At 64.4% G+C, this 54,990-nt stretch carries 55 protein-coding genes (1 of these 55 only partly in view); 27 read left to right on the top strand and 28 right to left on the bottom strand.

Annotation, left to right across the window (positions count from 1 at the left end; translation table 11 throughout):
- The 5 genes from ABIB91_RS03295 to recQ all read left to right on the top strand — a co-directional run.
- On the top strand, positions 1-401 hold a 401-nt coding region (locus tag ABIB91_RS03295), incomplete at its 5' end, for a transposase (protein ID WP_354159973.1).
- A 335-nt stretch (positions 402-736) separates the two neighbouring features.
- Positions 737-2,038, top strand: coding sequence for an O-acetylhomoserine aminocarboxypropyltransferase/cysteine synthase family protein (locus ABIB91_RS03300; RefSeq protein ID WP_354159971.1), 1,302 nt, complete (start codon positions 737-739; stop codon positions 2,036-2,038).
- Positions 2,039-2,050: 12 nt separating this feature from the next.
- Positions 2,051-3,052 carry a homoserine O-succinyltransferase MetA gene (metA, locus tag ABIB91_RS03305; protein ID WP_354159969.1) on the top strand — a complete coding sequence of 334 codons (1,002 nt, stop codon included), beginning with the start codon at positions 2,051-2,053 and terminating at the stop codon, positions 3,050-3,052.
- A 104-nt stretch (positions 3,053-3,156) separates the two neighbouring features.
- Positions 3,157-3,900 carry a polysaccharide deacetylase family protein gene (locus ABIB91_RS03310; protein ID WP_354159967.1) on the top strand — a complete coding sequence of 248 codons (744 nt, stop codon included), beginning with the start codon at positions 3,157-3,159 and terminating at the stop codon, positions 3,898-3,900.
- Positions 3,901-4,024: 124 nt separating this feature from the next.
- Positions 4,025-5,890, top strand: coding sequence for a DNA helicase RecQ (gene recQ, locus ABIB91_RS03315; protein WP_354159965.1), 1,866 nt, complete (start codon positions 4,025-4,027; stop codon positions 5,888-5,890).
- Between the two features lie 139 nt (positions 5,891-6,029).
- Here the strand turns inward: recQ and ABIB91_RS03320 are convergent, their stop codons facing one another.
- Positions 6,030-7,043, bottom strand: coding sequence for a 1-aminocyclopropane-1-carboxylate deaminase (locus ABIB91_RS03320; RefSeq protein ID WP_354063352.1), 1,014 nt, complete (start codon positions 7,041-7,043; stop codon positions 6,030-6,032).
- 164 nt (positions 7,044-7,207) lie between these two features.
- On the opposite strand from ABIB91_RS03320, the gene ABIB91_RS03325 reads away from it, so the two are divergent.
- On the top strand, positions 7,208-7,672 hold the full coding sequence (locus tag ABIB91_RS03325; protein WP_007599137.1) for an Lrp/AsnC family transcriptional regulator: 465 nt from the start codon (positions 7,208-7,210) through the stop codon (positions 7,670-7,672).
- Between the two features lie 6 nt (positions 7,673-7,678).
- Here the strand turns inward: ABIB91_RS03325 and ABIB91_RS03330 are convergent, their stop codons facing one another.
- Genes ABIB91_RS03330 through ABIB91_RS03340 form a run of 3 tightly spaced genes read right to left on the bottom strand, consistent with a single transcriptional unit; the run spans position 7,679 to position 11,443 of the window.
- Entirely contained in the window at positions 7,679-8,983 is a 1,305-nt protein-coding gene (locus tag ABIB91_RS03330; protein WP_007599138.1) for a citrate-proton symporter, read from the bottom strand.
- A gap of 25 nt (positions 8,984-9,008) precedes the next feature.
- Entirely contained in the window at positions 9,009-10,466 is a 1,458-nt protein-coding gene (locus ABIB91_RS03335; protein ID WP_354159962.1) for an NAD(P)-binding domain-containing protein, read from the bottom strand.
- On the bottom strand, positions 10,463-11,443 hold the full coding sequence (locus tag ABIB91_RS03340) for a LysR family transcriptional regulator (protein WP_354159960.1): 981 nt from the start codon (positions 11,441-11,443) through the stop codon (positions 10,463-10,465). Before ABIB91_RS03340 ends, ABIB91_RS03335 begins: the two co-directional genes overlap by 4 nt.
- A gap of 87 nt (positions 11,444-11,530) precedes the next feature.
- Here ABIB91_RS03340 and ABIB91_RS03345 point away from each other — a divergent pair, with 87 nt between their 5' ends.
- The 5 genes from ABIB91_RS03345 to ABIB91_RS03365 all read left to right on the top strand — a co-directional run bounded on the left by ABIB91_RS03345 (position 11,531) and on the right by ABIB91_RS03365 (position 14,783).
- Complete coding sequence (locus ABIB91_RS03345) at positions 11,531-12,688, top strand: PLP-dependent cysteine synthase family protein (protein WP_354160006.1); 1,158 nt, start codon at positions 11,531-11,533, stop codon at positions 12,686-12,688.
- Positions 12,685-13,173: a CMD domain-containing protein gene (locus ABIB91_RS03350; RefSeq protein WP_354159958.1), complete on the top strand. Its 489-nt coding sequence runs from the start codon at positions 12,685-12,687 to the stop codon at positions 13,171-13,173. Before ABIB91_RS03345 ends, ABIB91_RS03350 begins: the two co-directional genes overlap by 4 nt.
- On the top strand, positions 13,173-13,760 hold the full coding sequence (locus ABIB91_RS03355; protein ID WP_354159956.1) for a peroxidase-related enzyme: 588 nt from the start codon (positions 13,173-13,175) through the stop codon (positions 13,758-13,760). Before ABIB91_RS03350 ends, ABIB91_RS03355 begins: the two co-directional genes overlap by 1 nt.
- 106 nt (positions 13,761-13,866) lie before the next feature.
- On the top strand, positions 13,867-14,427 hold the full coding sequence (locus tag ABIB91_RS03360; protein WP_007599144.1) for a carboxymuconolactone decarboxylase family protein: 561 nt from the start codon (positions 13,867-13,869) through the stop codon (positions 14,425-14,427).
- Between the two features lie 110 nt (positions 14,428-14,537).
- Positions 14,538-14,783, top strand: coding sequence for a hypothetical protein (locus ABIB91_RS03365; protein ID WP_354063361.1), 246 nt, complete (start codon positions 14,538-14,540; stop codon positions 14,781-14,783).
- A gap of 48 nt (positions 14,784-14,831) precedes the next feature.
- On the opposite strand, the gene ABIB91_RS03370 is transcribed toward ABIB91_RS03365, so the two are convergent.
- Complete coding sequence (locus ABIB91_RS03370; protein WP_354159954.1) at positions 14,832-15,767, bottom strand: alpha/beta hydrolase; 936 nt, start codon at positions 15,765-15,767, stop codon at positions 14,832-14,834.
- A gap of 117 nt (positions 15,768-15,884) precedes the next feature.
- Between ABIB91_RS03370 and ABIB91_RS03375 the strand changes: the two genes are divergently transcribed.
- Entirely contained in the window at positions 15,885-16,772 is an 888-nt protein-coding gene (locus ABIB91_RS03375; RefSeq protein ID WP_354159952.1) for a branched-chain amino acid aminotransferase, read from the top strand.
- An 11-nt stretch (positions 16,773-16,783) separates the two neighbouring features.
- Here ABIB91_RS03375 and ABIB91_RS03380 read toward each other — a convergent pair whose 3' ends face one another.
- Both ABIB91_RS03380 and phaR read right to left on the bottom strand, forming a co-directional pair.
- A complete protein-coding gene (locus ABIB91_RS03380; protein WP_219679431.1) occupies positions 16,784-17,401 on the bottom strand; it encodes a class I SAM-dependent methyltransferase in 618 nt (205 codons plus the stop codon).
- Positions 17,402-17,443: 42 nt separating this feature from the next.
- Positions 17,444-18,040, bottom strand: a complete 597-nt coding sequence (phaR, locus tag ABIB91_RS03385) for a polyhydroxyalkanoate synthesis repressor PhaR (RefSeq protein ID WP_007599149.1) — start codon at positions 18,038-18,040, stop codon at positions 17,444-17,446.
- Between the two features lie 303 nt (positions 18,041-18,343).
- On the opposite strand from phaR, the gene ABIB91_RS03390 reads away from it, so the two are divergent.
- From ABIB91_RS03390 to yddG, 3 genes are all read left to right on the top strand, one after another.
- A complete protein-coding gene (locus ABIB91_RS03390; protein WP_007599150.1) occupies positions 18,344-19,522 on the top strand; it encodes an acetyl-CoA C-acetyltransferase in 1,179 nt (392 codons plus the stop codon).
- A gap of 240 nt (positions 19,523-19,762) precedes the next feature.
- On the top strand, positions 19,763-20,488 hold the full coding sequence (gene phbB / locus ABIB91_RS03395; RefSeq protein ID WP_007599151.1) for an acetoacetyl-CoA reductase: 726 nt from the start codon (positions 19,763-19,765) through the stop codon (positions 20,486-20,488).
- 141 nt (positions 20,489-20,629) lie between these two features.
- Positions 20,630-21,499: an aromatic amino acid exporter YddG gene (yddG, locus tag ABIB91_RS03400; protein ID WP_007599152.1), complete on the top strand. Its 870-nt coding sequence runs from the start codon at positions 20,630-20,632 to the stop codon at positions 21,497-21,499.
- 8 nt (positions 21,500-21,507) lie between these two features.
- On the opposite strand, the gene ABIB91_RS03405 is transcribed toward yddG, so the two are convergent.
- The 3 genes from ABIB91_RS03405 to gloB form a co-directional block, all read right to left on the bottom strand.
- A complete protein-coding gene (locus tag ABIB91_RS03405; RefSeq protein ID WP_354159948.1) occupies positions 21,508-22,191 on the bottom strand; it encodes a flavin reductase family protein in 684 nt (227 codons plus the stop codon).
- A 75-nt stretch (positions 22,192-22,266) separates the two neighbouring features.
- The gene (locus ABIB91_RS03410; protein WP_007599155.1) at positions 22,267-22,689 is read right to left on the bottom strand and encodes a cupin domain-containing protein; all 423 of its coding nucleotides are present in this window, start codon (positions 22,687-22,689) and stop codon (positions 22,267-22,269) included.
- 36 nt (positions 22,690-22,725) lie between these two features.
- The gene (gene gloB, locus ABIB91_RS03415; protein WP_354159946.1) at positions 22,726-23,493 is read right to left on the bottom strand and encodes a hydroxyacylglutathione hydrolase; all 768 of its coding nucleotides are present in this window, start codon (positions 23,491-23,493) and stop codon (positions 22,726-22,728) included.
- Positions 23,494-23,602: 109 nt separating this feature from the next.
- Between gloB and ABIB91_RS03420 the strand changes: the two genes are divergently transcribed.
- Positions 23,603-24,349 carry a class I SAM-dependent methyltransferase gene (locus tag ABIB91_RS03420; protein WP_354159944.1) on the top strand — a complete coding sequence of 249 codons (747 nt, stop codon included), beginning with the start codon at positions 23,603-23,605 and terminating at the stop codon, positions 24,347-24,349.
- Positions 24,350-24,421: 72 nt separating this feature from the next.
- Here the strand turns inward: ABIB91_RS03420 and ABIB91_RS03425 are convergent, their stop codons facing one another.
- Both ABIB91_RS03425 and prmC read right to left on the bottom strand, forming a co-directional pair.
- A complete protein-coding gene (locus ABIB91_RS03425; RefSeq protein WP_354159942.1) occupies positions 24,422-25,213 on the bottom strand; it encodes a DUF4167 domain-containing protein in 792 nt (263 codons plus the stop codon).
- 462 nt (positions 25,214-25,675) lie between these two features.
- Positions 25,676-26,569 (bottom strand): peptide chain release factor N(5)-glutamine methyltransferase, encoded by an 894-nt coding sequence (gene prmC, locus ABIB91_RS03430; RefSeq protein WP_354159939.1) that lies wholly within the window; start codon positions 26,567-26,569, stop codon positions 25,676-25,678.
- A gap of 89 nt (positions 26,570-26,658) precedes the next feature.
- Between prmC and ABIB91_RS03435 the strand changes: the two genes are divergently transcribed.
- Positions 26,659-27,078 (top strand): HIT family protein, encoded by a 420-nt coding sequence (locus ABIB91_RS03435; RefSeq protein ID WP_354159937.1) that lies wholly within the window; start codon positions 26,659-26,661, stop codon positions 27,076-27,078.
- Here ABIB91_RS03435 and ABIB91_RS03440 read toward each other — a convergent pair.
- The 4 genes from ABIB91_RS03440 to ABIB91_RS03455 all read right to left on the bottom strand — a co-directional run bounded on the left by ABIB91_RS03440 (position 27,075) and on the right by ABIB91_RS03455 (position 31,938).
- A complete protein-coding gene (locus ABIB91_RS03440; protein ID WP_354159935.1) occupies positions 27,075-27,773 on the bottom strand; it encodes an ABC transporter ATP-binding protein in 699 nt (232 codons plus the stop codon). The genes ABIB91_RS03435 and ABIB91_RS03440 overlap by 4 nt on opposite strands.
- Positions 27,770-29,617 carry a branched-chain amino acid ABC transporter ATP-binding protein/permease gene (locus tag ABIB91_RS03445; protein WP_354159933.1) on the bottom strand — a complete coding sequence of 616 codons (1,848 nt, stop codon included), beginning with the start codon at positions 29,615-29,617 and terminating at the stop codon, positions 27,770-27,772. The genes ABIB91_RS03440 and ABIB91_RS03445 overlap by 4 nt, the downstream gene beginning before the upstream one ends.
- An 11-nt stretch (positions 29,618-29,628) precedes the next feature.
- A complete protein-coding gene (locus ABIB91_RS03450) occupies positions 29,629-30,504 on the bottom strand; it encodes a branched-chain amino acid ABC transporter permease (protein ID WP_007599169.1) in 876 nt (291 codons plus the stop codon).
- Positions 30,505-30,603: 99 nt separating this feature from the next.
- Positions 30,604-31,938 carry a substrate-binding protein gene (locus ABIB91_RS03455; protein WP_354159931.1) on the bottom strand — a complete coding sequence of 445 codons (1,335 nt, stop codon included), beginning with the start codon at positions 31,936-31,938 and terminating at the stop codon, positions 30,604-30,606.
- Between the two features lie 251 nt (positions 31,939-32,189).
- Between ABIB91_RS03455 and ABIB91_RS03460 the strand changes: the two genes are divergently transcribed.
- Positions 32,190-32,807, top strand: a complete 618-nt coding sequence (locus ABIB91_RS03460) for a hypothetical protein (RefSeq protein WP_354159929.1) — start codon at positions 32,190-32,192, stop codon at positions 32,805-32,807.
- Between the two features lie 113 nt (positions 32,808-32,920).
- A complete protein-coding gene (locus ABIB91_RS03465) occupies positions 32,921-33,403 on the top strand; it encodes a MarR family winged helix-turn-helix transcriptional regulator (RefSeq protein ID WP_354159927.1) in 483 nt (160 codons plus the stop codon).
- Between the two features lie 15 nt (positions 33,404-33,418).
- Here ABIB91_RS03465 and prfA read toward each other — a convergent pair whose 3' ends face one another.
- The 3 genes from prfA to ABIB91_RS03480 all read right to left on the bottom strand — a co-directional run bounded on the left by prfA (position 33,419) and on the right by ABIB91_RS03480 (position 38,356).
- On the bottom strand, positions 33,419-34,504 hold the full coding sequence (gene prfA, locus ABIB91_RS03470; protein ID WP_007599175.1) for a peptide chain release factor 1: 1,086 nt from the start codon (positions 34,502-34,504) through the stop codon (positions 33,419-33,421).
- Positions 34,505-34,562: 58 nt separating this feature from the next.
- Complete coding sequence (gene ptsP / locus ABIB91_RS03475; RefSeq protein WP_007599176.1) at positions 34,563-36,830, bottom strand: phosphoenolpyruvate--protein phosphotransferase; 2,268 nt, start codon at positions 36,828-36,830, stop codon at positions 34,563-34,565.
- A gap of 269 nt (positions 36,831-37,099) precedes the next feature.
- Positions 37,100-38,356, bottom strand: a complete 1,257-nt coding sequence (locus tag ABIB91_RS03480) for an aspartate kinase (RefSeq protein WP_354159924.1) — start codon at positions 38,354-38,356, stop codon at positions 37,100-37,102.
- A gap of 149 nt (positions 38,357-38,505) precedes the next feature.
- Here ABIB91_RS03480 and ABIB91_RS03485 point away from each other — a divergent pair, with 149 nt between their 5' ends.
- The 3 genes from ABIB91_RS03485 (at position 38,506) to ABIB91_RS03495 (ending at position 40,926) form a co-directional block, all read left to right on the top strand.
- A complete protein-coding gene (locus tag ABIB91_RS03485) occupies positions 38,506-38,973 on the top strand; it encodes a PH domain-containing protein (RefSeq protein ID WP_354159922.1) in 468 nt (155 codons plus the stop codon).
- A gap of 15 nt (positions 38,974-38,988) precedes the next feature.
- Positions 38,989-39,762: a bifunctional 2-polyprenyl-6-hydroxyphenol methylase/3-demethylubiquinol 3-O-methyltransferase UbiG gene (ubiG, locus tag ABIB91_RS03490; protein ID WP_354159920.1), complete on the top strand. Its 774-nt coding sequence runs from the start codon at positions 38,989-38,991 to the stop codon at positions 39,760-39,762.
- 264 nt (positions 39,763-40,026) lie between these two features.
- The gene (locus ABIB91_RS03495) at positions 40,027-40,926 is read left to right on the top strand and encodes an EamA family transporter (protein ID WP_354159918.1); all 900 of its coding nucleotides are present in this window, start codon (positions 40,027-40,029) and stop codon (positions 40,924-40,926) included.
- Here the strand turns inward: ABIB91_RS03495 and ABIB91_RS03500 are convergent.
- From ABIB91_RS03500 to ABIB91_RS03520, 5 genes are all read right to left on the bottom strand, one after another.
- Positions 40,923-41,408, bottom strand: a complete 486-nt coding sequence (locus tag ABIB91_RS03500; RefSeq protein ID WP_007599181.1) for a DUF1178 family protein — start codon at positions 41,406-41,408, stop codon at positions 40,923-40,925. The two genes, ABIB91_RS03495 and ABIB91_RS03500, sit on opposite strands and share 4 nt — an antisense overlap.
- Positions 41,405-42,283, bottom strand: a complete 879-nt coding sequence (locus ABIB91_RS03505) for a carbon-nitrogen hydrolase family protein (RefSeq protein ID WP_354159916.1) — start codon at positions 42,281-42,283, stop codon at positions 41,405-41,407. The genes ABIB91_RS03500 and ABIB91_RS03505 overlap by 4 nt, the downstream gene beginning before the upstream one ends.
- On the bottom strand, positions 42,280-42,555 hold the full coding sequence (grxC, locus tag ABIB91_RS03510) for a glutaredoxin 3 (protein ID WP_007604552.1): 276 nt from the start codon (positions 42,553-42,555) through the stop codon (positions 42,280-42,282). Before grxC ends, ABIB91_RS03505 begins: the two co-directional genes overlap by 4 nt.
- Positions 42,556-42,602: 47 nt before the next feature.
- Positions 42,603-43,400, bottom strand: a complete 798-nt coding sequence (locus ABIB91_RS03515) for a ComF family protein (RefSeq protein ID WP_354159914.1) — start codon at positions 43,398-43,400, stop codon at positions 42,603-42,605.
- 65 nt (positions 43,401-43,465) lie between these two features.
- Positions 43,466-43,780: an NIPSNAP family protein gene (locus ABIB91_RS03520; RefSeq protein ID WP_354159912.1), complete on the bottom strand. Its 315-nt coding sequence runs from the start codon at positions 43,778-43,780 to the stop codon at positions 43,466-43,468.
- A 121-nt stretch (positions 43,781-43,901) separates the two neighbouring features.
- On the opposite strand from ABIB91_RS03520, the gene ABIB91_RS03525 reads away from it, so the two are divergent.
- Complete coding sequence (locus ABIB91_RS03525; protein ID WP_354159910.1) at positions 43,902-44,771, top strand: methyltransferase domain-containing protein; 870 nt, start codon at positions 43,902-43,904, stop codon at positions 44,769-44,771.
- 114 nt (positions 44,772-44,885) lie between these two features.
- Here the strand turns inward: ABIB91_RS03525 and ABIB91_RS03530 are convergent, their stop codons facing one another.
- On the bottom strand, positions 44,886-45,296 hold the full coding sequence (locus ABIB91_RS03530; RefSeq protein ID WP_354159908.1) for a (deoxy)nucleoside triphosphate pyrophosphohydrolase: 411 nt from the start codon (positions 45,294-45,296) through the stop codon (positions 44,886-44,888).
- Between the two features lie 140 nt (positions 45,297-45,436).
- Here ABIB91_RS03530 and ABIB91_RS03535 point away from each other — a divergent pair, with 140 nt between their 5' ends.
- Entirely contained in the window at positions 45,437-46,993 is a 1,557-nt protein-coding gene (locus ABIB91_RS03535; RefSeq protein WP_354160004.1) for a pilus assembly protein TadG-related protein, read from the top strand.
- Between the two features lie 16 nt (positions 46,994-47,009).
- On the opposite strand, the gene argJ is transcribed toward ABIB91_RS03535, so the two are convergent.
- Both argJ and ABIB91_RS03545 read right to left on the bottom strand, forming a co-directional pair.
- A complete protein-coding gene (gene argJ, locus ABIB91_RS03540; protein WP_354159906.1) occupies positions 47,010-48,251 on the bottom strand; it encodes a bifunctional glutamate N-acetyltransferase/amino-acid acetyltransferase ArgJ in 1,242 nt (413 codons plus the stop codon).
- 103 nt (positions 48,252-48,354) lie between these two features.
- On the bottom strand, positions 48,355-49,302 hold the full coding sequence (locus ABIB91_RS03545; protein ID WP_354159904.1) for a peptidylprolyl isomerase: 948 nt from the start codon (positions 49,300-49,302) through the stop codon (positions 48,355-48,357).
- A gap of 361 nt (positions 49,303-49,663) precedes the next feature.
- On the opposite strand from ABIB91_RS03545, the gene secA reads away from it, so the two are divergent.
- A complete protein-coding gene (secA, locus tag ABIB91_RS03550; RefSeq protein ID WP_007599197.1) occupies positions 49,664-52,504 on the top strand; it encodes a preprotein translocase subunit SecA in 2,841 nt (946 codons plus the stop codon).
- 211 nt (positions 52,505-52,715) lie between these two features.
- On the opposite strand, the gene ABIB91_RS03555 is transcribed toward secA, so the two are convergent.
- Positions 52,716-53,150: a MarR family winged helix-turn-helix transcriptional regulator gene (locus ABIB91_RS03555; RefSeq protein ID WP_007599198.1), complete on the bottom strand. Its 435-nt coding sequence runs from the start codon at positions 53,148-53,150 to the stop codon at positions 52,716-52,718.
- Positions 53,151-53,328: 178 nt separating this feature from the next.
- Between ABIB91_RS03555 and ABIB91_RS03560 the strand changes: the two genes are divergently transcribed.
- Complete coding sequence (locus tag ABIB91_RS03560) at positions 53,329-54,516, top strand: substrate-binding domain-containing protein (RefSeq protein ID WP_354159901.1); 1,188 nt, start codon at positions 53,329-53,331, stop codon at positions 54,514-54,516.
- A 174-nt stretch (positions 54,517-54,690) separates the two neighbouring features.
- Positions 54,691-54,990: the 5' portion of an amidase gene (locus ABIB91_RS03565; protein ID WP_354159899.1), read on the top strand. The gene runs 1,215 nt beyond the window's last position; only the first 300 of its 1,515 coding nucleotides appear in the window; it begins with the start codon at positions 54,691-54,693; its stop codon lies off the right edge, out of view.

Consider the following 54,990-nt stretch of genomic DNA (forward strand, 5'->3'; position numbering starts at 1 on the left):
TTGATGAAGGATCCGGCTTGATCCGCGCGGTGCTGACGACGCCCGCCAATGTCAACGACACCACGCCGGCTGATGAGTTGATCCGTGGCGATGAAGCCGTGGTGTGGGCCGATGCGGCTTACGATACCCATGCCAGACGAGCCCGGCTGAAGGCGGAAGGCAAAAAGCCCCGCATCGCCCGGCGTCCCAACCGCCATCACCCAGAGTTGCCACCGAGGCTCAAACGCTACAACCTACTCATCTCTCGACGACGGGCGACGGTGGAGACCACCTTCGCTACCCTCAAACGCCGGATGCGGCTGACCTACATCCGTTACGTCGGTCTCATGAAGGCAAGCGGACAAATCCTGCTCGCCTCCATCGCATTCAACATGAGGAAATGGGCCGCGATCGCGGCCTGAGCCGCCCGCCGAGGGCGACAATCACAGTCTTGGCCGGAGCCTGTCGCGACCCAGACCTTCTCTCTCGACGTCTTCAGCCTCAAAAGCCAATAGCGCAACAGGCCCACAAGGGGAGAAGGGAGTGCAGCGTGGTCGCTGCCGCAAACCGCAAAACTTCATTCATCCAATTTGACTCGAATTTTAGCCAATTCCCCAATAACCGTTAGGGTTACTTCCTCGATCTCTAGACGAATTATTGTCCGCTTTACCACCCGCCTCTAACAGAGGGACGGCGGACAACGCACATGCCTCATACAGGCCAATAAGTGCGGCCCGCTCCACGCGGAGGTGGCACGATGCGCAACGAGACGATCGCTATTCACGCCGGCTACGAGCCCGAAGCCACCACGCACGCTGTTGCCGTGCCGATCTACCAGACCGCGGCCTACGCCTTCGACAGCGCCGATCACGGCGCGGCGCTCTTCAATCTCGAGACCGAAGGCTATCGCTACAGCCGCATCGCCAATCCGACCAGCGCGGTGCTGGAGAAACGTATCGCCGAGCTCGAGGGCGGCGTCGGCGCGCTTGCGGTCGCGACCGGGCAGGCCGCGCTGCATTTCGCCTTCGTCAACGTCGCCGATCACGGCGGCAACATCGTTTCCGTGCCGCAGCTCTACGGCACCACGCATACGCTGCTCTCGCACATCCTGCCGCGGCAGGGCATCACCGGCCGCTTCGCCGAGAGCGACAAGCCCGAGGCGATCGAAAAGCTGATCGACGAGAACACCCGCGCGGTGTTCGCCGAAACCATCGGCAATCCCGCCGGCAATGTCTGCGACATCGAAGCGCTGGCGAAGATCGCCCATGCCCATGGCGTGCCGCTGATCGTCGACAATACCGTTGCAACCCCCATCCTGCTCAAGCCGTTCGATTACGGCGCCGACATCGCCGTGCATTCGCTGACGAAGTTCCTGGGTGGCCACGGTACCACGCTCGGCGGCGCCATCGTCGATTCCGGAAATTTCCCCTGGGCCAAGCACGTCGATCGCTTCCCCGGCTACAACAAGCCGGACGCCTCCTATCACGGCCTCGTCTATGCCGAGCGCTTCGGCAAGACGGCGTACATTGAGCGCGCGCGCAGCATCTATCAGCGCACCATGGGTTCGGTGCTGTCGCCGTTCAACGCCTTCCTGCTGCTCCAGGGCATCGAGACCGTCGCGCTGCGCATGGAGCGCCACTGCGAGAATGCCCGCAAGGTCGCCGAATTCCTGCGCAAGGATCCGCGCGTGGCCTGGGTCAATTACACCGGTTTCCCGGACAGTCCTTATTATCCGCTGGTCCAGAAATATCTCGACGGCAACGCCTCGTCGCTGTTCACCTTCGGCATCAAGGGCGGCATGGAAGCCGGCAAGTCCTTCTACGATGCGTTGAAGCTGATCACGCGCCTCGTCAATATCGGCGATGCCAAGTCGCTGGCCTGCCATCCGGCCTCGACGACGCACCGGCAGATGTCTGCCGAGCAGCAGCGGGTCGCCGGCGTTTTGCCGGAAACGATCCGCTTGTCGATCGGCATCGAGCATTGCCAGGACATCATCGAGGACCTCGACCAGGCCCTGGAAAAGGCCTGCCCATCCGCGCGCCTCCAGGCCGCGGAGTAGGCGGCGGCGCCGATGACGATCCTGATCGACAGGGATCAAGCCATATCGAGCCCGGCGCTGGTGCCGGGGGCGGGCGATCTCGCGCGCGAGCACGGTGGCACCGAGCTCACCATCGGGTTGATCAACAACATGCCGGATCCGGCGCTGAAGGCCACCGAGCGGCAGTTCATGAAGCTGCTGCAATCCGCAGCAGGTCCGCGCCGCATCCGGTTTCACTGCTTCTCGCTGCCTTCGGTCAAGCGCTCGCCGGAAGCGAAGTGGCATGTCGAGAGCGAATATTCCGAACTCACCGAACTCAGGCGCCACAAGTTCGACGGCCTGATCGTGACCGGCGCCGAGCCGGTCGCGCCCGAGCTCGACCAGGAACCGTATTGGCGCGATCTCACCGAGCTGATCGACTGGGCCAAGGTCAACACGCGCTCGACGATCTGGTCGTGCCTCGCTGCGCATGCCGCGGTGCTGCATCTCGACCGCATCGAACGGCGGCCGCTCGCCGCCAAATGTCACGGCATTTTCGACTGCGAGGCCGTGACCGGCGATCCGCTGACGCGGGCCGCGCCTGCGCCGCTCAAGGTCTCGCATTCGCGCCTCAACGAGATCGCCGAGAGCGACCTCGCGCAGGCCGGCTACCAGGTGCTGACGCGTTCGGCAAAGGCCGGCGTCGACATCTTCGTCCGGCAATATGCCAGCCGCTTCGTGTTCTTCCAGGGCCATCCGGAATATGACGCGCTGTCGCTTCAGCGTGAATATCTGCGCGACATCGGCCGTTACCTTGCGCGTGAGCGCGACCATTATCCGCATTTGCCCGTGAGCTATTTTGACGCTGCGACGGAAGAGAAGCTGGTCCGCTTCGAGAAGCAGGCCAAGCACCAGCGCCACCCCGCGCTCAGCAACGAACTGCCGGCGCTGAATTTGCGTGCCGATATCGCCGCGGGCAGCGCCGCGGCGGCATTGTTCCGGAACTGGCTGCAATATCTCGGCGCGGGGACCGATGCGTCGGTGCTTGCGCGTTAGGTCGGGACGACGAGCTCGACGTTAGGACTAACGAAGTGTGAAGCTTGCCTCGAGCAGCGTACGAATGCTTCAGTGAGGGACGGGGCAGACAGGAAATGCGAGTCGTGTGGTCGGCACTCCAGGGACGCGTGAGCAATCGGCTGGCCCGGCATTTCCGCGCCGCGCCGCATCGGCTGCCCGCGCATGCGCCCATGGTGAGCTTCACCTTCGACGATGCCCCCGATAGCGCCGCAGGCGAGGGCGCCGGGCTTCTGGAGCAGCATGGCGGTCGCGGTACCTTCTATCTCGCCGGCAGCCTGGTCGATCGTCCCTCGGACCACTGGCACGGCCTGTCGAACGACGCCATCGTGCGGCTTCACCGGGCCGGACACGAGATTGCCTGCCACACCTTCTCGCACCAGAGCGCGGTCGGTCTCGACGAGACCGCCATGGCCCGGGAGATCGAGCGAAACCGCAGCCATTTTCGCGGCATTGATTCCTCGATCACGCTGGAAAATTTCGCTTACCCCTATGGCATCGCGTCGGTGTGGCGCAAGCCGCAGCTCGCCAAGACCTTCCGCTCGGCGCGCGGCATCCTTCCCGGCGTCAATCGCGACGTCATCGACCTCCAGTTCCTGCGCGCCTCGCCCCTGGTCGATCGCGAGATCAATACGACGGGTGTCGATCGCTATTTCGACGAGGCGGTCGAGAGCGGCGGTTGGTTGATCTTCTACGGTCATGACGTCGCCGACGCGCCGAGCCCATATGGCTGCACGCCGCACCTGATGCGCCATGCGCTGCAGGCCGCCGGGAAACGCGACATGCCGATCGTCACGGTCGCGGAAGCGCTGCGAAGGATCGGGGCGTAAGAAAGTTTTCTTCCCACAAAGGGTGGGGGAAGGCGGCGTCCGGCGGAGCAAACGGTCTTGCCACGCCTGCGCGGTCATGCGACTGGCCTTGGGACGAATCTCACGGCCTCACCCCGACATGCCCATGTCCTCTCCTTCCACCGCTCCGCTGTCCGCGCCGGCCCAGGGCCGCGATGCGTTGTCGGTGCTGCGTTCGGTGTTCGGCCTGCCCGGGTTCCGCGGCGCGCAGGGTGAGATCATCCGGCACGTCACGGACGGCGGCAATTGCCTGGTGTTGATGCCGACCGGCGGCGGCAAGTCGCTGTGCTATCAATTGCCGGCACTGCTGCGCGAAGGCTGCGGTGTCGTGGTGTCGCCCTTGATTGCGCTGATGCGCGATCAGGTCGCCGCCATGCTCGAAGCAGGAGTCAACGCCGCCGCGCTGAACTCGTCGCTGACCCCGCAGGAAGCGTCCGACATCGAGCGGCGCCTGATCGCGGGTGATCTCGACCTGCTCTATGTCGCGCCGGAACGGCTGCTGACGCCGCGCTGCCTGGCGCTGCTGGCGCGGGCGAAGGTGGCGCTGTTCGCTATCGACGAGGCGCATTGCGTCTCGCAATGGGGCCATGATTTCCGCCCCGAATATGTCGGCCTGTCGGTCATCGCCGAGCGTTTTCCCGACGTTCCCCGCATCGCGCTGACCGCGACTGCCGACGAGTTGACCCGCAAGGAGATCGTCGAGCGGCTTGCGCTTGCAGACAGTCCGCACTTCGTCTCCAGCTTCGATCGTCCCAACATCCGTTACGAGATCGTCGACAAGCGCAACGCGGTGTCGCAGCTCAAGGATTTCATCCGGGAGCGTCACGCGGGAGATGCGGGCGTCGTCTATTGCCTGTCCCGCAAACGGGTCGAGGAGGTCGCCGCCGCGCTCGACGACGCCGGCATTGCCGCGTTGCCTTATCACGCCGGGCTCGACAGCAGCGTGCGCTCGCGTAACCAGGACCGCTTCCTCAACGAGGACGGCATCGTCATCGTCGCGACCATCGCTTTCGGCATGGGCATCGACAAGCCCGACGTGCGCTTCGTCGCGCATCTCGATCTGCCCAAGAGCATCGAGGCCTATTACCAGGAGACAGGACGCGCCGGCCGTGACGGCAAGCCGTCGGCGGCCTGGATGGCCTACGGTCTCTCGGACATCGTGCAGCAGCGCCGCATGATCGACGAGTCGAGCGGCTCCGACGAATTCAAGCGGGTCTCGATCGGCAAGCTCGATGCGCTCGTTGGTCTTGCTGAAACGCCGCACTGCCGCCGCCGCCGGCTGCTCGCCTATTTCGGCGAGATCGTGATGGGCGAGGGCTGCGGCAATTGCGACAATTGCCTGACGCCGCCGAAAATGCGCGACGGCAAGGTGCTGGCGCAAAAACTGCTATCCTGTGCCTATCGCACCGGGCAGCGCTTTGGCGCGATGCACCTCATCGACGTGCTGATCGGACGGCTCACCGAGAAGGTGACGCAGTTCGGCCACGACAAGCTCACGGTGTTCGGCATCGGACGCGAGCTCAACGAAAAGCAGTGGCGCACAGTGCTGCGGCAGCTCGTGGCGATGGGACATTTGCTGAGTGACAGCGAAGCGTTCGGCGCGCTTAAGCTGACGGATTCGTCGCGCGGCGTGCTACGGGGCGAAACGGAAGTGTGGCTGCGCGAAGAAGCGCCCGGCGCCCGGATCCGTTCAAGCCGCGCCAAGTCGCGCCGCGGTGATCTTGCGCCGGCGGCCGATGCGCCGCAGGGCGATGTCGATCCTGAATTGCGCGCGCGGCTACGAGCGTGGCGCTCGGAGATTGCCCGCGCACGTGGCGTGCCGGCCTACGTCGTGCTGCACGACGCCACCATCGACGGCATCGTTCGCGCATGGCCGACCACGCTGGACGAGCTGCGCAATGTGCCCGGCATCGGCGACAAGAAGCTCGAGCATTACGGCGACGAGCTGCTGCAGATCGTCAGGACGCGGTAGCGTATCCTGACTTGTAGCCCGGATGGAGCGAAGCGAAATCCAGGGCAGTTTGTCCGTATTGGACAAGCCCCGGATTGCGCTTCGCTCCATCCGGGCTACGAAGATAGAGAGGCGAGAGTCGTCCCGCCTCCCTTATACCTCACCCGTTCCGGAACGCATACCCGTAGCCGTTCAGCGCCGGTGCACCGCCGAGATGGGCGTAGAGGATCTTCGCGCCCTTCTCGAAATAGCCCTTCTGCGTAAGGTCGATCAGGCCCTGCATCGACTTGCCCTCGTAGACGGGATCGGTGATCATGGCTTCGAGACGCGCGGTGAGGCGGATCGCCTCCTTGGTCTCTTCCGACGGCACGCCGTAGGCGGGATAAGCGTAATCCTCGATCAGCACGACGTCGTCGGCGACGAGATCCTTGCCGAGCTCGACGAGCTTGGCCGTGTTCTGCGCGATCGAGAGCACCTGCGCCTTGGTCTGCGCCGGTGTGAATGAGGCGTCGATGCCGATCACCTTTCGCGCGCGGCCATCGGCGGCGAAGCCGACCAGCATGCCGGCATGGGTGGAGCCGGTGACGGTGCAGACCACGATGTAGTCGAACTTGAAGCCGAGCTCGGCTTCCTGCTTGCGCACTTCTTCGGCGAAGCCGACATAGCCGAGCCCGCCGAATTTGTGCACGGAGGCGCCGGCGGGAATCGCGTAGGGCTTGCCGCCCGCCGCCTTCACCTCCTCGATCGCTTCCTCCCAGCTCTTGCGGATGCCGATGTCGAAGCCGTCGTCCACCAGGCGCACGTCGGCGCCCATGATGCGCGACAGCATGATGTTGCCGACGCGGTCATAGACGGCGTCCTCGTGCGGCACCCAGGCTTCCTGCACCAGGCGGCACTTCATGCCGATCTTGGCAGCGACCGCCGCGATCATGCGGGTGTGGTTGGACTGCACGCCGCCGATCGAGACCAGCGTGTCGGCGTTCGAGGCGATCGCGTCGGGGATGATGTATTCGAGCTTGCGCAGCTTGTTGCCGCCATAGGCGAGCCCGGAATTGCAGTCCTCGCGCTTGGCGTAGACCTCGACATTGCCGCCGAGATGCTTCGAGAGCCGCTCCAGCTTCTCGATGGGCGTCGGACCAAAGGTCAGCGGATAGCGCGCGAATTTTTCGAGCATCGTCAGGTCATCCCGATTGGCGTTAAATGTCTGCGAAAACACTAACATCGCGCCGCAAAAAGGTGCTTTCAAATATTGCGCGTTTATTGCGCTCGATCTTGCGATAAGGGCGCCAATATGTACTATTCCTTCCGGAATAGACGCTCGCCACGGAAGCTTCTTCCATGTCCGCCCGCCTCGACCGTATCGACCTTAAGATGTTGCGATTGCTGCAAAATAACGGCCGGCTCAGCAACGCCGAGCTGGCCGAAACCGTCGCCATCAGTCCCGCCACCTGTCATCGCCGCACCCAACGCCTGTTCGAGCACGGCTTCATCGCCGCCGTCCGCGCCATGGTCGCGCCGAAGAAGGTGGCAAAGGGCACGCTGGTGATGGTCGGCGTCGTGCTCGACCGTTCGACGCCGGAGAGCTTTGCGATCTTCGAGCAGGCGATCACCAGGCTGAAATTCGTGCTCGACTGCCACCTCGTCGCCGGCGACTTCGACTATTTCCTCAAGATCCGCGTCGGCGACATGGAGGACTTCAACCGTATCCATGGCGAGCAGCTGATCGCGCTGCCCGGCGTGCGCCAGACCCGCACCTTCTTCGTGATGAAGGAAGTCGTCGACAACGCACCGCTGGAGTTTTGAACGGCCTCACAACGCCTGTTCGACGATGCCGTCCGCGACCTGCTCCCGTCCGGCGTCCTCCGGTCGCATCGCGATCACCGCGATCAGCCCGAGGCCGACGCCGATCATCACATAGAAGATCGGCGCCAGCGGGGAGCCGGTGAGCGCGATCAGCCATGTCACGAAGAACTGGGCAAAGCCGCCGAATACCAGCACCGCGACATTGTTGACGATGGCAAGCGCGGTCGAGCGGACGCGGATCGGGAACAGCTCGACCAGCGTGGTGCAGTAGACGCCGAGGAAGAAGGCGCTGAAGAAGCCGATGACGACCTGGGCGACCAGGAGCCTTGCGATCGACGGCTCGGAGATCACCCAGCTATAGAGCGGATACAGCGAGACGAAATAGCCAATGAGCGAGACCAGCAGCAGCGGCCTGCGCGGGTAGCGGTCGGAGACGGCGCCGGCAACGGGAACGACGATCACCATCACGATCGCCGCGATCATCTGAACCAGGAAGCTCTGCATCAGCGGCAGCTTCAGCACCTCCTTGGCGTAGGTCACGGTGTAGCCGAAGGTGACGTAGAACGACACGGCGCTTGCCACCACCATGCCCATGCCGATCAGGAAATTGCGGCCGGGATTCTTCAGCGCGGCGATGAAATCTTCCTTGTGCACCGTCGCCATGCTGCGCCGGGACGCTTCGGGCTCGATGACGCTGGCGCGCATATAAAGCAGGATCGGAACGATCACGAGGCCGACGAAGAAGGGGATACGCCAGGCGCCGGCGGCAAGCTGCTCCTGCGTGAAGGTCAGCGTCAGGGCGGCGCCCAGCACTGCGCCGAGCACGTTGGCCATGAGCTGGCCGGCGATTTGCCACGAGCCATAGAAGCCGGTGCGGCCGGGAGGCGCCGCTTCGATCAGATAGGCGGTCGAGGTACCGAACTCGCCGCCGACCGAAAAGCCCTGTAACAGCCGCGCCAGCAGCACGATCAGGGGTGCCCCAATGCCGGCTGTCGCGTAGGTCGGCGTCAATGCCAACAGCGCGACCGACAGCGCCATGATGCCCATGCCGAGCGTCATCGCCGCCTTCCGCCCCTTGCGATCGCCGAAATAGCCGAGCACGAGGCCGCCGATCGGCCGCATGAAGAAACCGGTGCCGAACAGCGCGGTCGTCAGCAGCAGCGCGTTGATCTCACTGCCCGGAATTTTGGGGTCGACCGGAAAGAACAGGTTCTTGATGACCGGTGTCATCAGCGCGAACACGGTGAAGTCGTACCACTCCATTGCGTTGCCGGCGACCGCGGCCACGATGGCCTTCCTGTTCGTCTGCATCTCTCGCTTGCCTGTCCGGTTGTGCCTATTCGGCGGGTTGATGGGTGGCGTCGGCATCCTGCCATTCGTCGCCGGCGAGTTCCGGCGTTGCGAAGGCCTTGAGGTTGGCGAAATGAATCTCGCGATCCTCGACGAAGAGGCGGCGGACGATGCCGCGCGCGAGCCGGTCGGCGCCCTCGCTGATCGCGGGAATATCGCCGGAAAGCTTTCCGTGGCTCAGCGTCGCCGGATAGTTGAAACAGTGCAGCCGTGCCAGCATCGGGCAGGCGCCTGACTGCTTCTCCAGGAACTGAAAGCTGTCGCCGAGGTCGGGCGAGTTTTCCAGCTCCGCATTGTTCATGCCGTCAGGCGTCGGGAAGCGGTCGCTCCAGAAGCGGATATGCGGCGCGAACGCGGCAAGCTCGTCGCGCAACGCTAGGTCGACCTTGAAGCCGGTGCCGAAGATGATGAAGTCGGTCGCATAGCGGCCCTTCGGTGTCGTCACCATGAGATGATCCTCTTTGACGACGAGATCATCGATCGGGCTTGCGAGATGGAAATGCGCCTGCGGATAGGCGGAGACGCGCAGCACGCTCTGCCGCGGCGGCGGCGTCTGAGCTTTCAGCGTGTGATCGAGGAAGCGCCATTTCCAGTCGTCCGTCAGGCCGGCAAAGCCGTGCACGACCCCCTGGCTGCCGATGCCGGTGAATTTGTTGACGCGCGGGATGTCTGCGCGCCGGATGAAGAGGTCGAGGCGCGCGGCGCCCGCCTCCAGCGCCATCGCCGCGTTGTCCATCGCGGATGCGCCCGCGCCGACGACGGCCACGCGCCTGCCGCGAATCTTTTCGAAGTCGATCGGGTCGGAGGAATGGGCCCAGAAGCGCCGGTCGATGCCGTCGGCGAGCGGCGGCACGTAAGCGCCGCCGAGGCCGTCGCGCCCCGTCGCCAGGACGACATGCCGCGCGAGAATGTGTCGCGACGTGCCACCTTCGCTGATTTCGAGCGCGAACAATTCATCGGGGCGCGCGTGGATACGCTCAACCGAGACCCCGTTGCGGACTGGCAGGCCCAGCACTTTGCGGTACCATATCAAGTAATCCATCCATACCGTGCGCGGCGCGCGGTCGAGCGCCTGCCAGGCTGGCTCGCCATATTGCGCCTCGTAGAAGGCGCGGAAGGTCAGCGCCGGCATGCCCATCGCGGGGCCGGTCAATTCCTTGGGCGAGCGCAGCGTCCGCATCCGCGCGAACGTGACCCAGGGACCTTCCTCGCCTGCGCACGCGCGGTCGAGCACGAGCTGGTTGTCGACGCCGAAACGCTTGAGCATGGCGGAGGCGACGAGGCCGGCCATGCCGGCACCGACGATGACGACGTCGACGACGCCCCCGCCATCGACGACGCGGCGGGGCACCCACGACTTGGCCGGCAGTTCGAGCCAGGCCAGATCCTGCTTCAGGCGCGCTTCAAGTGCCCCGAGGCCCGCCGCACCAGGTGTCATCGTCATGAGGAAGCTTTCTCGAATTTAGTGGTTTCGTCGCCGGCCTCGGCTAGCGCGGTGGCGCCGCTATGGAGCCTTGCGCCAGGCATCAGCGCGACCGCGGCGCGCAGAGCGCCGTTGAGCGCGGCAACCGTCGGCGTCAGCTCGCGCCCGGTCGGCGCAATCGCGGCGAACAGGAACGAAATGGACACATCCAACGGCCGGGTGACGACGCCTTCAACCGGCAGGCTGGAAGTCAGCACCGGCTCGACCACGGCGATGCCGAGCGACTGCTTGGCCATGGCAATCGCCGTCAGTGAAGCGTTGGTGTCGATGACCTCAGCGGGCACGACACCTTCACGCTCCAGCGCCTCCTCCACGCGGCGGCGAAGCCGGTAGGGGTTGGCCATCGTCAGCAGCCGGACGCCACCAAGATCCTTCAGGCGAATGACCTTCTTCTTCGCCAGCGGGTGATCCATCGCGAGGCACGCAACGCACGGCACCTCGCAGACCCACTGCACGTCGAGTCCGGGATGCTGGATCGGCAGGCTCGCAAGACCGAAATCGACCGACTGCGACAGCACCGATTGAACCACATTCTCGGCCGAGAGCGCCTGCACGTGGATCTGGCTTGGTAGCAACTCGCGTTCGAGCGCTGCGAGCGCAGCCGGGACGAAGCCGGCCGCCAGCGCCGGGATCGCCGCCAGGCTGAGCACGGGAAGCGCACCCGCGCCGATCGCGTTGGCACGCTGGCGGATGTGCTTCAGGCCCATCAGAAGCCGCTCGACCTCAGCATGAAACAGGATGCCTTTCGGTGTCGGGCTGATGCGCGGGCCATTCCGGGTGAACAGGAGATAGCCGACGTCGGCCTCGAGATCCTGGATCTGACGCGTCGTGACCGGCTGCGAACGGCCGAGCAACCGCGCCGCACCGGTGATGCTGCCGGCAGACATCACGGCGACGAAGGCCTCGAGAAGGCGAATGTCGATAACGTCCTGGTTCATGGTCTGGTTGTCCCGAATTATGCGAATATAGAATGAACAATATTTCTTGATGTGCAATAGGTATTATGAGAAGTTGAGGTCATGTCGATGGAGCCAAACCCCTTGCGCCACCACAATCCGGCCGGACCGGCTTATCGGCGCGGCTGGGTCGATGAGGCCGTGGCGGCGATCGAAGCCGACCAGTGCCGCACGGCCGACACGCATCTAATCCGGCTGATCGTGCCGGCGCTATCAGGCATCGACATCTATCTGAAGGACGAGTCCACGCATCCGACCGGCAGCCTGAAGCACCGGCTCGCGCGCTCGCTCTTCCTTTACGCGCTCTGCAACGGCCACATCCGCGAAGGCACGCCCGTCGTCGAAGCCTCGTCGGGATCGACCGCGGTGTCGGAAGCCTATTTCGCACAGATGATCGGCGTGCCCTTCTACGCCGTGATGCCGCGCACGACCTCGGCGGAGAAGATCGCCGCGATCGAGCATTATGGCGGCAACTGCCATCTGATCGATGACGGCCGTGCACTCTATGCGGAAGCGGCGGCGCTCGCCGTGCGCCTGAACGGCCACTATATGGACCAGTTCACTTTCGCCGAGCGCGCCACCGACTGGCGCGGCAACAACAACATCGCCGAATCGATCTTCACGCAATTGAAGGGTGAGACGCGTCCGTTGCCGGACTGGATCGTGATGGGCGCTGGCACCGGTGGCACCTCGGCCACGCTCGGACGCTATCTGCGCTATCGCCAGTACCCGACGCGGCTCTGCGTTGCCGATGTCGAGCATTCCGCCTTCTTCGACTGCTTCCGCTCGCAGGACCGCTCCCATGTCTGCGAGCGGCCTTCGCTGATCGAAGGCGTCGGTCGGCCGCGCTGCGAACCCTCCTTCGTGCCGGGCGTCGTCGATCGCATGATGAAGATCCCGGATGTCGCAACGATCGCAGCGATGAACGTGCTGTCGCGCCGGCTCCGCCGGCCAGTCGGCGGCTCGACCGGCACCAATTTCCTGGCGCTGTGCCGCATTGCCTCGGAGATGAGCAGCGCCGGCCAAACCGGATCGCTGGTCACGCTGATCTGCGATTCCGGCGAGCGCTACCGGCAGACCTATTATGATCCCGCGTGGCTGAAAGCTCGAGGCTTTGATCCGATGCCGATCGAGGCCGCCCTGTCGGCGTTTCTCGATACGGCGCAGCCGCCGGCGCTCGCCGTCGAGGACGTCGCCAATCCACAGAGCTTGCGGAGCAGTGCTTGACCACGCTGATCGAAACCATTGTCGGGGTGCCCGCGGCGTCGCGGCTCGGCCACGCTCTGAACGCCCGCACCGAGATTTTGCGCCTCAGCGAAGCAGCCCATGACGCGGTGCTGCTGCCGCGCGAGCCCGGCGGTCTGAGCCACGGCTTGCGGGCGGCACTCGCGGCGCGGATGTGCCGGCATGTCGGCGACGAGGCGCTGACCGCGCACTACGACTCCTATCTGGCGCATTCGAGCGATCTTGACTTCGCCGTGCTCGCCCGGCCCGGAGGTGTGTGTGGCGATCCCCTGCACGATGCCATGGCCCGCCACGCCGATCTGCTGACGCTTTCGCCGCGCGAGTCGACGCGACAGGACATCGCGGCGCTGAAGGCGGCCGGCGTCAGCGAGGCCGATATCGTGCGGCTGTCCGAGCTTGGCGCCTTCGTGAACTACCAGCTGCGGGTCCTTGCCGGCCTCAGGCTCCTGAAAGAGGTCGAAGCCTGATGAGCGAGGTCGTCCACAACTTCACTACCACGATCCCGACCTGGTCGCCTTATGTCACGCCGGTCGAGCTCGCCTCGGCGACGCCCGAGCAGCTCGCGGCGATGAAGGTCACCCCCTCCAACAAGGGCGTCTCGCCTTACGTGCTGACGCTGGCGCATGACCCGGAGTCGCTCGCGGTGCGCTCGCCGCTGTTCAACCTCATTATGTATGGCAAGGACGGACTGTCCCCGGCGGAGCGCGAGCTCGGCGCGCTGAGTGCCTCGGTCGTCAACCGCTGCATCTATTGCGCCGCCGTGCACGCCTCACGCTTCATCAATTACTCCGGGCGCAAAGAGGTCGTCGAGGAGATCTTTACCGACGAGCGCGATGCCACGCTGGAGGCACGCGAGCAGGCCCTGTTCAATTTCGCTACAAAACTCTCGACGACTCCGATCGAAGCGAGCGCAGACGATGCGCGCGCACTTGGCGAGGCCGGGCTCAGCGAGCTTGAGCAGCTCGACCTGGTGCTGTCGGCCGCGATCTTCGGCTGGGCCAACCGGCTGATGCATACGCTGGGCGAGCCGCTGGTGCGGCCGGAGGCATCGTAACCGACGCCATCGGGTCGCTCGCCCCGAACCGGATGTCACGGCAACTTCACTTGCCTTGCGCGCGCGTGCGGGCGAGTTTCGCGGCTTCTCAACGAGGAGACCTGCCGTGCGCCTTCCCATTCTCGATCCGAAAGACCTGAGTGCCGAACAGAAGCCGCTCTACGACGACATGCGAGCCGGCATCAAGGATCACTTCAAGGGCTTTGTGAACATGCGCGACGATGGCGCGCTGCTCGGGCCCTGGAATCCATGGATCCGCGAGCCGCGCTTCGGCAAGCCAGTGTGGGAGCTGGTCAAGGCGATCGCGGCGAACCCGCTGCTGCCGGCGCCGGTGCGTGAGGTCGCGATCCTCGTCACCGGCTCGCATTTCCGCTCCGGCTACGAGCTCTATGCGCATGTGCTGGTCGCCGAGCAGCGCGGCCTCTCCGACGAGAAGCTCGCGACCATCGTCGCCGGACAGCGGCCGGTCGATCTCACCAAGCAGGAGGCGGTCGCCTACGATGTGGCGTCCGCATTGGTCAGCGGCGGCGTGCTGCCGGAACTGACTTATCGGGCCGCCGTCAAGGAATTCGGCGAGCACGGCGCGGCCGAACTGTCCTATCTCGTCGGCATTTACTGCATGGTGTCGGTGACGCTCAACACGTTCGACGTGCCGGTGCCAGACTGACCACGCTGGCTCAGCTGCTGGACTGGACGGAGGCGTCACGGTACCCTGCCGCCGCCATGGCGACGCATCGCCGGTCACGATCGAAGTGCAATGAAGAGGGAACGACAGCCATGGACACGTCACGCCGCATCCTGCTCGCCGGACTGGCGGGACTCGCCGTTGCGCCGACCGCCGCAGGAGCCGCGCCCTCGGCCGCGTCCGACGACGTGACGGTCGCCGAAGAGCGCTTTGCGCGCATGATCGCGGCTGCGCATGCGCCCGACGTCACCTGCGCGCGACAGGCCGAGCGTTATGCGGATGCGCATTGGCCAAACTACGTCGCGGCGGCGCGTTCCGTCATCGAGGCGAGAGCGTGAGGCATTCTCTTTCCTCTCCCGTTGCGGGAGACGGCAAGAGGAGGTGCTTCACGTCCCCACCGCCCGCCTGACCTGCTCACCGATCTGCGATAGCACGAGCTGCGCCTGCGGCAGAATTGCGCCCATGGCGTGGAAATTATGGACCATGCCCTCGTGGCAGACGTGCTCGACCGTGACGCCCGCAGCGAGCAGCTTGCGGGCATAGGCATTGCCCTCGTCGCGCATCGGGTCGAACTCGGCGGTGTGGATGATGGCGGTCGGCAGGCCCGCAAGCCGTGTCGCGCGCAAGGGCGAGATGCGCGGATCGGCAGCATCAAGGTCCTCGGGCAGATAATCGGCGAGATCGGCTTCGATCGTGACGCGGTCGATCAGGTGCCCCTCGGCGAACGCCTGCCGCGACGGCGAGGCCTCCTCGAAATCCAGCACCGGGCAGATCAGGCATTGCGCGACGATGGAAAGGCCAGCTGTCTGCGCCGCCTCCTGACACACGATCGCGGCGAGCGTTGCACCGGCGGAATCGCCGCCGAGCACCAGACGTCCGGCGTCGATGCCGAGCGATGCGGCCTCGCGCGCCACCCATTCGGTGGCAGCAACCGCATCGTCCACGGCGGCGGGGAATTTGTGCTCGGGCGCCAGCCGGTAATCGACCGAGACGAGGCGGCAGCCGGTCGCATGTGCCAGCGCCGCCGCGATGCGGTCATGCGTGGCAATGCTGCCGGCAACGAGCCCGCCGCCGTGAAAGAACACGAAGCCGGGCGCGCGATCATCGGCGCCTGCCGGTGAATAGAGGCGATAGGGCAGCGTGCCGCCGGGACCAGGCAGCATGCCGTCGGACGTCGTCACGTCAGGCGCATCGGCGCGCGCAAACTGCATCAGCTTTGCCAATGATTGCCGCCGTGCCTCCACGCTGGGCCGGCTCCGTGCCTGCGGCGCAGCCGCAGCCATCATGGTCAACAAACGCTTTGCGAGCGGATCGAGCGGCATGGTGCTTCCTTTCCCCGTCCGGGAGGGTAACTCACCATCTTCCCGCAGGGAATCATTTAGAAATTGCGCCCAATAGTGGCGCTATAATGCGGCACCACGCCAAGGGAGAGGCCGGTCATGGCCGAGATCAAAAAGCCCATTGCATATTCGCCAAGCTGGACCTTCTTCGAGGGCAAATGGCATGACGGCAATGTGCCGATCATGGGTCCGCGCACGCATGCGGCCTGGCTCGGCTCGGTCGTGTTCGACGGCGCGCGGGTGTTCGAAGGCGTCGCGCCCGATCTCGACCGCCACGTTGCCCGCGCCAATCAGTCCGCCATCAACTTTGGGCTGAAGCCGGTGGTCGATACCGGAACCTGGATGACACTCGCAAATGAGGGCATCGCGCGCTTCGCGCCGAATGCCGAGCTCTACGTCCGTCCGATGTATTGGGCGCAGAACGGCTCGGGCGGCGGCGTGCTGTTCGATCCCGAGACCACTGATTGGTGCCTATGCATCTACGAGGCGCCAATGCCGAAACCCGTCGGCAACGCGATCACGCTGTCGCCGTTCCGCAGGCCCACCGCCGAGTGCGCGCCGGTCGAGGCCAAGGCCGCCTGTCTCTATCCGAACAATTCGCGCGCGCTTGCCGAGGCCGCGTCGCGCGGCTTCCAGAACGCGCTGATGCTCGACATGCTCGGCAACGTCGCGGAGTTCGGCAATTCCAACGTGTTCATGGCCAAGGACGGCGTGGTCTACACACCGGTGCCGAACGGCACTTTCCTCAACGGCGTCACCCGCCAGCGCGTCATCAGCCTGCTTCGCGCCGACGGCGTCACCGTGGTCGAGAAGACGCTGCGCTATGCCGACTTCCTCGCCGCCGACGAGATCTTTTCCACCGGCAATTTCGCAAAAGTCGCGCCGGTGATCCGCATCGACGACCGCGAGCTGAAGCCGGGCCCGCTCTATACGCGGGCGCGCAAGCTCTATTGGGACTTTGCCCATGCGGTGAAGCTGGCGGCTTGAATAGCACTGTCCTAGCTGCGTCGCTTGAACCGGCTGAACTGAAACGCCTGCATCGAATTCCACGGCGTCTGGTGCGCCTCGTTGCGCGTTTCGACCAGCTCGAATCCCGGCCCGAGCTCCGCCGCAAGACTCGCGCTGTCATGACGCTGCACCGGCAGGCCGCTGCATTTCTCGGGGCCGTCGAGTGCAAACGTCGCAATGATGACGTGGCCGCCGGGCGCAACCGCCGACCGCAGCCGCTCGATGTATGCGGTCCTGTCGCGGGAGTCGGTCAGGAAGTGAAACGCCGCCCGATCGTGCCATAGATCGTAGGTCTTTGCCGGGCGCCATGTCGTGGCGTCGGCAACGATCCAGTCGACCGTCGAAGCGGCTGCGCCGATCCGCTTCTTTGCAGCGTCAAGCGCATTGGCAGAGAGATCCAGCACGGCGACGTCGCGATATCCGTCCAGCAGGAGAGCATCGACAAGTCGCGATGCGCCGCCGCCGATGTCGAGGATGGCGGCCGCGCGGTCCGGATTGGCCGCCCGGATCATTGCAAGCGAAGTCGCCGGACTGCTCTGAAACCAGCTGACCTCGGCTTCGCCCCTGGTGGCGTAAACATTGTCCCAATGGGTGCTTCGGTCGGACATGCGCGTCCTCCGGCTTGCCGGGAGCCGGCGCAGAGGGACGATCTACTCGTCCTTCTTCGACATCCGCTCGAGGCGTTCCTGCATGTCCTTCATCTGCTGGCGCAGATCGTCGATGTTGCTGTCCTTCGGCGCTTCGGCAGTCGCCTCGGGGGCCGGCTCCGCGGAGCCCGCGGGGCGGGCTGCGCCGGGCGCGAAAGGCTTGAACATCGAGAAGGTCTGCTGGAACAGCTCCATGTTGCGGCGGACCTGTTCCTCCAGCGGCGCAAACGGGGTTCCGGACAGGGAGGTGGCGATCTGTTTGCGGAACTTCTCCTGCTCCTGAGTGAGCGAGGCGATGGCCTGCTCCAGATATTTCGGCACCACCATCTGCATGCTGTCGCCGTAGAAGCGGATCAGCTGGCGCAGGAAGGTGGTCGGGAGCAGGTTCTGGCCGGCCTTGTTCTCCTGTTCGAAGATGATCTGGGCAAGCACGGAGCGGGTGATGTCGTCGCCGGTCTTGGCGTCGTAGACCAGGAAATCTTCGCCGTCCTTGACCATGGAGGCGAGGTCTTCCAGCGTCACGTAAGTGCTCGTTCCGGTGTTATAGAGCCGGCGGTTCGCGTATTTCTTGATGGTGGTGGGTTGGTCTGATTTCGCCATGGGCTCTCACTTGCAAGCGCGGAGAACGGGAACCTGTCGGGCTATGCCGCAGGGCGGGAAGAGTACGCAACGCAACAAAATAAGCATTTTCAAAGGGGTCACGCTACCGTTTTGTGCGCCACGGTTAATCGGGCAGCAAAAACGTGCTTGCGAAAGCGCCAAGAACGCTATTTTGAATGCGCTGCGGGATGAATTCGGCCGCCGGCCGATTGACATGCCTCAACGACGTTAACAGGATGCCGTCCGAGACTGGCGAGCCGTTTCCCCAGCCCCCTCTGCCCCCATTCAACCCAGGAGATGCCCATGTCAGACGATGTCGTCATCGTCAGCGCCGCCCGCACCCCGGTCGGAAGCTTCAACGGAGCGTTCGCAACCCTTCCCGCCCATGATCTCGGGGCCATCGCCATCAAGGCCGCGCTGGAGCGCGGCGGCATCGAGCCCGGCCGGGTCTCCGAAGTCATCATGGGCCAGATCCTGACCGCCGCCCAAGGCCAGAACCCGGCTCGCCAGGCTTCGATCAATGCCGGCATTCCGGTCGAGAGCCCGGCCTGGGGCGTCAACCAGCTCTGCGGTTCGGGCCTGCGCACTGTTGCGCTCGGCTATCAGGCGCTGCTCAACGGCGATTCCGAGATCGTGGTGGCCGGCGGCCAGGAATCCATGAGCATGGCTCCGCACGCCCAGTATCTGCGCGGCGGCGTCAAGATGGGCGCGGTCGAATTCATCGACACCATGATCAAGGACGGCCTGTGGGACGCCTTCAACGGCTATCACATGGGCAACACCGCCGAGAACGTCGCGCGGCAGTGGCAGATCACCCGCGCCCAGCAGGACGAGTTCGCGGTCGCCTCGCAGCAGAAGGCCGAGGCCGCGCAGAAGGCCGGTAGATTCAACGACGAAATCGTTCCCGTCACCATCAAGGGACGCAAGGGCGATGTCGTCGTCAGCGCCGACGAATATCCGCGCCATGGCGCAACGGTCGACGCGATGGCGAAGCTCCGTCCCGCCTTCGAGAAGGACGGCACGGTCACCGCGGGTTCGGCCTCCGGCATCAATGACGGCGCCGCCGTCGTGGTGCTGATGACCGCCAAACAGGCCGCCAAGGAAGGCAAGACGCCGCTCGCGCGCATCGTGTCCTGGGCGCAGGCGGGCGTCGATCCGAAGATCATGGGCTCGGGCCCGATCCCGGCCTCGCGCGCCGCGCTGAAGAAGGCCGGCTGGAATGTCGGCGATCTCGACCTGATCGAAGCCAACGAAGCCTTCGCGGCGCAGGCTTGTGCCGTCAACAAGGATCTCGGCTGGGATACCTCGAAGGTCAATGTCAACGGCGGCGCGATTGCGATCGGCCATCCGGTCGGTGCCTCCGGCGCCCGCGTGCTGGTGACGCTGCTCCACGAAATGCAGAAGCGGGATTCGAAGAAGGGCCTCGCCACGCTGTGCATCGGCGGCGGCATGGGTATCGCGATGTGTGTGGCGCGCGACTGAGATAGTTGACGCGTCATTTGCGCGTGCGTTGCACACGTGACTGAGTGCGTTGCACGCGATTAAAAAAGCAGCGGTTGCAAATCAAATATTCTTCGCAACCGTACAAGCCTCGACTAAAGAGAAACGCCCGGCTCGATGCCGGGCGTTTTGTTCTTGATGTCCGTCAAACCAACCGCATAATCCACCGTTAAAAACGATCACACAGAAACGTCCGAAGAGTCCAAGGGAAGGAAATACGATATGGCACGTGTTGCATTGGTGACGGGTGGTACGCGGGGCATCGGAGCTGCCATCGGCAAGGCGCTGAAGGCGGCCGGCTACAAGGTTGCGGCGAGCTATGCCGGCAACGACGCGGCGGCGGAGAAGTTCAAGGCCGAGACCGGCATCGCCGTCTACAAATGGGACGTCAGCAGTTTCGATGCCTGCGCCGAGGGCGTGAAGAAGGTCGAGGCCGAGGTTGGCCCAATCGACGTGCTCGTCAACAATGCCGGCATTACCAAGGACGGCGCCTTCCACAAGATGAGCCTCGAGCAATGGAACGCCGTGATCGGCACCAATCTCGGCTCGCTGTTCAACATGTCGCGCCAGGTCATCGAGGGCATGCGCGGACGCAAGTTCGGCCGCATCATCAACATCTCCTCGATCAACGGGCAGAAGGGTCAGTTCGGTCAGGTGAATTATTCGGCGGCGAAGGCGGGCGAGATCGGCTTCACCAAGGCGCTGGCGATCGAGAACGCCAAGGGCGGTATCACCGTGAATGCGATCTGCCCCGGCTACATCAACACCGAGATGGTGCAGGCGGTGCCGAAGGACGTGCTGGAAAAGGCCATCTTGCCGCTGATCCCGATCGGCCGTCTCGGTGAGCCCGAGGAAATCGCGCGCGCGGTCGTGTTCCTTGCCGCCGACGAGGCCGGCGCCATCACCGGCTCGACGCTGACCGTCAACGGCGGCCAATACATGGTGTGATGCGCAGGCATCACGTTCGATCATATCGGTAACTTCGGCATGCCCGGGCTTGTCCCGGGCATCCACGGCCTTACAACATCCGTCGCCACGAAAGAACGTGGATGGCCGGGACAAGCCCGCCATGACGAGAGTATGTGGCCGATGACTCCCCGCACTGCGACGCTGATCGGATTGACCGCGATCCTGATGTGGTCGCTACTGTCGGTGATGACGGTGGCGACCGGAAAGATCCCGGCGTTCCAGCTGGCCGCGATGACGTTCGCGATCGGCGGTCTCGTCGGCCTGCTCACCTGGATCGGCCGCGGCTCGGCGGCCAAAAGCCTGCGTCAGCCGCTGGCCGTGTGGATCGTCGGTGTCGGCGGACTGTTTGGCTATCACGCGCTTTATTTCCTCGCGCTGCGCTTCGCGCCGCCGGCTGAAGCCGGCTTGCTGAATTATCTGTGGCCGCTTCTGATCGTGCTGTTCTCGTCGTTTCTGCCGGGCGAGCGGCTGGCCGTGCATCACGTCGTCGGCGCCGTGCTCGGTCTCGTCGGCACCGTGCTGCTGTTCGCCGGGAACACCTCGGGCTTCACGCAGGGACAATTGCCGGGTCTGGCCGCGGCCTTCATCGCAGCCTTCGTGTGGGCGATCTATTCGGTGTTGTCGCGGCGATTGAAGGCGGTGCCGACCGATGCGGTCGCGGGATTCTGCCTCGCCACGGCGTTGCTTGCCGCGCTGATGCATGGCCTGCTTGAAGCCACGGTATGGCCGGACACGACGCTGCAATGGCTCTCCGTCATCGCGCTCGGCATCGGTCCGGTCGGTGCTGCGTTCTACGCCTGGGACATCGGCATGAAGCGCGGCGACATCCGCGTGCTCGGCGCCGCATCCTACGCGACGCCGCTACTCTCGACCGGCTTCCTCATCGCCGCTGGCTTTGCGAAGGCGAGCGCCAACATCGCTATCGCCGCGATCCTGATCGCCGGCGGCGGCTTGATCGCGGCCAAGGACATGGTGTCGAGGAAACGGTGAGGGCGCCGCTAAAGCGCCGGCTGCCAACCCGGCGGCCGATACATCGCCTCCGGAATCTGTCCGAGTTCGGAGCGCTGCAAGCGTTGCGGCATTAGGCCGTAGAACTCCTGGAAGCTGAGGATCAGCGGCCGCCATTTGTCCGGGTCGATGCGATTGGTGGCGCCATCCATCATGATCTCTGGATGCGCGTGCACGCGGGTGATGCGGACCTCGATTGCAGCGAGATTGCCGCGCCAAACCGCGTCGTCCTGTGCCATCTCATGGACATGGGCGACCTTGGCTTCCATCTGCACGGGACACTCGGCCGCACGCGGTGCGGCGACTGTTTCGCCCGGCAGCACGGTTAGTCCGCCACGACCGAACTTGTCCTTCTCGTGCCGATAGCCCCGATAAAGTTTGCCGGGCGGCACCGGATCCGATCCCGTGGTCCGTGCGAGGCGATCGACCGCGGCGACGAGATCGGCGGACGGCAGATTGAGCACGCATTCGCCGGTGCGAATCATGTTCTCGGTGGTCTTGGAATTCCGGGCCAGTCCCAGCATGCAGCGCCACCCGACCCACCATGCCGACGACATCGGCGCGAGATTGGAAGTGCCGTCTTCATTGGTTGAGCCGATGAGGACGACGGGCGTGCCGAAATACAAAATGGCCGGGTCGATCTGGACGGCGGTGGGGCCGAGTGTTCCGTGCATCGTGCGCTCCTGTTCGCTGGAAGCGCTGTCCTAAGGCGTGACGCGAACCGAACCCACCCGATTCCAGATTAAGATTCAGGGCTCCCAGCCCTTCGGCGCGAGCTCGAATTTTGCGAACTCGAAGGCGGGCGCCACGGTGCAGCCGACCAGGGTCCACTCGCCGGTGGTCTCCGCCGTCTGCCACGCATCCGCGGGCACGATCGCCTGTGGCCGCTCGCCGTTCAACAGGTCCGTACCGAGCCGTACCTCGTGCTGAGAGCAGCCGTCATGGGCGATACGCAGCGTCAGCGGGCTGCCGGCGTAATAGTGCCAGCTCTCGACAGCATCGATGCGATGCCAGTGCGAGCGCTCGCCACGCGCCAACAGAAAATAGATCAGGGTCGAGCGCGAGCGGCCGTTGGCGTCCGTGGTCTGGTCGCGAAACGTCTCGCGGTAATGTCCGCCCTCGGGATGCGGGCGGAGTTCGAGGCGCGCGATGATCTCGGCTGCGGTCGGCATCGATTCCCGTCAGGATTTGCTTTCAAGATTTGGTCTTCAAGACTTGTTCTTGCGCTCGCGCAGCTCGCCGAACACCGCGGTGGCATCCGCGCCCTTCATGTGCAGCTTGGCTGCGATCGAGGGTTCATCGGCGCGCAGGAACACGTTTGTCCGCTTTTCGTCGCCAAGCAGCGAGGGAATGGTCGGCTTGTTCTCGGCCCGCAGCCTCGCCACCTCCGCCGCGCGCGCCTGCAGCGCCGCGTTGTCGGGGTCGACGGTCAGCGCGAACTTGACGTTGGACGCCGTGTATTCATGGCCGCAATAAAGTTTGAAGTCGTCGGGCAGGGCACGCAACTTCAGAAGCGAATCCCACATCATGGGATATGTGCCCTCGAACACGCGGCCGCAGCCGATCGAGAACAGCGTGTCGGCGGCGAACAACGCTTTCTCGGTGTCGAACACATAGGAGATGTGGTCGAGCGTGTGGCCGGGCGTCTCCAGTACGCGCCCGAGCAAGCTGCCGACCTTGACGATTTCGGCATTGGCGACGCGCAGGTCGACGTCTGCGATTTTGGTCGTCTTGTCATGCGGCGCGACGACGCGGCAATTGTATTTCTGTTTGAGTTCGGTGACCCCGCCGACATGATCGCCATGATGATGGGTGATCAGGATATCGGTGAGCTGCCAGCCCTCGCGCTCGAGCGCCTTCAGGATCGGGCCGGCCTCCGGCGCGTCGATCGACGCCGTCGCCTTGGTGTCCACATCGTGGATCAGATAACCGAAATTGTCGTTTAAACAGGTGAAAGTACGAATTTCGGCGGCCATGTCATCTCCGATCGCGCTCAGCTCCGTCAGACAAATATGGCGTTAACGTTGCGCAGGCAATGCAATATTCCGCGCGCGGGGGCCGCCTCGTGCATGTTACATTGCGATCATGACCATTGATGTCGTCGACCTCCGCGAGTTCTACTCCCGTCGCCTCGGGATTGTGGCGCGGCAAATGATCAATCGCGGCATTCGGGAGCGCTGGCCGCGCGTCGACGGCCAGCGGGTGCTCGGCTTCGGCTATCCCACGCCCTATCTTGGGTTGTTCCGCGAGGACGCGGAGCGTTGCCTCGCCTTCATGCCGTCGGCCCAGGGCGTCCTGAAATGGCCGACGGGACGGCCGGCGCTCGCCTCGCTGGTGGATGAGTTCTCGCTGCCGCTTCCCGACGCCGCGGTGGATCGCATCCTGCTGGTCCACGCACTGGAAATGTCGGACGATCCGGCCGCGCTGCTGCGCGAGGCGTGGCGCGTGCTGTCGCCGTCCGGTCGTGTGATTGCGGTCATCCCGAACCGGCGCGGGGTCTGGACCCGCACCGACAGCACGCCGTTCGGTCACGGTCGGCCCTATTCGCGCTCGCAGATCACCGACCTGTTGCGCCAGACCTGGTTCACGCCGACCGCCTGGGGCGAGGCGCTGTTCATGCCGCCTTATGCCGGCGGCTGGGTGCTGAAATCCGCACAGATGTGGGAGCGGGCCGGCGCGGCGCTGTCGCTGCCTTTCGCCGGCGTGCACATCGTCGAGGCGACCAAGCAGGTCTACCGCGCGATCCCCGCCAAGCGCGAGCGGGCGCGGCTGATTCCCTCGCTGGCGAAGCCGGTGCTGGTGCCGTCCTCGACGACGGCGACGCGCGGCTAAAAACAATCGTCCCGGACATGCCGGGACGATTCAGGTCAGGGTATCTGGCGCAAGATAACGTGTGAATGCGGCTTACTCGCCGGGAGCCACTTCGTCGCTCGAGGCGGCCGGCGCGGCTTCGCGCTCGGGGCGCGGGCCATTCGGCCGGCGGCGTCGTCGCGGAAAGCGCTCGCCACCACCACCCTCGAAGCCGGCCTGGCCGGGCGCGCCACCGCTCACCTGCGGCTGCGGGCCGGTGATGAAGGAGGGCAGACGATCGACGCTGACGGCCTCGGTGACGACGGGCTGGGGCTGGTTCAGCGGCAGCGGTTGCGGCTGGGGCTGATATTGCGGCTGCGGACGATGGTCGCGTTCGCGATGCTCGCGCGGCTGCTGGTTGTCGCGCTGATAGTGGTTGTCGCGGGGCTGATGATCACGCGGTTGATGATCGCGCTGGCCGTCACGGTCGCGCGTGAAGGGCGGCGGGGGCGGCTGTGGGACAAAACCCGGCTCCTGGCCGAAGTTCGAGAAATTCTCGCCATCGTCCTCGCCGTCGTCGCCGCTGCTGTTGCTGATGGGCTCGTCGCCGCGTGGCTGCTGGTTCTGCCGGAACTGTTCCTGAGCCGTCGCGATCAGGCGAAAATAATGCTCGGCATGCTGGTAGTAGTTCTCGGCCGCAACGGGGTCTCCGGAGGAGCGCGCGTCGCGCGCAAGCTGGAGATACTTTTCAGCAATATGCGAAGCCGTGCCGCGGATCTTGATGTCGGGTCCGTTGGACTCGTAGACCCGGGTCATCGGGTTCTGGCCGCGCCGGTTATTATTGTTGTTATTGCTATTATTGTTGTTGCGGTTGCGCATCCGCTGCTTGTTCTGACCGTTTCTCATGTCCTGCCTTTAATTCCAGCCCTAAAGGTTGCACGCATTACTGATTGCCGAGAGTGACCTGATGACAGCGGTTCACATCGCTTGCGCGCAACCGCACGCAAGAGCGGATTGATCCCTGCCGATGTTCGTCGACCGTCGCGTTCAACAAAAGACGCGTTCCCCACCGCCAGCATCCATCGCCAGCGAACCCATTCATATCGCCTGCCGAAACAAGCCCTGCTTTGTTGCGTAAGTCTTCAAGCGCAATATCAGGCTTTCGTTCACGTTGCGGTCGGTAAGCAGCGCAGCTCAAATGGCCATCGCGCTCAACAGGACCTGCGGCTTGGAACCATTATCAGTAAGCTCTCGCCCGAGAGCCCGGCTTTCGCCCGTAGGTCTACGGGGCCGGCACCGATGTGTTGATCGGAAGGTAGTCGTTCCCAAGGGATATTCCAAGAGGTTTTTTGCAGCCCAATCCGGCTTTTATGGGGGCATTTTCCGGGCCGAAACCGCCCGGGGAATGCCCGCCAGATCGGCCTTGGGCGGCCTGTCCACGACTAACGCGGCAGCAATCATCAAGGTTTCAATATTTCGGGCCTGGCCCTGTCCGGCCTCGACGATCAGTGCCCCGCCGGGGGCGAGACGTTCGCTCGCCTGCGGGATCAGGGCGCGATAGGCGTCGTAACCGTCATTGCCGCCGTCGAGCGCCAGATGCGGATCGTGCTCGCGCACCTCAATGCTCAGTTTCGGAATTTCCGCCGACGGGATGTAGGGCGGGTTCGACACGACCAGGTCGAACGGGCCGCGGAGCGCCGCTGCGTAGGAGCAGGCGACGAAGCTGGCGCGGTCGCCGAGGCCCAGAGCCGCGGCGTTGTCTCTTGCGGTCTTGAGCGCGGTCTGACTGAGATCGGTGCCGACGCCGAAGGCGCCGGGAATTTCGTGCAGCAGCGCGAGCAGGATGGCGCCGGATCCGGTGCCGATATCGGCGATGCGTATCTGATGGGAGGCTTGCCGCTCGCGAAAGATTTCGAGTGCCAGCTCGACGACGGTCTCGGTGTCCGGCCGCGGCACCAGGGTAGCCTCGGACAGCTGGAACGGCAGGCCCCAGAATTCCCGAGCGCCGAGAATGCGGGCGACCGGCTCATGCGCGAGCCGGCGTTGCGCATACGCTTCCAGCCGCGCAGCCTCTTCAGGTGTGAGTTGCCGGGCCGCCTGAGTGACCATGCCGGTCAGATCAAGCCTCAGAGCAGCCCCGACGAGCAGGCGCGCATCAAGGGCGGGCTGCTCGATGCCGGCCGATTGCAGCCGTGCCGCAAGCGCGCGCCGCGCACTCTCGATGCTATGTCCGGGATCGAAATCTGTCGCCAATGGAACCATCCTGCCTGGCATCGTGGATAGATCGGCTGGCTTGCTTGCGTCAACGGAAAGGAGCGCGTCAGATCCCGCCTCGCAATGAAGGAAGGTCCATGACGCCCTACGACGATCAGAACGTCTTCGCAAAGATCCTGCGCGGCGAGGTCCCCTGCTTCGAGGTTTTCCGGGACGACCACAGCCTCGCCTTCCTCGATATCATGCCGCGTTCGCCCGGGCACACGCTGGTCGTTCCCCGGGCGCCGGCCCGCGGCATCCTCGACATCGCGGATGACGACCTCGCCGCGGTCGCCCGAACCGCCAAGCGAATCGCGATTGCCGCGATGAAGGCGTTCGACGCCGAGGGCATCATCCTTCAGCAGTTCAGCGAGCCAGCCAGCGGCCAGGTGGTCTTTCACCTGCACATGCACGTCATGCCGGTCAGGGCCGGAATCGCGCTGCTGCCGGCGCAGACGCGCAAGGAGGACATGACGGTGCTCGCCGCTCACGCCAGGCGAATGATCGCCGCACTCTAGACGCCAAGATAGCGCTGGAGCAGCTCCGGCTGGGCCTTGAGCTCCCGCGCCGGCCCCTCGTGCACGATGTGTCCGTTGTTGATGATGTAGATCCGCGTCGCCAGCGCCAGCGTCGCCGCCAAATTCTGCTCGACCAGCACGATGGTCTGGCCGGCGGCCGCGAGCTCGCGGCAGGCCTTGACGAGATCGTGGACGATGACGGGTGCGAGCCCCTCGAACGGCTCGTCCAGCAGCACGATCTTGGGATCGCGCACCAGCGCCCGCGCGATAGCGAGCATCTGCTGTTCGCCGCCGGACAGCTCGGTGCCGCGGTTGCTGCGCCGCTCCTTTAGCCGCGGAAACATCTCGTAAATGCGGTCGAGCGGCCAGCGTTTCGGCGCAGTGATGCCGGCGAGCAGGATATTCTCTTCCACCGACAGGCTGCCGAAGATGCGGCGTTCCTCGTGCACGAGCTGCATGCCGGCCTGTGCGATTTTGTGGCTCCTGCGGCCGGCGATATCGATACCGTCAAACCTCACGCTGCCGCTACGCGGCGTCACGACGCCCATCAGGCTCTTCAGCGTCGTGCTCTTGCCGGCGCCGTTGCGGCCGAGCAGCGCCACCACCTCATGACGCTCGACGCGCATGGCGACGTCGAACAGGATGTGGGAGTCCCCGTAATAGCTGTTCAGGCCGTTGACCTCGATCAGGCTCATGCGGCGATCTCTCCGTGAACTCCGCCGAGATAGGCTTCCTGCACGGCAGCGTTGGCCTTGATTTCCTCCGGCGTGCCGTCGAGCAGCACCTTGCCTTCCTGGAGCACCGTCACGCGCTCGACCAGCTCGAACAGCGAATCCATGTCGTGGTCGATGATGATCATGGTGCGCCCGCGCGCGATCGATTTGAGCAGCTTGACAGTCTCGACGCGCTCGCGTGGGCTCATGCCCGCAAGCGGTTCGTCGAGCAGCAGCAGGCGCGGCGAGGTGGCGAGCGCGAGCCCGATTTCCAGTCTGCGCTTCTCGCCATAGGCGAGCTCGGATACCGGCGTGTCGGCCCGGCGGCTCAAATTGACGAGGGCAAGCGTGTGCTCCACCTGCTCCGTCAAGCCTTTGACGCTGGAGAGCTTGCGGAACAGGTCGAGCCGGAATTTTCCACGCAGCTCGGCCAGCGCGGCGATCGTCAGGTTCTGCCGCACCGTCAACCCGGTGAAGAGCTGGTTGACCTGGTAGCTCTTGGTGAGGCCGAGCTGGCAGACCTCGGTGATCTTTAATCCCGTGATGTCGCGCCCCTCGAACACGATCTGGCCGGAGCTCGGCGCGATCTCGCAGGTCAGCATTTTGAAGAAGGTCGATTTGCCGGCGCCGTTGGGGCCGATAATCCCGCGCAGCTCGCCCTGATTGACGCTGAAATCGATGTCGCTGTTGGCGACGAGGCCGCCATAGCGTTTGGTCAGGCCGGTGGCCTTCAGGATCGGCCCGGAATAGGCGGGATGCTCGACTTCCTTGGCCTGCATCGGAGCCGGTGGGGGTTGCAGCGCGGCCGCGGCGTCAGCGGCCTCTTGCTCCATCTCCGCGTCCGTCTGCTTTCGCTTTCCCGAGACGAGGCGGTAGAGATCGGCAAGACCGCCGATGATGCCGCCGCGCAGGAAGCAGACCAGCAGCACGAACACGACGCCGAGCACCAGCTTCCAGGCCGCGCCGAGGCTCAGCGCCGACTGGAGGAAGTCCTGAAGGAAGAGCCAAACGGTTGCGCCGACCAGCGGTCCGAACAACGTTCCCCTGCCGCCGATGGCCGTCTGCATCACGAGCTGGCCCGAGGTGTCGAAGGTGAAGGCGTCGGGCGGCATGAAAGCCTGGAGCACGCCGAGCAGGCCGCCGGCGAAGCCCGCATAAGCGGCTGCGATCACGAAGGCGGTCAGCTTGTAGCCATGGATGTTGTGGCCGACGGCCGTGGCGCGCAGCGGATTGTCGCGGATCGCACTCAGAATCGCGCCGACCGGCGAGCGCACGATCCTGAGGGCGATGACGACGCCGACGAAGTAGCACAGTGCGATGAACTGATAGAGCGACCAGCCATCGGTGAAGTGGATGGTGGTCAAGCCGAGATCGAAGCTCGGCGTCGGCACGCCGGGCAGGCCGTTTTCGCCGCCGGTGAAATCGGAAAGCGGATTGAACTCGACGAAGAAGAACACTTCCGCGATCGCCACGGTGATCATCGCGAAGTAGATGCCGGTGCGGCGCAACGCGATCAGGCCGATCAGATAGCCGGTCGCGGCGGCCGCGATCATGCCGATGACCAGCGCACCCAGCACGTTGCCGAAGCCCGCGCGCGTCAGCAGGTAGGCGGCGACGAAGCCGCCGGTGCCGTAGAAGGCGGACTGGCCGAACGAGAGCAGGCCGGTGAAACCGAACAGGATGTCGAAGCCGAGCCCGAACAGGCCCCAGACCAGGATCCTGTTCACGGTGTTCGGCGCGAAGCCGAGATGAGGCAGCACGAAGGGGGCTGCGATCAGGCCGATCGCAGTCAGGGCTTCGATCAGAAACGGGCGTTGCTTGAGCATCAGGTGATCGCTTACTCGCGGCCCTGGACGCCGAGCAGGCCATGCGGTCGTACCACGAGTACGAGCGTCATCGCCGCAAACAGCATCACATAGGCGTAGCCGGGGTTGAACATGGAGGTGACGCTGATGATCTCGCCGGCGATCAGGCCGCCGAGAATCGCGCCGGGGAACGAGCCGACGCCGCCGATCACGACCACCACGAAGGTCTGGACCAGGATGTCGTCACCGATGCCCGGTGTCAGCGACACCACCGGCGCGTTGACGATGCCGGCAAAGCCGGCGGCCATCGCGCCGATGCCGAACACCACCATGAAGACGCGGTAGACGTTGATGCCGAGCGAATCGACCATCACCGAATCCTCGATGCCGGCGCGCACAATCATGCCCAGCCGGGTCCGGTAGAGGACGATGAACAGTGCGCCGAGCGCGACCGCGACGATGCCGACGACGGCCAGGCGGTAGGTCGGATAGAACATGAAGCCGAGATTGGTGATGCCCTGGAATAGCGCCGGTGGCGGCACCAGCTGCGACTGGCTCGAGAAGATCAGGCGCACGAGCTCGACGAAACAGATGCCGAGCCCGAAGGTCACGAGCAGCTGATCCTCGTGCGGACGATGATAGAAATGGCGGATGATGACGCGTTCCATGAGAACGCCGAGCAGCATCACGAACAGCGAGCCCGCGATCACCGCAAGGATGAACGATTCCGTGTACTGATAAGCGACGAAGCCGGCATAGCCGCCGATCATGAACATCGCGCCGTGCGCGAGGTTGAGCACGCCGAGCGTGCCGTAAATGATGGTCAGGCCGGAGCTGATCAGCGCGAGCAGGGCGCCGAGCGCGAGCCCGTTGAAAAGCTGTGAAACGAGGTTGGGCCAACTTATCATGCGACAATCGCTATTGTGGCGCGCGAGGGTGCGCGTCCAAAAAGGGTGACGCCGCAGGACCGGAGTGCAGTCCGCGGCGTCACAGGAATTAGCGAGGTCTCAGCTGTAGTCGCCGAGATGGCAGCCGAAGGCGTCGGGCTTCTGCATCAGGCCCTCACCCGGGACAATCTCGACGACATCGTACCAGTCTTCCTTGTTCTTCATGTCCTTTTGCTGCTTGCCCTTGACGATGATCACCGGGCGAACGCACTGATGGTCCTCGGGACGGTAATGCACGTCGCCGACGAGAGAGGGGATCGTCTCGCCTTTCTCGTAGGCCTTGATCACGTCGGGCGGACTGAAGCTGCCGGCCTGCTCGCACATGTGCGCCCAATGCGCGAAGCTGACATAGGCGTTCTCCGCGCCCCATTCGGGCTTGTAGCCGTACTTCTTCTCGAAGGCTTCGTTGAACATCTTGGCCAGCGGGAATTTGTCTTCGATGGTCCACCAATAGTCGGTGGCGGCGTAGACGCCCTGCATCAGGCCGCCGGTCTCGCGCGCAATGAAAGGCACCTGGTAGGGGACGACCAGCTTCATCTTGTCGAGCACGCCGAACTGCTTGGCTTGCTGGGTCGACAGCACGGCGTCGTGGCCCCAGTTGACGTTGATGAGCACGTCGGCGCCGGAATTCGCGACGTTCAGCAGGTACGAGGAGTAGTCGGGGGCGCCGAGCGGGGCGACCTGGTTGGTCACGGTGGTCCAGCTGGCCGTCGCGAGGAAGTCCTGCATCGACTTGGTAACGGTGTGGCCGTAGGTGTAGTCGGGCGTCAGATACGCCGCCTTCTTGCCCTTGCCGAACTCACGTACCATCACCGGGCCGATCGCTGCAGCCGCAGTCTGGCCGTAGAAGTTCTGGCGAAAGCCGTAGCGGACGCAATCCTTGCCAGTGGTGTCGTTCGAGCCGGAAATGCCGCATACGAAAATCACATGTTCGCGCTGGGCGAGCTTGTTCAGCGCCACCGCAACGGCGCTCGACGTGCCGCCGGTGATCATGATCGCCTTGTTCTCGCTGATGAAGCGCTGCTGCGCCTGCACCGCCTCGTTCGGCTTGGCCGCGGAATCGGCGACGCCGAACTTGAGCTCCCTGCCGAGTACGCCCTTGCTGGTCTTGGGCGAGATCTTCTTGATCAGCTTATGGCCTTCATTGATGTGCTCGATCGCGAGCTGGTAGCCCTTGAGCTCGTCTTCACCCTGCACAGCATAGGTGCCGGTGCGCGGCACCGAGATGCCGATGAAGGCGGTGGAGCCCGAAACCCCCGCGGGGTAGGAGCCGATCGCCGGCTTGTCCTCGGCAAACGCCGGCATTCCCGGCAGTACCGCGCCGCCGATGAGGCCCGCGGTGGTCTGAAGCAGGCCACGGCGCGAGAGGCCGCGGCGGACGAGATTGTCAGTCATGATCGTTTCCTCCGAACATCGTTGTTGTTTGCAGGCAAAGCACGACCTGTCCGGCGGCGGACGGCCTCGAGGGCCTGCCCGCGCCGGGCACGTCACATCCGCGTGTAGCTCCTGGGCGCAAGCATTGCTTGTGAACGCCTTCTGTCAATTTCGTCTTTGGTCGAACGTCGAAAATTATCTCGTGAAAACATATCGTATCACGATATATATTAGCCTTTGTGAGTACGAGGCTGGCGGGTTCGGCGAGAAAAATGGCGCGGCAGACGACAGTGGCGGGTACCCGGAAGCGACGGTCATGGCCGCAAGGTGCGGGGTGGCAGGAGGCGGCGTGGCCGGTGGAAGAGGCGAACGGGCAGCGGGCGACACCGCAATCCGGCGATGCGTCGCGCATGCCGGATCCGCGTAATTGGACGGCCGGCCGGCGCGGGCCCGCCGTCGGTCCCGTTCAGGCGAAGCGCGCACCCGGTCCGATGCAGAAGCTGAGCGTGCGCGCCCAGAACGTCCTCAAGGAGCTCGCGGTCGAGCTCACTGCCGAGCAGCCGCCGAAGGGGAATTGGTCGCCCTCGCGCGAGTTGCTGCTTGCGCTGACGGCCGAACGCCTCGCGACCGCGCGCAATTGTGGTCCTCACACGATGAGGGAAATCATCGACTGGGCGCAGGGCTGTGGCGTGACGATCAAGCCGGTGATCCCGCCCGGAGGCTCGCTGTCGCAGATGTGGGCGGAGTTGATTGGCAATGCATCCGCGGGTGCCTTGACCAGCGCCGAGATTGCCGGCGCGCTGCAGCGCTCGATCCGGCGGAAAAGCGTCCGCATCCCGATCGCGTTCCAGGTCATCCTGGTGAAGATCCTGCTGTCCAGCTTCGAATAGATCGACGGATAGCTGTGTATCCGGAGTTCCCGCTGGTTGGTCCCGGCGCTGCTGCTTGCTACTTTTGGCTGGGCTGCCCGCGTTGCCGAGTGGCAAGAACGGAGGGGCACGGCATGGTTCAGGCGAAGAAGGCGCAACGGTCGACGGCGGCGATACCTGCGCGGGCTTCACGCCGCGGCACGATGCGCGACTCCGACTATGCTGGGCTGGCGCAGTTCCGCTACCAGATCCGAAGCTTTCTGGCGTTCAGCGAGGCAGCCGCAGCACAGCAGGGATTGACGCCGACGCAACATCAGGCGCTGCTTGGGATCAAGGGCTTCGTGCGTCCGGGTCCCGCGAGCGTCGGTGATGTCGCGCGGTTTCTGCTGATCCGGCATCACTCCGCCGTGGAACTGATCAACCGCCTCGCGAAGCTTGGGCTGGTCAGCCGCATTGCCGACCCTGAAGACGCCAGACGCGTTCATCTCAAGCTGACGAAAAAGGGTGAGCAGAAGCTCCAGGCGCTCTCGCGCAAGAATCTCGAAGAGCTCCGCCGCGCCGCGAGCCCGGCATTGAGTCGGCTCCTGAAGTCGTTCCGCGCCTCCAGCGGGGCCTGACGCGACGTCAGATCCTCACGCCGCCGCGCCCTGCGCGGCGAGCTGTGCGGCCTGATGCTCGGTGGTCAGCGCGTCGGTCAGTTCGCCCAGCGCTTCGCCCGCCATCACCTGCGGCAGCTTGTAGAGCGTCAAATTGATGCGGTGATCGGTGACGCGTCCTTGCGGGAAATTATAGGTGCGGATGCGCTCGCTGCGGTCGCCGGAGCCGACCTTCTCCTTGCGCTCGGCCGAGCGCGCCGCGTCGAGGCGTTGCTGCTCGGCGTCGTAGATGCGCGAACGCAGGATGTTCATGGCAGAAGCGCGATTCTTGTGCTGCGAGCGGCTGTCCTGCATCATCACCACGATGCCGGTCGGGATGTGGGTGATGCGGATCGCCGATTCGGTCTTGTTGACGTGCTGGCCGCCGGCGCCCCCGGCGCGCATGGTCTCGATACGCAAATCATCGTTCCGGATCTCGACATCGACCTCCTCGACCTCGGGCATTACGGCGACCGTGGCGGCGGATGTGTGGATGCGCCCCTGCGTCTCGGTGTCCGGCACGCGCTGCACCCGGTGCACGCCGGACTCGAACTTCAGCTTCGAGAACGCGCCGCGGCCCTGCACCTCGGCGATGATTTCCTTGTAGCCGCCGACGCTGCCTTCGCTCGCCGAGATCACCTCGACCTTCCAGCCCTGCAGGGCCGCGAAGCGCTCGTACATCCGGAACAAATCTCCGGCGAACAGCGAAGCCTCGTCGCCGCCGGTGCCGGCGCGGATTTCCAGCACCACGTTGCGGTCGTCCATGGCGTCCTTCGGCAGCAGCGCGACGCGGATTTTCTGGACCAGATCCTCGATCTTCGGCGTCAGCTCGTCGCGCTCGGCTTCCGCCATGGCGCGCATCTCGGCATCGGTCGCGGGATCGGCGATCAGCGCCTCGGTGTCGGCGAGCTCCTTGACGGCCGAACGATAGGTTTTGACCGCTTCGATCAATGGCGTGAGCTCGGCGAGCTCACGCGTGATCTGTACGTAGCGTTCGGAGGCGAGCTGACCGAGCGATTCGGCTTCGAGCGAGGCGTGATGCGCAAGCAGGACGTCCAGTTTGGCTTCGGGGAGTGACGACATCGGTTAAGTCTCAAAATGCGGGAAAGGGCGAGGCGGCAGGAAGGGGCGACAAGGCCCGCTACAACGCCAGGCCTTCAGCCTCGGCAAATTCCGTCAGCTTCTGCCGGATCGAGACGCTGCCGGCGGGCGCGTCCAGCAACGGGCCGAGCATCGCTTCGGCCTTCTTGGCGTCGAGATCGATCACCATCGCCTTGACCGGGCCGAGCGCGGTAGCCGAGAGCGACAGCGAGCGATAGCCCATCGCGATCAGGGCCAGTGCGCCGATCGGCTTCGAGGCCATCTCGCCGCAGAGCGACAGCGATTTCTTCGCCTCTTGCGACTTGCGCGCAATGTCGCGAAGCGCGCGCAGGATGGGCGCCGACATGGTGTCGAAGCGCTCGGAGACCTTTGCGTTGCCGCGGTCGACCGCGAACAGGAACTGGAACAGATCGTTGGAGCCGACCGAGATGAAGTCGACCTTCTTCAGGAGCTCGTCGAGCTGATAGAGCAGCGCCGGCACCTCGACCATGGTGCCGATGTCGATTCTTTCAGGCAGCGTGTGGCCGTGCTGGCGCAGATAGGTCAGCTCACGTTCGACTAGCGCCTTCGCCGAATCGAATTCACCCACCTCGGAGATCATCGGGAACATGATCCGCAACGCGCGGCCGCCGCCGGCGCGCAGCAGGGCACGGATCTGGCCGCGCAACAGGCCGGGACGGTCGAGCCCGAGCCGGATCGCGCGCCATCCGAGCGCGGGATTCTCCTCGATCACCGCTTCCATATAAGGCAGCGCCTTGTCGCCGCCGATGTCGAGGGTGCGGAAGGTGACGGGCTTGGTGCCGGCGGCATCCAGCACGGTGCGATAGAGCGCGAGCTGGTCGCTGGTGCGCGGCAGGCTCTGGCCGACCATGAATTGCAGCTCGGTGCGGAACAGGCCGATGCCGGCGCTGCCGGTGTCTTCGATATGCGGCAGGTCGATCGCGAGACCCGCATTGATCATCAGCTCGACCTTCTGGCCGTCTTTGGTGACGCAGGGCAGGTCGCGCAGCGCCAGATACTGCGCCTGGCGGCGGGCGCGGAAGCGCACGCGCTCCGCGAAGGCCGCTTCGACCTCCTGCGATGGGCGCACATAGATCATGCCGGAGGTGCCGTCGACGATGACGGCGTCGCCGGGATCGGCGATACCGGGCGCGTTCGGGACTTCGCCGACCGCGGGAATGCCAAGCGCGCGCGCCACGATCGAGACGTGGGAATTGGCGGTGCCTTCTTCCAATATGATGCCGCGCAGGCGCTTGCGGTCGTAGTCGAGCAGCGCCGCCGGGCCCATCGCGCGCGCGATGACGATGGCATTGTCGGGCAATTGTTCGCGTGACGGCGCGTGATCCTGGCCGACCAGTTGCCGCATCAGGCGATAGCCGAGATCCTCGAGATCATGCAGCCGGTCGCGCAAATAGGGATCGGTCGAGCGCAGCATGCGCGCGCGGGTGTCGGATTGCACACGCTCGACGGCGGCTTCCGCCGTCAGGCCGGTGGCGACCGCCTCGTGCAGCTTGTGCGACCAGCCCTGGTCGTTGGCGAACATGCGGTAGGCTTCCAGCACCTCGCGATGCTCGCCGCCTTCCGCGACGTCGCCGCGCTCCAGCATGCGATCGAGATCGGCGCGCAGCTTGGCGAGCGCGGTGTCGAGCCGCTTGATCTCCTTCGGCAGGTCCTCGGCGATGTAGTCCTTGATGACGACGCGCGGCTCGTGCAGCACGACGTGGCCGAGCGCGATGCCTTCCGACAGGATGGCGCCGACCTTCTGCGCCGAATGGCGCGCGGCGGGCTCATGGCCCGGCTGGGCCAGCGCGGACAGCTCGCCTGAGGCGATCAGCTCCGCCAGCACCATCGCCGTGGTCTGAAGCGCCTCGAGCTCCTCCTCGACATAGTTGCGCTTGGCGCGGTTCTGCACCACCAGCACGCCGAGCGTGTTGCCGGCGCGCAGGATCGGCACGCCGAGGAAGGAGTGGTAGATTTCTTCGCCGGTCTCCGGGCGGAACGAGAAGGCCGGATGGCTCTGCGCGTCGTTCAAGTTGAGAGGGGTTGCCTCGCTGGCGACCAAGCCGACAAGGCCCTCATGGGCGCTGAGCACGGTGTGGTGCACCGCCTCGCGGTTGAGGCCTTCGGTGGCATAGAGCTCGAGCGTGTTGTCGACGCGCAGCACATAGACCGAGCACACCTCGGCCACCATGTTGGCCGCGATCAGTACCACGATCTTGTCGAGCCGCTCCTGGGCCGAGACCTGCTCCGCCATGGTTTCGCGGAGCCGTCTCAACAAGACGCGGGGACCTCCCGACGCGCTCCGCATGAACCGTCAATCTCCTTCGTCTGCCGGGGCCGAAAGGGCCCGCGGCGGCTCGCCCAGAAATCCAGAAAAACAACAAATTTGCTCGTCCGGCGCCGGCCCCGGCGGTTGCCTGGGCCGAATCAGCACCGCCTCAACTGGGGCACAGTTTCTGGCAGCCCACCCTGTTCGCCGTATAGCGAATTGGGGCTTGTTTTGCCAAGCAAAACGCCTGCCAAACGCGAAAGTGTGGAGACCTCAGCGTTTGCTGCGACCGCTAAGAGAAAATTAGCCTAAGCCTGATCGAGACCGTAGAGCGTGTGCAGCGTGCGCACCGCAAGCTCGGTATAGGCGGTGTCGATCAGAACCGAGAATTTGATCTCGGAGGTTGTAATGGCCCGGATGTTGATATTCCGTCCTGCGAGGGCCGAGAACGCCTGGGCGGCGACGCCGGCATGGCTGCGCATTCCGCTGCCGATCACCGAGATCTTGGCAACGTCGGTCGCGGTGTCGAGCCGGGCATAATTGATCTGGCTTTTGGCCGCGGTGATCGTCTCCTTGGCCCTGGTATAGTCGGCGGCCGGGACCGTGAAGGTGAGGTCGGTGGTCTTGCCGTCTTCGGAGACGTTCTGCACGATCATGTCGACGTTGATGTTGGCCTCCGCGAGCGGGCCGAAGATCGACGCCGCCACGCCGGGCTTGTCCTCGATCTGGCGTACCGAGATCTGGGCCTCGTCCTTCGAAAAGGCGATGCCGGTGACGACGTGGCTTTCCATGATCTCCTCCTCGCTGCAGATCAGCGTGCCGGGCGGCTGGTTGGCATGCGGGTCGATATCCTCGGGCTTGTCGAAGCTCGAGCGGACGAAAATCGGCATGTTGTGGACCATGCCGAGTTCCACCGAGCGGACCTGGAGCACCTTGGCGCCCTGGGAGGCCAGCTCCAGCATGTCTTCGAACGCGATCTTGTCGAGCCGGCGCGCCTTCGGCACGATTCGCGGATCGGTTGTGTAGACACCGTCGACGTCGGTGTAGATGTCGCAGCGGTCCGCCTTGACGGCGGCGGCGATCGCCACGGCCGAGGTGTCGGAGCCGCCGCGGCCAAGCGTGGTGATGCGGTTGGTCTCGGGGTTGATGCCCTGGAAGCCGGCGATCACGGCGACTTCCTTGCGCTCCCTGAAGCGCTTGATGATCTCGCCGCCGTCGATGCCCTCGATCCGGGCCGAAGCATGGGCGTCGCTGGTCGTGATCGGGATCTGCCAGCCCTGCCAGGAGCGGGCCTGGATACCCATGCCCTGAAGCACGATGGCCAGCAGGCCGGACGTCACCTGTTCGCCCGAGGCGACCACGGCGTCGTATTCGCGCGCATCGTGCATCGGCGAGGCCTCGGTGCACCAGGCCACCAACTCGTTGGTTTTACCGGACATCGCCGAGACGACCACGGCCACTTCATGGCCGGCGTCGACCTCACGCTTCACATGGCGTGCGACGTTGCGGATACGTTCGATGTTGGCGACGGATGTGCCGCCGAATTTCATCACGAGGCGGCTCATGACGACGCGTGCATTCCCTCATAAGGATAAGTATGGTGACCCGCGTTGGACGGGTGCCTGCGATACCGACCGCGCGTATACAGAGGGGCGGGGCCGGGGGCAAGCGGGTTCCTGCGCGGGCCAATCCGGGCAATGGGTTATTCGAGGTCATGGCGCGTTACATCGACGAGATCCTGCAACCGGGCGAGCGGGTGCTGTATTCGACCAATGCGCACTGGATCTTCTATTTTCCGGCGATCCTGGCCTGGATCGTGGCGCTGGTCCTGTTCGTCCTGTCCCGGCAAACCATCGTCGAGGGGCTCGTCCTGCTCTGTCTCGTCGCGGCCGGCCTGGTGGCTCTGGCGGCGCTGTACTGGACCGTGAAGGGCTGGTTCCATCGCTTTACCACCGAGACCGACGTGACCAATTTGCGGATCGTGCACAAGACCGGCTTCATCAAGCGCCGTACCTTCGAGATGGCGCTGGACAAGGTCGAGAGCGTCGATGTGAATCAGACCATTCTTGGACGTATTCTCAACTATGGCGACGTCACGATCAATGGCGTGGGGGAGGGGCGCGAAACCATCCGGACCATCGCCTCGCCGCTCGCCTTCCGCAGTTCGATCACCACGCGGTAGGACCGCGCGCAACCCATGAGCATGCAGCAAAATACTTCCGCAACAGCGACCACCCCGCCGGGCTCGACCGTCGACGCCGCCGAGATCGCGAAATTCTCAAAACTTTCGGCCGAGTGGTGGGACCCCAAGGGCAAGATGGCGCCGCTGCACCGGATCAACCCGCTGCGGCTCGGCTACATCCGCGATGCCGCCTGCCGCAAGTTCGAGCGCAATTTGCGCAGCCTCAACTGCCTCGGCGGTCTGCGCGTGCTCGATATCGGCTGCGGCGCCGGCCTGCTCTGCGAGCCGCTGTCGCGCCTGGGTGCGCAGGTCATCGGCGTCGATCCGTCGGTCAGCAACATCGCGGCCGCGAAGCTGCATGCCGACAAGGCGCATCTCGCGATCGACTATCGCTGCACCACGGTTGAGGAGATCGATCCGCGCGAGCGCTTTGACATCGTGCTGGCGATGGAGGTGGTCGAGCACGTCGTCGACGTCGGCGTTTTCCTGAAGCGCTGCGCCGCGATGCTGAAGCCGAACGGGTTGATGGTGGTCTCGACGCTGAACAGGAACTGGAAGAGTTTTGCGCTCGCCATCGTCGGCGCCGAATATGTGCTGCGATGGCTGCCGCGCGGCACCCACGAGTGGAACAAATTCGTCACCCCCGACGAACTGACGAAATACCTGCTCGACAACCGCCTGGTCATCACCGAGCAGACCGGCGTCGTCTACTCACCCTTCGCCGACAAATGGACCCTCTCGTCAGACATGGACGTGAACTACATGGTGGTGGCGGAAGGCATGGTGTGAGGCGTTGCTGCTTCCAAACATTCGGCGTCGTCCTGGCGAAAGCCAGGACCCATTACCCCTGGGAGAAGTTGTGGCGCGAGACAGATAATCTCGAGTCTTCGCCAAACCACTCCCAGGGGTAATGGGTCCTGGATCTGCGCTTCGCTTGTCCAGGACGACGATGAATTTGGCGATAGCATCGCTCCCATGACGTTCGTGTGGTTGACCCATTGAACAGCTAGCGGCAGGTTGGCCGCAATCATTGGCCCTCCCACTCATTTCCCCATGTTCACCATCGCCAGCCTCTGGATTCCCTTCACCGTCATTGCCGCGCTCGGCCAGGTCGCGCGCAATGCGATGCAGCGGTCACTGACAAAGCCGCTGGGGACCTGGGGTGCGACCAATATCCGCTTCCTGTTCGGCTTTCCGTTCTCGCTCCTGTTCCTGGCAGTGGTGCTGGTTGCCACCGGCGATCATCTCGGCATGCCGCCCGGTGTGTTCTGGCCGTGGCTGCTGCTCGGCGCGCTCAGCCAGATCGTCGCGACCGGCCTGATGCTGCTCGCCATGAACGACCGCTCCTTCGTGGTGACGACGGCCTATCTGAAAACCGAGGCGATCCAGACCGCCATCTTCGGCTTCGTCTTCCTCGGCGATCATCTGACATGGCTCAAGGTGCTGGCGATCGTGATCGCGACAATCGGCGTCGTCATCACCGCGCTACGGCCCGGTGGCGAGAAGAGTTTTGCCGAATTGAAGCCGACCATCACCGGTCTCGTCGCGGCGGCGGCGTTCGCGTTGTCAGCGGTCGGCTTCCGCGGCGCCATCATCAACGTGCCTGATGTCTCGTTCGTGACGGCGGCATCGTTCACGCTGGTGCTCGGCCTGTTCGTGCAGACGTTGATCCTGACGATCTATCTGCTCTGGCGCGCGCCGAACGTGCTTCAGGGCATCCTCTCAATGTGGCGGCCCTCAATGCTGGCCGGCTTCACCGGCGCCTTCGCCTCGCAGTTCTGGTTCCTGGCGTTCGCGCTGACCGCCGCCGCCAATGTCCGCACGCTGGCCTTGATCGAGGTGCTGTTCGCGCAAGGCGTGGCCTATTACTCGTTCAAGCAGCCGATCGCGCCGCGCGAAATTATCGGCATCGCGCTGATCGTGCTCGGCGTGGCGGTGCTGGTGGGAGTCTAATTCCGATCTTCCGGCAGCGTCGGCAGCGGCGACACCTCGATGCCTTCGTCGATCAGCGACTTGGCCTCGTCGGGCGAGGCTTCGCCGTAGATCGGACGGTGCTCCTTGTCGCCGTAATGCATCGCGCGGGCTTCATTGGCGAATCGCTCACCGACATTGTCGGCGTTCTTCACGATGTGATCGCGCAGCTCTTTGAGCTTGGCGCGCAGCTCGCGCTCCTGCGCCATCAACAGCGAGGTCGGTGCGGATTGCGCAGCCTCGGGCGCGGTCGTCGTGGCGGTGGGCTCAGGCGGCGGCGTGGCGCGTCCGCGGCCCTTCTTGCCGACGATGCGCGGCGCCATGATCGCCTTGTCGACCTTGGCCGAGCCGCAGATCGGACAAGTCACGAGCTTGCGCTTCACCTGAGAATCGTACGCGGCCGAGCTCTGGAACCAACTCTCGAAGTCGTGGCTCCGGTCGCAGCGGAGCGCGTAGCGGATCATGCCGATCCCCGCGCCAGATGCAGGTGGTCCGGCCCGGCCTTGGGGTCGGCGACGCCGAAGCGGCGGCCGTGCTGGAGCGAGGGGATCGCGCGGCGCGCGGTCTCGACCTTGGCCGGATCGATTTGTGCCATGATGATGCCGGGCTCGACATCGCCTTCGGCGAGGATCTCGCCCCAGGGATCGATGATCAGCGAATGGCCATAGGTCTCCCGCTTGTTCTCATGCAGGCCTGCCTGCGCCGCAGCGAAGATGAAGCAGCCGGTCTCGATCGCGCGCGCACGCAACAGCACGTGCCAATGCGCCTCGCCGGTTTTGCGGGTGAACGCCGAGGGTACCGTGATGAAGTACGCGCCGCTCTCGGCCAGCGCGCGGTAGAGCGCGGGGAAGCGCACGTCATAACAGATCGTCAGGCCAACGCGGCCCCAGGGCAGGTCGGAGATCACGGCCGTCTCGCCCGGCTGGTAATTGGCGGATTCGCGATAGCTCTCGCCGTCAGGCAGCTCGATATCGAACATGTGGATCTTGTCGTAGCTCGCGAGCACATTGCCCTCGGGCCCGATCAGGAAGGAGCGGTTGACCGCTTTTTCGTCCGAAAAGCGCAGAGCCAGCGAGCCGACATGGATGTGGATCTTCAGTTCGGCCGCGAGCGCCCGGTACGCCCTCAGCGAGTTGTCGTCGTCTTGGCTCTGGAGGTGCTCGAACAGTGCCTTGCGGTTGAGCTGCATCATGTTGCTGACTTCGGGCGTCTGCACGTAGTCGGCGCCATTGGCCGCAGCCTGGCGGATCAGCCTGGTGGCCTGCGCGAGGCTCGGCTCGGGCATCAGTCCGGTGCGCATCTGCACCATCGCCGCCGTGAAGGTCCTGCTGTCGCTCATGACTCCGCCTTGACGCTTTCGAGCATGCCGTCGAGCTTGCCTTCGCGATCGAGCGCGTAGAGTTCGTCGCAGCCCCCGACATGGGTTCCGCCGATCCAGATCTGAGGGAAGGTCGAGCCCTCGCCGGAGCGATCGTACATCTCCTGGCGCCAGGACGGGTTCTTGGCGATGTCGAACTCCGTGAACGTCGCCTTCTTGCGGGTCAGCAGCGACTTGGCGGCGGAACAATAGCCGCAGCCCGGCCTCGTGTAGATCTCGACAGCAGCGGTCATCTTGCCTGGCGCTTTCATGTCATGAATTCATTGAATTATATGGGACTTCACCGGGTCTCGACAACCCGGGCAAACACCAGCACGTCCACTTGCGCCGCTTTGGCCCGCAGCAGGGCCCGCGCACAGGCATCCAGCGTCGCCCCGGACGTCAGGACGTCGTCGACGAGGACAATGCGCCGACCCTGGACGTCCGCCTGACGGTCCGGGGATACCTGGAATGCGCCCTGCACATTGGTGGCGCGCTGGGCCCGCGACAGGCCGATCTGCTGCTCGGTGGCGCGTACCCGGCGCAGCACCTCAGCTTTCACTTTCACCCCGCTCTGCCGCTCGATGATGCGTGCCAGGGCGCCGGATTGGTTGTAGCGGCGGCGCCAGGCCCGCCGCCAATGCAGGGGCACCGGCACCAGCATGTCGGCGCCGGCGAGCAACTCGCCGCCCGCCCGCGCCATCCAGCGCCCCATGGCCGGCGCGAGATCAGTGCGGTCCTGGTATTTCAGCGCATGCACCAGGGTGCGCGCGACGTCGTCATAGCGCACCGCAGCGCGCGCCCGTTGGTAGGCCGGCGGGCTCGCAATGGCCTCCATCGATAGCATGTCGGGGCCGGGGTCATAGACGAAGGGAATGCCGAGCCGTGGGCAGTAGGGCCGTTCGATGAACGACAGCCGCGCCCAGCACGAAGCGCACACGCCCTCGCCATCGACCGGCTCGCGGCAGGACACGCACAGCGTCGGCAGCGCGATGTCGAGCGCGAGCCGTGGCAGATGGGCCAATACCCCGCGGCAGGCCTCGAGCGCGCCGCGCAGATGGCTGGAAATGGAGCGTGGTGGTGATGCCTCGGCGCCCATTGGGCAAGGCTAGCGCCGTCCTGCGCCACGCTCAAGCCAATGGGCTGTTCTCGTCCGCGCCCGGCCTACGGCTCTTTCGGCAGCACGGGCCGGAAGAACGATCGCTCATAACGGCGGAAGCAGCGCGTTTGCCTTGCGAATTCGATCGCTTTCTGGACGTCCGGATCTTCGGCGCTGTCCTTCCGATATTGTTCGTACGCCGCGAAGCTCGGGAAGCTGAACATTGCGAGGGCGGCGTCGCTCGCGCCTTCCGATGGCAGGAAGTACCCGTGGTGGATGCCGCCGAATCTTGGCACCAGTTCCAGCCACATCCTGCCATAAGCTTCGAATTCAGCGAGCTTGTCCGGGGGGATCTCGTATCGCAGGTAACAGGTGATCATCGTTTGATGCTCCGGCGCGCCCCGGACCTGATGCGCATTGCTAGTTTGGAACACGAGGGGCCGGTGTCGGTCTCTGATGAGGCAAGGCTAGCGCCAGGCGCAGTGGATTGCCAGAACCAGCATGATCGGCGTAACCAGCGGCATGGCTCAAGACCCGCAAACCCCGCCCGCTTTGTTCGATCGTGCTTTGCTGCACGCGCGACAGCGCCGCGCGCAGGCGCAAGGTGCCGAGAGCTTCCTGCTGGATCGGGTCGCCGAGGACATGTCCGACCGGCTGGCGGCGGTGATGCGGGAGTTTCACACGGCGGTCGATCTCTGGACTCCTGGCGAGGGTCTCGCGGTGCTGCGCGCGCGACTGCCCTCGATCGAACGCATTGAGCTCGATACGTCCGGTGCGGAGAAGCTGCCCCTTGCGCCGGAGAGCCTCGATCTCGTGGTCTCGGCGCTGGCGCTGCAATTCGTCAACGATCTGCCGGGGGTGCTTGCGCAAATCCGTCGCGCGCTGAGGCCGGACGGGCTGTTGCTGGCGGCGATGATCGGCGGCGACAGCCTGACCGAGCTGCGCCAGGCTTTTGCCGCCGCCGAGGCCGAATGCGAGGGTGGTGTTTCTCCGCGTGTGGCGCCGTTCGCCGACCTGCGCGACGTTGGCGCGCTGTTGCAGCGGGCAGGATTTGCGCTGCCGGTCACCGATGTCGACCGCGTCGTGGTGCGCTACGCCAACGCGTTCGCGCTGATGCAGGATATCAGGCGGATGGGCGCCGCCAATGTGCTGATCGAGCGGCGCCGTACGCCGAGCCGGCGATCGACGCTGCTGCGGGTGGCCGAAATTTACGCGGAGCGCTTTGCCGATGCCGACGGCCGCGTCCGTGCGACATTCGACATCATCTGGCTCTCCGGCTGGGCCCCGCATGCGAGCCAGCAGCAGCCGCTCAAGCCGGGATCGGCGAAGGCGAGCCTGGCGGAAGCAGTGAAGAAGGCGGGGAAGGAGTAATCCTCATGGTGAGGAGGCGCGTCAGCGCCGTCTCGAACCATGCAGGCCCGGCTCTCATCCGCAGCCATCCTTCGAGACGACCGCTGCGCGGTCTCCTCAGGATGAGGTCTGAGCTCACATCAGCAGATCGATCAAATGCGGGATCAGCGGAATGTCGGCGGGCGGCATGGGATAGTCGCGCAGCTTGTTGGCGCGGATCCAGGCCAGGGTCTGGCCCTCGCGCGGCGTGACCTGTCCTTCCCAGCGCCGGCAGATGTAGAGCGGCATCAGGAGGTGAAAGGTCTCGTAGCCGTAGCTCGCGAATGTCAGCGGCGCCAGGCAGGGCTCCGCGACGCTGATGCCGAGCTCCTCGTGGAGTTCGCGGATCAGGCTCTGTTCCGGCCGCTCGCCGGGCTCACACTTGCCGCCGGGAAATTCCCAGAGGCCGGCCAGCGTCTTGCCCTCGGGGCGCTGCGCGATCAGGACGCGCTTGTCGGCGTCGACCAGCGCGCAAGCCACCACGAGCGTCAGTTTGAGATCAGCCATCCCTGGAATTCCGCTTGCTGAAGGATCATCCGCAACGGTTCGTTAACCCTGTGACGGCCCGTGTTTCCGAGGTCTCCATAAGTCATATTTAATCCACGGTTCCTAGAGTGGAAACGCTGAAACCATTCCGGGCCAGATCCATGCGCGTTGAGTTTCGTCCCATCTTCCGTCGGTTTCTCCGCGATCGCCGCGGCAATGTCGCGGTGATCTTCGCAATCTGCTGCGTCCCCCTGATCACGTTCATCGGTTGCGCCGTCGACTATTCGATGGCGACCAGGATGAAGGCAAAGCTGCAAGCTGCTGCCGATGGCGCCGCTGTCGCCGCCGTCTCACAGAAGGCCCCCGGCTTTATCGCTGCCGCAGCCATGACGGGCAATGGCTCCGTCACGGAGGGCGTGAACGACGCCAATAACGTGTTCGACGCCAACATGAAAAATGTCACGGCACCGCCCAACTTGTCTCGCAACAGCACGGTGACGAAGACTGGGATCGCCGTGGCCGCCAGCGTCCAGTTCAGTGCCGACGTCCCCGTCACCTTCCTGAAGATTCTCGGCTACCAAAAGCTCAGCGTCTCCGGCACCTCGAATGCCTCCGCGTCGCTGCCGCCCTATCTCGATTTCTATCTCACGCTCGACGTCTCCGGATCCATGGGCCTGCCGTCGACCTCGGCCGAGGCCGTCCGAATGCAATCGATCAACCCGGACAACTTCAGGCAATACCCCACAGGCTGCACCTTGGCCTGCCATTTCGCGCCCCAGAACAGTGCGTGCACCGATAGCGGAACGCAGGGATATCCTACCAACAATTACTGTCTGGGCTATGCGATCTCGCGCGTCAGTCAAAGCGGCTATGCCGGTCTGCTTTCGACGACGACTGTGAATTCGACATATCCAAAGGGCAAGAAGCTGTCATCCTCAGTCGTGTCCGGTCTACCGGGCTCACTGTATTCGACCCTTCCGACCGTTGCGAACTGCCCCACCGCCGGAACCGACAGCTGCATTCAGCTCCGGCTGGATGCGGTCGGCTACGCCGTGAACCAGCTGTTTATCACCGCCAACAGCAGCATGAAGGTCGCTAATCAATTCCGGATTGGTATCTATCCGTTCATTCAGTACCTCGATAAGAACTATTTTCCGCTGACGTCCAGCATCAACGGTTCTTCGACGAATCCGTCGACAATCAACTACGCAGCCGCCAACCTCGCTTCGTTGCTCGACACCAACATGAATACGGCTCTCGGATCGGGCGGCACCCATATCGACAACGCGTTGAGTTCGCTCAACAGCTTGATCGTCAGCGCCGGCGACGGCAGCGCCTCGAGCAACGCGCGACCCTATGTATTCCTCGTCACCGACGGCGCACAAGACCCGCAAGTCAAAGGCGTTCCGAATGGAGGCTGGTCGGGCAGTAACCATGCCACGGTCATCAATCCGGCGACCGTCTGCAAACCCCTGAAGGACAAGGGTATCATCATCTCGGTGCTCTACATTCCTTACCAGGTGATCGATCCGGTGAACGCGTCTTTTGCCAATGACGAGGACGATTACGCCAATTGGAACATACCGCTCATTCCGGCGAGCCTGCAGGGCTGCGCGACGCCGGGCTACTTCTATACGGCGAATACCCCGGCGGACATCACGGCCGCCCTGAATGCCATGTTCAATCAGGCGCTGATCACTGCTCACATCACGAAATAGCCGCCCGTCGGGACGCTTACGACCTGTAATCGCCGTTGATCGCGACATACTCCTTGGTGAGGTCGCAGGTCAGCACGCGGTCGCGGCCCTTGCCGAGGCCGAGCGAGACCTTGATCGCGATCTCCGGCGCCTTCATCGCTTCCGACACCTGCGCCTCGTCATAGGACGGATCGCGCGCGCCGCTCTTGGCGACCCGGATGCCGTTGAAGGAGATCGAGAGCTTGTCGCGGTCGGCCGGCTCGCCGGCCTTGCCGACCGCCATCACCACGCGGCCCCAATTGGCGTCCTCTCCGGCGATTGCGGTCTTCACCAGCGGCGAGTTCGCGATCGACATCGCGATCTTGCGCGCCGAGGCCTTGGTCTTGGCGCCCTCGACGGTGATCTCGACCAGCTTGCGGGCGCCTTCGCCGTCGCGGGCCACCTGTTCTGAAAGATTGGCGAGCACCTGGTTGAAGGCCTTGACGAAGGCTTTCAGGCGCGGGTCGCTGGCCCGGCTGATCTTCGGCGCACCATGTTCTGCAGCAGCACCGGTGGCAAAGGCCAGCAGCGTGTCCGAGGTCGAGGTGTCGCCGTCGATCGTGACCGCGTTGAAGGTGTCCTCGACGCCGCTCTTGAGCAGCGCCTGCAGCGCGGCAGGCGCGATCGGTGCGTCGGTGAAGATGAAGGACAGCATCGTCGCCATATCGGGGGCGATCATGCCGGCACCTTTGGCCATGCCGTTGATGGTGACCTTGGCCTTGCCGAGCTTCACGGTTGCGGTCGCGACCTTCGGGAAGGTGTCGGTGGTCATGATCGCCTTGGCGGCGGCGAGATAATCGCCGGCCTCGGCGGTTTCCGCGAGCCGCCCGAGCACGCCGTCGAACTTGGTCGCATCCAGCGGCTCGCCGATCACGCCGGTCGAGGCCAGGAAGATCTCGCCCTCGGTGCATCCGACGGCCTCGGCCGCGATCTTCGCGGTCAGCGCGGTGGAGCTGCGACCGGTCTTGCCGGTAAAGGCATTGGCGTTGCCGGAATTGACCACCAGCGCGCGCGCCTTGCCGCCCTTCAGCTTGGCGCGGCACCATTCCACCGGTGCGGAGGGGCATTTCGACTTGGTGAAGACGCCGGCGACCGCGGTGCCCTTGTCCATCACTGCGAGCAGAACGTCGGTGCGGTTCTTGTAGCGGATGCCGGCCTCGGCCGTCGCGAGACGGACCCCCGCAATGGTGGGCATGTCGGGAACGTGTTTCGGGGCGAGGGGAGAGACGGAGGAGGACATCGCGGGCGCCTTGATGGGATCTGGATGTGCAGATGCCCGGCGCGGGGGCCGGGCATCACAAAGGCTTAGATACTCTTCACGTCACCGAAGTGACAGCGAATTCTTACTTCTTCGCAGGCGGCGCCATCTTGCTGTCGGACGGCTTCGCATCGGTAGGCTTGGCATCGGCAGGCTTGGCCGCATCAGCCGGCTTGGCGTCCTTGGCCGCATCCGCCGGCTGGTCCAGCCGCTCGACCTTGGCTTCCGCGCGCAGCTTGGCGACGTAATCGGCCTGGGCCTTGCGGGTGACATACTGCTCGATCTGCGCCTTGACCTGCTCGAAATCAGGCGCCTTGCGGCTGCGCTTTTCCTCGACCTTGATGACGTGCCAGCCGAACTGCGACTTCACGGGGTCGGAGATCTTGCCCGGCTCGAGCGCGAAGGCGACCGCCGAGAATTCCGGTACCATCTGCTCCTTGGTGAAGAAGCCGAGGTCGCCGCCGTCGGCCGAACCCGGATCCTTGGACTTCTTCTTGGCGAGCTCGGCGAAATCGGCGCCCTTGTCGAGCTCGGCCTTCACCGCCTTGGCCTCGTCCTCGGTCTCGACCAGGATGTGGCGGGCGTGCACTTCCTGCTCGCCGGTGATCTGCTTGGAGGCCTCCTCATAGACCTTCTTCATGGCATCCGGGGTGGTGGCGGCCTTGCCCTCGCCGGCGAGCAGACTGTCCATCAGCAGGCGGTTGCGGGCGAACGCGAGCCGCTTCTTGAACTCCTCGCCGTCGGCGAGCTTCTTGTCTTCGGCGGCCTTGCCGACAATCTTCATGTCGATCAGGAAGGACAGGACGTTCTCGTCCTTGGTCGCCGGGTCCATCTGGGCAAGGCTCGGCCCGAGTTCCTCTTCGGCCATGGCGACGTCGCTCTTCTTGATTTCCGCGCCATTGACCTTCGCCAGCACCGGATCGTCGGCAGCCCGGCCGGGACCCGCGATCAGCGCCAGCGCAAGGCAGCCCACGAGGGCGGTGGCGAGGCCGAAGCGCAGGCCGGTTTTGGTTACCGGGAACGAGGTGGTCATGGAAAATCCTTTTGTTGAAGCAGGGGGCTGCTCGAGCGGGGCGGACACTCGCCCAATTCAGGGGGCCTTGGCAACGCGAAAAGTCTGTCAAAATGATGAATTAGCCGCAATGCACCCGCCGTTGACAAGGCCCTGACCGGGCCATATCTCTGCCCGGTCGCGTCCATGCGATGGCGTTTATTTTGCTGCGTTTTTGGCCGTTGAACCCAGACTTGCCCAACTCCCACCCATATGGCGGATGGACCCCCCGCAGTCCGGGCTCCGGCGCCCAGCAGGCGTCACGGTGAGTTGATAGGCAGGCGGGTGACAACCTCTTGGCTGCAACGCGAACGCGGTTGAATCGCGAACACAGGAACTAAGCATGATCGGCGCGCTCGCCCGCAAGTTTTTCGGCTCCGCCAACGACCGGCGGGTGAAGGGATATCAGTCCCGCGTCAACGCGATCAACGCGCTGGAGCCAGAGGTTTCGAAACTCTCCGACGAAGCCCTCAAGGCCCGCACCGTCGAGTTCAGGCAGCAGCTCGCCGAGGGCAAGACCCTGGACGACCTTCTGGTCCCCGCTTTCGCCACGGTCCGTGAAGCCGCCAAGCGCACGCTCGGCCAGCGCCATTTCGATGTCCAGCTGATCGGCGGCATGGTGCTGCACGAGGGCGACATCGCTGAGATGAAGACCGGCGAAGGCAAGACCCTGGTCGCAACGCTCGCGGTCTACCTCAACGCGCTCGCCGGCAAGGGCGTCCACGTCGTCACCGTCAACGACTACCTCGCCCGCCGCGACTCCGCCTGGATGGGCCAGATCTACGGCTTCCTCGGCCTGACCACCGGCGTGATCGTGCACGGCCTCGACGATTCCGAGCGCAAGACGGCCTATGCCTGCGACATCACCTACGGCACCAACAACGAATACGGCTTCGACTATCTGCGCGACAACATGAAGTACCGGCTCGAGGACATGGTCCAGCGGCCGCACTTCTACGCCATCGTCGACGAAGTCGACTCCATCCTGATCGACGAAGCGCGCACGCCGCTGATCATTTCCGGTCCGCTCGACGACCGCTCCGACTTCTACAACACCATCGACGGCTTCCTGCCCAAGCTCGACAAGTCCGACTACGACGTCGACGAGAAGCAGCGCACAGTGACGCTGACCGAAGCCGGCATGGAGAAGATCGAGACGCTGCTGCGCGATGCCGGCCAGCTCAAGGGCGAGTCGCTCTACGACGTCGAGAACGTCTCCGTCGTGCACCACATCAACCAGGCGCTGCGCGCCCACACCCTGTTCACGCGCGACAAGGACTACATCGTCCGCGACGACGAGGTCGTCATCATCGACGAGTTCACCGGTCGCATGATGCAGGGCCGCCGCTATTCGGAAGGCCTGCATCAGGCGCTGGAAGCCAAGGAGCACGTGCAGGTCCAGCCGGAAAACCAGACGCTGGCCTCGATCACCTTCCAGAACTATTTCCGGATGTACGAAAAGCTCGCCGGCATGACCGGCACGGCGCTGACCGAAGCCGACGAATTGTTCGACATCTACAAGCTCGAGGTCGTGGAAATCCCGACCAATTTGCCGGTCGCCCGTCTCGACGAGGACGACGAGGTCTATCGCACCCAGAACGAGAAATACGCCGCGATCCTGGCCGAGATCGAACGCGCCAACGCGCGGCTGCAGCCGGTGCTGGTCGGCACCGCCTCGATCGAAAAATCGGAAGTGATCGCCGAATATCTCAAGAAGCACGGCTATCGGCAGATCGATTTCGGCAGCGAAAATTCGATGCAGAAGCTGTACGCCGCGGCCCGCGCCGGCAAGCCGGCAAAGCTGTTCGCGGTGCTGAACGCGCGCTTCCACGAGCAGGAAGCCTACATCGTCGCGGAAGCCGGCGTCCCCGGCGCGATCACGATCGCGACCAACATGGCCGGCCGCGGCACCGACATCAAGCTCGGCGGCTCGCTGGAAATGCGCATCCAGCAGGAGGCCGCTTCGATCGAGGACGAGGCCGAGAAGGCCTTGAAGATCGAGCAGATCAAGGCCGACATCGAGCACTTCCGCGACATCGTGCTGAAGGCCGAAGAAGAGGTCGAGATCGAGCCGGCGAAGGGTTCGAAGCCCGCCAAGACGGTGAAGAAGCCCGGCGGCCTCTACATCATGGGCTCCGAACGCCACGAATCCCGCCGCATCGACAACCAGCTCCGCGGTCGTTCCGGCCGTCAGGGCGACCCGGGCCGCTCGAAATTCTTCCTGTCGCTGGAAGACGATCTGATGCGCATCTTCGGCTCGGATCGCCTCGACAGCATGCTGCAGCGTCTCGGCCTGCAAGAGGGCGAGGCCATCATCCATCCCTGGATCAACAAGGCGCTCGAAAAGGCGCAGCAGAAGGTCGAGGCGCGCAACTTCGACATCCGCAAGAATTTGCTCAAGTTCGACAACGTCCAGAACGACCAGCGCAAGGTGATCTTCGACCAGCGCGTCGACCTGATGAAGGACGACAGCGTCGCCGAGACCGTCGCCGACATGCGCCACGCCTTCATCGACGACCTCGTCGCCAAGCACGTGCCCGAGCACGCCTATGCCGAGCAGTGGGACGTCGCGGGCCTGAAGGAAGAGCTCAAGCGCGTGCTCGATCTCGACCTGCCGGTCGAGGACTGGGCCAAGGAAGAGGGCATCGCCGACGAGGAGCTGCTCACGCGCATCGAGACCCGCGCCGACGAGCACATGGCCGCCAAGGTCGGGCAATGGGGTCCCGACGTGATGCGTTACGTCGAGAAGACCATTCTGCTGCAGACGCTCGACCATCTCTGGCGCGAGCACCTGATCATGCTCGACCATCTGCGCCAGGTCATCGGCCTGCGCGGCTACGGCCAGCGCGATCCGCTGCAGGAGTACAAGACCGAAGCGTTCAACCTCTTCCAGGAGATGAGCGCGCATCTGCGCGAGGCCGTCACGGCGCAGCTGATGCGGGTCGAGATCGTGCCGCCGGAGCAGGAAGCCCCGGTGCTGCCTCAGATGGAAGCGCACAAATTCGACCCGAACACCGGCGAGGACGAAATGGCGCTCGCCAGCGTCACGCTCGGAGCGCAGGCCACCGACGCCGCGTTGCGCGATCCCAAGAACCCGGCAAGCTGGGGCAAGATCGGACGCAACGAGGATTGTCCGTGCGGCTCAGGCAAGAAGTACAAGCACTGCCACGGGCGGTATGCTTAGCGATGAGGTGTGAGGTGCGACGTCGGCGCCTCACACCCCACTGTCGTCGCCCGCTTTAACCGGGCGACCCAGTACACCGCGGCTTCTCGGTTCAAATCACATCCGTCTCTGGAATACTGGATCGCCCGATTAAATCGGGCGATGACAGCGAGTATGTGGCGCGCAGCTCCATCTCCATCGTCGTCCTGGCGAAAGCCAGGACGACGAATTCTCAATTCGAACTATCGATCAAGCTCTCCAGCAGCCGCTTCAATTCGCTCGTCGATTTGTCGCCGTAGCTCTCCAGGATGTGCTCTTCCTGGTCGACCGCGAGCGAGTTGAGCTTCTTGCTCAGCACCTTGCCGCGATCGGAGATGAACATCAGGACCTTGCGGCGATCGTTCGGGTCCTGCACGCGGTAGACCAGCGTGTCCGAGACCATGCGATCGATCATCTTCGTCAGCGTCGGATGGTTGAGCAGCACGGCATCCGCGAGTTCGCCCATCGAATGGCCGTTGCCATCCGACAGCACTTTCAGGATCCGCCACTGCTCGACGGGCACGCCTTCCTTGCTCAACCGCAGTTCGAGCTGCCGGTTGATCTCCCGGTTGGCTTGCGCGAGCAGGTAGGCGAGGTGTTCGGTGATCGGGGTGTTTGGTTTTGCCACGGCTAAGACTTTGTCTTGACCCAAATGAGTGAATGTCTTGCAATCGATGCTGCATCTATATGCACTTCAATTCTTGAATATTCAATATTTTCAAAATAGGATATTGCCCAACAATAGGGCGGGTGCCGCGGCCGCCTGCTGAATGAGCTTTCAAGTCTGGTATCAGACAGGAGTTGGCGTGCGCGCGACGGTAAACTTCCCGGCTCACGGCGGTCCGGCGTTACCGCCGTCCTTGCTGTTCAGGAATCTGTCGCCCGCGGCAGCGGATTTCGACCGGTCGCCGGTTGACGCGCATTTCATGAAGCGCCGCGGCGCACACAACAAGCTCCGCGTCGGCGGCTTCATCTGCTGCACCGGCTCGCCCGGCGTTTGGGGCCCGTGCGCGACAAGCAGCGCGCAGCTCGCGGTAGCCGAGATCAACAAGCGCGGCGGCATTCTCGGGCGCGAGATCGAGCTTTCGATTTACGACGCCGGCGGCCCGCTCGACGAGATTCTGAGCCGCGCCGAGCAGGCGATCGCGTCCGATGAGATCGATCTCATCGTCGGCTTACATACCAGCGCGGTGCGTGTGGCGCTGCGCAAGGTCACCACCCGCCACCGCATCCCCTACATCTACACGCCTGTCTACGAAGGCGGCGAGCAGACGCCGGGTGTCATGGCGATCGGCGAGACGCCGCGCTGGCAGAGCCGGCCCTCGATCCACTGGCTTGCCGACGTCAAGAAGGCGGCGCGCTGGTACCTGATCGGCAGCGACTATGTCTGGCCCTGGCAGTCGCACCGCGCGGTGAAGCGCTACATCAAGGAGGCCGGCGGCCATGTCGTCGGCGAAGAGTTCGTTCCCCTCGGCGAAGACAACCATGAGCCGCATCTGGAGCGCATCCGTGCCGCGAGGCCGGATGTCGTCCTGATCTCGTTGATCGGCACCGACAGCATCACGTTCAATCGCGCGTTCGGCGAATGCGGTCTCGGCGCCACGACGCTGCGGCTGGCCGGGGCGATGGACGAGACCGTGCTGCTCGGAATCGGCGCCGACAACAGCGAGAATCTGTTCTGCGCCTCCGGCTATTTCCCCGGCATCGGATCGCGGGCCAACGACGACTTCCAGAGCCGCTATCGCGCGATGTTCGGACCGAACGGCCCCCCGATCGGGTCGCTCGGTCAATCCAGCTATGAGGGACTGCGCTTCCTTGAGGCCGTAGCAAACAAGGCGGGCACGTTGGCGATGGCGCCCATGCTCGCGGCCGGCCGCAACATCGTCTATGGCGGCGCGCGCGGCCCCGTCACCGTCAGGAAGGGTCATACCCGGATGCAAATGTATCTCGCCGGGGCGGATGGCCTCGATTTCAAGCTGATCAAACCGATCTGATGCCGGCGCGGCCATCCGCAAACGCCCGAATCCAAAATAATACTTGAAAAGGAAAATATTTCCGTCTGTAATATCGAGGTGGAGCCGATGGGCCCGCGCCGTGCACGCGCGCCCATGAGGCTCCAATGCCAGGGATTCCAATTCCAGGGATCAAGAAGCCTTGAGGAGAGCGCCGTGACAGTTGTCCTTCCCACGCCAGCCCAATTGCGCAGTGTCGCCGACCAGTGCGGCCTTTCGCTGACCGACGACGATGTCGCCTCGTTCCGCGGCCTGATGCAGGGCTCGATCGAGGCCTACAATCTCGTCGGCGCCATGCCGGACGAGGTGCCGGAGGTCAAATATCCGCGCACCCCGGGCTATCGGCCCTCGCCGGAAGAAAACCCGCGCAACGCCTGGTATCGCAAGTCGACGGTGAAGGGTGCGGCGAGCGGCAAGCTCAAGGGCAAGACGGTCGCCCTGAAAGACAACATCATG

This window comes from Bradyrhizobium sp. JR4.3, from assembly GCF_040547695.1.
Lineage (GTDB): Bacteria > Pseudomonadota > Alphaproteobacteria > Rhizobiales > Xanthobacteraceae > Bradyrhizobium > Bradyrhizobium canariense.

What these genes read in the sequence shown, in the direction of transcription:
- secA (WP_007599197.1), top strand. Translation starts at nt 49,664, where the DNA reads ATGATCGGCGCGCTCGCCCGCAAGTTTTTCGGCTCCGCCAACGACCGG.
- ABIB91_RS03530 (WP_354159908.1), bottom strand. Translation starts at nt 45,296, where the DNA reads ATGGCTGATCTCAAACTGACGCTCGTGGTGGCTTGCGCGCTGGTCGAC.
- ABIB91_RS03525 (WP_354159910.1), top strand. Translation starts at nt 43,902, where the DNA reads ATGATCGGCGTAACCAGCGGCATGGCTCAAGACCCGCAAACCCCGCCC.
- metA (WP_354159969.1), top strand. Translation starts at nt 2,051, where the DNA reads ATGACGATCCTGATCGACAGGGATCAAGCCATATCGAGCCCGGCGCTG.
- ABIB91_RS03300 (WP_354159971.1), top strand. Translation starts at nt 737, where the DNA reads ATGCGCAACGAGACGATCGCTATTCACGCCGGCTACGAGCCCGAAGCC.
- ABIB91_RS03325 (WP_007599137.1), top strand. Translation starts at nt 7,208, where the DNA reads ATGTCCGCCCGCCTCGACCGTATCGACCTTAAGATGTTGCGATTGCTG.
- ABIB91_RS03455 (WP_354159931.1), bottom strand. Translation starts at nt 31,938, where the DNA reads ATGACTGACAATCTCGTCCGCCGCGGCCTCTCGCGCCGTGGCCTGCTT.
- ABIB91_RS03515 (WP_354159914.1), bottom strand. Translation starts at nt 43,400, where the DNA reads ATGGGCGCCGAGGCATCACCACCACGCTCCATTTCCAGCCATCTGCGC.
- ABIB91_RS03520 (WP_354159912.1), bottom strand. Translation starts at nt 43,780, where the DNA reads ATGATCACCTGTTACCTGCGATACGAGATCCCCCCGGACAAGCTCGCT.
- phbB (WP_007599151.1), top strand. Translation starts at nt 19,763, where the DNA reads ATGGCACGTGTTGCATTGGTGACGGGTGGTACGCGGGGCATCGGAGCT.
- prmC (WP_354159939.1), bottom strand. Translation starts at nt 26,569, where the DNA reads ATGGTTCCATTGGCGACAGATTTCGATCCCGGACATAGCATCGAGAGT.
- ABIB91_RS03425 (WP_354159942.1), bottom strand. Translation starts at nt 25,213, where the DNA reads ATGAGAAACGGTCAGAACAAGCAGCGGATGCGCAACCGCAACAACAAT.
- ABIB91_RS03320 (WP_354063352.1), bottom strand. Translation starts at nt 7,043, where the DNA reads ATGCTCGAAAAATTCGCGCGCTATCCGCTGACCTTTGGTCCGACGCCC.
- ABIB91_RS03410 (WP_007599155.1), bottom strand. Translation starts at nt 22,689, where the DNA reads ATGCCGACCGCAGCCGAGATCATCGCGCGCCTCGAACTCCGCCCGCAT.
- ABIB91_RS03445 (WP_354159933.1), bottom strand. Translation starts at nt 29,617, where the DNA reads ATGCTCAAGCAACGCCCGTTTCTGATCGAAGCCCTGACTGCGATCGGC.
- ABIB91_RS03380 (WP_219679431.1), bottom strand. Translation starts at nt 17,401, where the DNA reads ATGTCCGACCGAAGCACCCATTGGGACAATGTTTACGCCACCAGGGGC.
- ABIB91_RS03480 (WP_354159924.1), bottom strand. Translation starts at nt 38,356, where the DNA reads ATGAGCCGCCTCGTGATGAAATTCGGCGGCACATCCGTCGCCAACATC.
- yddG (WP_007599152.1), top strand. Translation starts at nt 20,630, where the DNA reads ATGACTCCCCGCACTGCGACGCTGATCGGATTGACCGCGATCCTGATG.
- ABIB91_RS03330 (WP_007599138.1), bottom strand. Translation starts at nt 8,983, where the DNA reads ATGCAGACGAACAGGAAGGCCATCGTGGCCGCGGTCGCCGGCAACGCA.
- ABIB91_RS03355 (WP_354159956.1), top strand. Translation starts at nt 13,173, where the DNA reads ATGAGCGAGGTCGTCCACAACTTCACTACCACGATCCCGACCTGGTCG.
- ABIB91_RS03370 (WP_354159954.1), bottom strand. Translation starts at nt 15,767, where the DNA reads ATGCCGCTCGATCCGCTCGCAAAGCGTTTGTTGACCATGATGGCTGCG.
- recQ (WP_354159965.1), top strand. Translation starts at nt 4,025, where the DNA reads ATGTCCTCTCCTTCCACCGCTCCGCTGTCCGCGCCGGCCCAGGGCCGC.
- ABIB91_RS03460 (WP_354159929.1), top strand. Translation starts at nt 32,190, where the DNA reads ATGGCGCGGCAGACGACAGTGGCGGGTACCCGGAAGCGACGGTCATGG.
- ABIB91_RS03375 (WP_354159952.1), top strand. Translation starts at nt 15,885, where the DNA reads ATGGCCGAGATCAAAAAGCCCATTGCATATTCGCCAAGCTGGACCTTC.
- argJ (WP_354159906.1), bottom strand. Translation starts at nt 48,251, where the DNA reads ATGTCCTCCTCCGTCTCTCCCCTCGCCCCGAAACACGTTCCCGACATG.
- ABIB91_RS03505 (WP_354159916.1), bottom strand. Translation starts at nt 42,283, where the DNA reads ATGAGCGACAGCAGGACCTTCACGGCGGCGATGGTGCAGATGCGCACC.
- ABIB91_RS03390 (WP_007599150.1), top strand. Translation starts at nt 18,344, where the DNA reads ATGTCAGACGATGTCGTCATCGTCAGCGCCGCCCGCACCCCGGTCGGA.
- ABIB91_RS03435 (WP_354159937.1), top strand. Translation starts at nt 26,659, where the DNA reads ATGACGCCCTACGACGATCAGAACGTCTTCGCAAAGATCCTGCGCGGC.
- prfA (WP_007599175.1), bottom strand. Translation starts at nt 34,504, where the DNA reads ATGTCGTCACTCCCCGAAGCCAAACTGGACGTCCTGCTTGCGCATCAC.
- ABIB91_RS03465 (WP_354159927.1), top strand. Translation starts at nt 32,921, where the DNA reads ATGGTTCAGGCGAAGAAGGCGCAACGGTCGACGGCGGCGATACCTGCG.
- ABIB91_RS03440 (WP_354159935.1), bottom strand. Translation starts at nt 27,773, where the DNA reads ATGAGCCTGATCGAGGTCAACGGCCTGAACAGCTATTACGGGGACTCC.
- ABIB91_RS03545 (WP_354159904.1), bottom strand. Translation starts at nt 49,302, where the DNA reads ATGACCACCTCGTTCCCGGTAACCAAAACCGGCCTGCGCTTCGGCCTC.
- ABIB91_RS03335 (WP_354159962.1), bottom strand. Translation starts at nt 10,466, where the DNA reads ATGACGATGACACCTGGTGCGGCGGGCCTCGGGGCACTTGAAGCGCGC.
- ABIB91_RS03535 (WP_354160004.1), top strand. Translation starts at nt 45,437, where the DNA reads ATGCGCGTTGAGTTTCGTCCCATCTTCCGTCGGTTTCTCCGCGATCGC.
- gloB (WP_354159946.1), bottom strand. Translation starts at nt 23,493, where the DNA reads ATGGCCGCCGAAATTCGTACTTTCACCTGTTTAAACGACAATTTCGGT.
- ABIB91_RS03420 (WP_354159944.1), top strand. Translation starts at nt 23,603, where the DNA reads ATGACCATTGATGTCGTCGACCTCCGCGAGTTCTACTCCCGTCGCCTC.
- ABIB91_RS03500 (WP_007599181.1), bottom strand. Translation starts at nt 41,408, where the DNA reads ATGATCCGCTACGCGCTCCGCTGCGACCGGAGCCACGACTTCGAGAGT.
- ABIB91_RS03365 (WP_354063361.1), top strand. Translation starts at nt 14,538, where the DNA reads ATGGACACGTCACGCCGCATCCTGCTCGCCGGACTGGCGGGACTCGCC.
- grxC (WP_007604552.1), bottom strand. Translation starts at nt 42,555, where the DNA reads ATGACCGCTGCTGTCGAGATCTACACGAGGCCGGGCTGCGGCTATTGT.
- ABIB91_RS03345 (WP_354160006.1), top strand. Translation starts at nt 11,531, where the DNA reads ATGGAGCCAAACCCCTTGCGCCACCACAATCCGGCCGGACCGGCTTAT.
- ptsP (WP_007599176.1), bottom strand. Translation starts at nt 36,830, where the DNA reads ATGCGGAGCGCGTCGGGAGGTCCCCGCGTCTTGTTGAGACGGCTCCGC.
- ABIB91_RS03405 (WP_354159948.1), bottom strand. Translation starts at nt 22,191, where the DNA reads ATGCACGGAACACTCGGCCCCACCGCCGTCCAGATCGACCCGGCCATT.
- ABIB91_RS03450 (WP_007599169.1), bottom strand. Translation starts at nt 30,504, where the DNA reads ATGATAAGTTGGCCCAACCTCGTTTCACAGCTTTTCAACGGGCTCGCG.
- ABIB91_RS03485 (WP_354159922.1), top strand. Translation starts at nt 38,506, where the DNA reads ATGGCGCGTTACATCGACGAGATCCTGCAACCGGGCGAGCGGGTGCTG.
- phaR (WP_007599149.1), bottom strand. Translation starts at nt 18,040, where the DNA reads ATGGCGAAATCAGACCAACCCACCACCATCAAGAAATACGCGAACCGC.
- ubiG (WP_354159920.1), top strand. Translation starts at nt 38,989, where the DNA reads ATGAGCATGCAGCAAAATACTTCCGCAACAGCGACCACCCCGCCGGGC.
- ABIB91_RS03495 (WP_354159918.1), top strand. Translation starts at nt 40,027, where the DNA reads ATGTTCACCATCGCCAGCCTCTGGATTCCCTTCACCGTCATTGCCGCG.
- ABIB91_RS03340 (WP_354159960.1), bottom strand. Translation starts at nt 11,443, where the DNA reads ATGAACCAGGACGTTATCGACATTCGCCTTCTCGAGGCCTTCGTCGCC.